Below are 57,671 nucleotides of genomic sequence, written 5' to 3'. Positions count from 1 at the left end.
TCTCGTAGCCGCAGTACGGGTCGGTCTTCCGCAGGTCGTGCGGGAGGCCCGCCGACCGGAGGATCGGTCCGGTGGCGCCGAGGGCCATGCAGCCGGTGAGGTCGAGGTAGCCGACGTCCTGCATGCGGGCCTTGAAGATGGGGTTGCCGGTGGCGAGCTTGTCGTACTCCGGCAGGTTCTTCTTCAGGGTCTTCACGACCTCGCGCACGGCGTCGACGCCACCGGGCGGGAGGTCCTGGGCGAGGCCGCCGGGCCGGATGTAGGCGTGGTTCATGCGCAGGCCGGTGATCAGCTCGTACAGGTCCAGGATCAGCTCGCGGTCCCGGAAGCCGTAGATCATGATCGTCGTGGCGCCGAGCTCCATGCCGCCGGTGGCGATGCACACCAGGTGCGAGGAGAGCCGGTTGAGCTCCATGAGGAGGACCCGGATGACGCTGGCCCGGTCGGGGATGTCGTCGGTGATGCCGAGCAGCTTCTCCACGCCGAGGCAGTACGCCGTCTCGTTGTAGAACGAGGTGAGGTAGTCCATGCGCGTGACGAAGGTGGTGCCCTGCGTCCAGGTCCGGTATTCGAGGTTCTTCTCGATGCCGGTGTGGAGGTAGCCGATGCCGCAGCGGGCCTCGGTGACGGTCTCGCCGTCGATCTCCAGGATGAGCCGCAGCACGCCGTGGGTGGAGGGGTGCTGGGGGCCCATGTTGACGACGATCCGCTCGTCGTCGGCCTTGGCCGCGGACTGGACGACCTCGTCCCAGTCGCCTCCGGTGACCGTGTAGACGGCGCCTTCGGTCGTGTCGCGGGGGCTGGATGCTGTGCTGTTCACGAGTACGACCTCCGCTGGTCCGGAGCCGGGATCTGGGCGCCCTTGTACTCGACGGCGATGCCGCCGAGGGGGTAGTCCTTGCGCTGCGGGTGGCCCTGCCAGTCGTCCGGCATCATGATCCGGGTGAGGGCCTGGTGGCCTTCGAAGACGATCCCGAAGAAGTCGTACGTCTCCCGCTCGTGCCAGTCGTTCGTCGGGTAGACGTCCGTCAGCGAGGGGATCCGCGGGTCGTGGTCGGGGGCCGAGACCTCCAGGCGGATCAGCCGCCCGTGGGTGAGCGAGCGCAGGTGGTAGACGGCGTGCAGCTCGCGGCCCTTGTCGCCCGGGTAGTGGACGCCGGAGACGCCGGTACAGAGCTCGAAGCGGAGCGCCGGGTCGTCGCGCAGGGTGCGGGCCACGCGGACGAGGTGCTCGCGCTCGATGTGGAAGGTGAGCTCGCCGCGGTCGACGACCGTCTTCTCGATGGCGTTCCCGGGGACGAGCCCCTGCTCCTCCAGGGCGCCTTCGAGTTCGTCGGCGACCTCGTCGAACCAGCCGCCGTAGGGGCGGGCGGCGGGGCCGGGGAGGCGGATGGAGCGGACGAGGCCGCCGTAGCCGGAGGTGTCGCCGCCGTTGTTCGCGCCGAACATGCCGCGCTGGAGCCGTACCTCCTCCCCGTGCTCACCGCGCTGTCCGGGCAGGTTCTGCTCGGACAGCTCCTTCTCGGGGTTCGGGGTTTCGTCGCTCAACGGAGCAGACCCTTCATCTCGATGGTCGGCAGCGCCTTGAGCGCCGCCTCCTCCGCCTCGCGGGCCGCCTCCTCGGCGTTCACGCCGAGCTTGGACGTCTGGATCTTCTGGTGGAGCTTGAGGATCGCGTCCATCAGCATCTCGGGGCGCGGCGGGCAGCCGGGCAGGTAGATGTCGACCGGCACGATGTGGTCGACGCCCTGCACGATGGCGTAGTTGTTGAACATGCCGCCCGACGAGGCGCAGACGCCCATGGAGATGACCCACTTGGGGTCGGGCATCTGGTCGTAGACCTGCCGCAGGACGGGCGCCATCTTCTGGCTGACCCGGCCGGCGACGATCATGAGGTCGGCCTGGCGCGGGGAGCCGCGGAAGACCTCCATGCCGAAGCGGGCGAGGTCGTAGCGGCCGGCGCCGGTCGTCATCATCTCGATGGCGCAGCAGGCGAGGCCGAAGGTCGCGGGGAAGACGGATGACTTCCGGACCCAGCCCGCGGCCTGCTCGACGGTGGTCAGCAGAAAACCGCTGGGCAGCTTCTCTTCGAGTCCCATGGGTGCTCCTCAGCCCCTCAGTCCCATTCCAGGCCGCCGCGCCGCCACACGTAGGCGTAGGCGACGAAGACGGTGAGCACGAAGAGCAGCATCTCCACGAGCCCGAAAAGCCCCAGGGCGTCGAAGGTGACGGCCCAGGGGTAGAGGAAGACGATCTCGATGTCGAAGACGATGAAGAGCATCGCCGTCAGGTAGTACTTGATGGGGAAGCGGCCGCCGCCTGCGGGCGTGGGTGTCGGCTCGATGCCGCACTCGTACGCCTCAAGTTTTGCCCTGTTGTACCGCTTTGGACCGATTAGCGTGGCCATGACCACGGAGAAGATCGCAAACCCCGCACCCAGGGCACCGAGCACGAGGATGGGCGCGTACGCATTCACGCTCCTCGCTCCTTCCAGTCGTCCTTGACCGTTGGACCGCACCGTCGGGTCCCTCGAAAGATCGCCCCCATGTGAGGCAGTTCACAAGCCCGACGTCCGCGTATCTTAAGCCCGCCCCTCTGTGATCTGCGACACGGGGGTCGCCAACGGATTTGTGATCTCTACCACCTGACGAAGGATCATGAAGTCGTACGAGCGGTGATCTTGTCGCGTGAAGCGCCCAGGTGATCACCAGGTGTGACATTCGGACCGGAAATCGCTGGTCGGAGGGGGTGGCGCTCTATCAAGGCGTGAGCCCTACAGGCAAATTGGCAGTGGACGCATCCGGGTGATATAGGCATCCGCGTCGCCCGTCCGAGGGGCCGGCGGGACCGAAGTGGACGCCTCGACTCCGTGTGCATGCGTTCACGAGACGGAGATGTGACCTGCGTCACGCTGCCTGGACCCGAAAAGAACAGGGCTTGGCCATCGGCGTGAAGAGGTGGTAAGCGAAGGGCAATTCGGGCATCTCATTGAAAACCCATGATCAAGGGCACAATGAGCCGTGCCCGAATTGCCCGTTACGGCGTCAATAAGGGCGACGGGGAACCGGATTGGAAGGTTCCGGTCGTAACTGTGGCGCAACCCACGTTTCTTGAAGGGAACCGTGAAGCCCTGATAGCGGTTGTACCCATGTCCCAGACCGCTCACATACCCAGCCACCGGAAGCCCCGCCGCAGCGCCTCGAAGCTCGCGCTCCGCGCCGGAGTTGCCGGTGGCGTCCTCAGCACCATCGCGGTGGCCGGTGCTGCCGGACCGGCGAATGCCGAGCCGGTGACCGAGACCATCGAGATGCCCACGCTGGGGTCGCTCGGCACCGACCTCGCCAGCGCCGTGGCCGCCTCCGCCGAGGCCTCCGAGCAGGAGGCCCTCGACCAGAGCCTGGAGGCCCAGGAGGCCGCCGCCCTGGAGAAGGCCGCCAAGGACGCCAAGAAGGCCAAGGCCGAGGCGGACCGCAAGGCCGAGGCCGAGCGCGCCGAGAAGGCCCGCAAGGAGGCCGAGGCGAAGGCGGAGGCCGAGCGCGCCGCCGCCGAGGCCCGCGCCGAGGCCCGGGCCCGCGCCTCGCGCGACGCCGCCCGCACCCAGCTGACCGCCACCTCGGCGTCGGACTCCTCCTCGGACTCGGACTCCTCGTCGTCCTCGTCGGCGTCCTCCTCCGAGTCGACCCAGGTCGCTTCCGGCTCCGCCGCCGCCATCGTCGCCTTCGCCAAGGCACAGGTCGGCGACGCGTACGTCTCCGGCGGCACCGGCCCCAACTCCTGGGACTGCTCCGGCCTCGTCCAGGCCGCCTACCGCGCGGCCGGCATCGACCTGCCCCGCATCTCGTACTCGCAGTCGAGCATGGGCACGTCCGTCTCCCTGAGCAACCTCCAGCCGGGCGACATCCTCTACTGGGGCAGCCGCAGCGGCTCGTACCACGTCGCCATCTACGTCGGCGGCGGCAAGTACGTCGGCGCGCAGAACCCGTCCACGGGCGTCGTCGAGCGCTCCCTGGACTGGGACACGCCGTCGGGCGCCGTCCGCATCCTCTGATCCCCGCGATCGGAGCCGTACGAAAGGGCCGTCACTCCTCGGGGGAGCGACGGCCCTTCGGCGTGCGGTGGCGTCAGGCCTTCGGGGCGACCTTCGACAGGCCGTTGATGATGCGGTCCATCGCGTCCCCGCCCGTCGGGTCCGTGAGGTTCGCCAGCATCTTGAGCGTGAACTTCATCAGGACCGGGTGGGTGAGACCGCGCTGGGTCGCGATCTTCATGACCTTCGGGTTGCCGATGAGCTTCACGAAGGCGCGGCCCAGGGTGTAGTAGCCGCCGTAGGTGTCCTTCAGGATCTTCGGGTAGTTGTGCAGGGCCAGTTCGCGCTGGGCCGGGGTCGCGCGGGCGTGCGCCTGGACGATGACGTCGGCGGCGATCTGGCCGGACTCCATGGCGTAGGCGATGCCCTCGCCGTTGAACGGGTTGACCAGGCCGCCCGCGTCGCCGACGAGCAGCAGGCCCTTCGTGTAGTGCGGCTGGCGGTTGAAGGCCATCGGGAGGGCCGCGCCGCGGATCGGCGTCGTCATGTTCTCCGGCGTGAAGCCCCAGTCCTCCGGCATCGAGGCGCACCAGGCCTTCAGCACCTCGCGCCAGTCCAGCTCGCGGAAGGCGGAGGAGGAGTTGAGGATGCCGAGGCCGACGTTGGAGGTGCCGTCGCCCATGCCGAAGATCCAGCCGTAGCCCGGGAGGAGACGGTCCTCGGCGCCGCGCTTGTCCCACAGCTCCAGCCACGACTCCAGGTAGTCGTCGTCGTGCCGCGGGCTCGTGAAGTACGTGCGGACGGCGACGCCCATCGGGCGGTCCTCGCGGCGGTGCAGGCCCATCGCGAGGGAGAGGCGCGTCGAGTTGCCGTCGGCGGCGACGACCAGCGGGGCGTGGAAGGTGACCTCGGTCTTCTCCTCGCCCAGCTTGGCGTGGACGCCGGTGATGCGGCCCGTGCGCTCGTCGACGACCGGCGCGCCGACGTTGCAGCGCTCGTAGAGCCGCGCGCCGGCCTTCTGCGCCTGCCGCGCCAGCATCTCGTCGAAGTCGTCGCGCTTGCGGACCAGTCCGTAGTCCGGGTACGAGGCGAGGTCCGGCCAGTCGAGCTGGAGCCGGACGCCCCCGCCGATGATCCGCAGGCCCTTGTTCCGCAGCCAGCCGGCCTCTTCGGAGATGTCGATGCCCATGGCGACGAGCTGCTTGGTGGCGCGCGGGGTGAGGCCGTCGCCGCAGACCTTCTCGCGCGGGAACGCCGTCTTCTCCAGGAGCAGCACGTCGAGCCCGGCCTTCGCCAGGTAGTACGCGGTGGTGGAGCCGGCCGGGCCCGCCCCGACGACGATCACGTCTGCGCTGTGCTCGGAGAGGGGCTTCTCGGTCACGGCGAATCTCCCGAAAGGTCGGCGAAGAGGTCGTAGGGAAGTCTAGGACGGGCCGCGCGGGGCGAGGCGGAGGGGCGGAGCCCGGCGGCCCCCGTCGTCCCTGTGGGCACCGCCCCGGCGGAACGTGTGCCCACAACGGAACGGCGGCGGGGGCTACTCCGCCTTGAAGCCGCGGTGGAGGGCGACGATGCCGCCGGTGAGGTTGCGCCAGGCGACCTTGGACCAGCCGGCCTTCCGGAGGAGGCCCGCGAGGGTGGGCTGGTCCGGCCAGGACCGGATGGACTCGGCGAGGTAGACGTACGCGTCGGGGTTGGAGGAGACGGCGCGGGCCACCGGCGGCAGGGCGCGCATCAGGTACTCCTCGTACACCGTGCGGAACGGGGCCCACGTGGGGTGGGAGAACTCCGAGATCACGACCCGGCCGCCGGGCTTCGTCACGCGGTACAGCTCGCGCAGCGCCTGCTCGGTGTCCTGGATGTTGCGGAGGCCGAAGGAGATCGTCACCGCGTCGAAGACGTCGTCCCGGAAGGGCAGCTTGGTGCCGTCGCCCGCGGTGAAGGGCATCCAGGGGTGCCGCTGCTTGCCGACCCGGAGCATGCCGAGGGAGAAGTCGCAGGGGACGACGTACGCGCCCGCGCGCGCGAAGGGCTGCGAGGAGGTGGCCGTGCCGGCGGCGAGGTCGAGGATCCTCTGCGCGGGCCGCGCGTCGACCGCCTTGGCGACCTCCTTGCGCCATCTGCGGTCCTGGCCGAGCGACAGCACGTCGTTGGTGAGGTCGTAGTTGGCCGCCACGTCGTCGAACATGGAGGCGACTTCGTGCGGCTGTTTGTCCAGATTGGCTCGGGTCACGCGTCCCATTCAAGCAGCCGCCCGAATCTCTCCCCGTACCGCTTCAACCTTTCGGCAGTGCGGGTGCTCAAGGACGGTCGGACACACGCACACGACGGCGAGGAGAGCGGGAGTGCGATGGCAGTGACGACCGAGGTGGACCCACGGGCGGCCCGGGTGCCGGACGTGGGGTCGGCGGCCGGGTTCGAGGAGTTCGCGCGGACGGCGCAGCAGCGGCTGTACCGGACGGCGTACCTGCTCTGCGGGGACGCGGAGCACGCGCGGGACCTGACCCAGACGACGCTGGCGAAGCTGTACCAGCACTGGCGGAAGGCGGGGTCGGCCGAGCATCCGCACGCCTACGCCAAGACCGTGCTGACCCGGACCTTCCTGGCCGAGCGGCGCAGGCGGCTGCGGGACCTGCTGGTCCTCACCCGCACCGGCGGCACCGTGCGGGAGCCCGCCGCCGATCAGCCGGAGCTGCGGGTGACGCTGCTCGCCGCGCTCGCCGAACTGCCGCCGAGGGCCCGGGCCATGGTGGTGCTGCGCTACTGGGACGACCAGAGCGTGGCCTCCGTCGCCGCGCTGCTGCGGTGCAGCGAGGCCACCGTGAAGAGCCAGTGCTCGCGCTCGCTGGCCCGTCTCCGCGTACGCCTGGCCGACGCCGGGCTCTCGCTCTGAAGACCCGAGGAAGAAGAGGAAGAGGAAGAGGTCTGCTGTGAACGACGACGACACCACCACTCTCCGGGACGCCTTGGACCGCACGGCGCGGGAGCTGCCGCCGCTGCCCGACCTGGTCCCGCTCGCCGTGCGCGAGGGGCGCAGGCGCCGGGCCAGGGCCCGGTTCGCCACGGCGGCGGCCGCGTTCGGCGTGGTCACCGCCGGGGCCCTCGGGCTCACGCTGCTGCCGGGCAACGGCCCGGCTCCGGCGATGCCGGCCGCCCAGCCCTCGTCGCCGGGGGTGAGCGCGAGCCCGAGCGTGGACCCGGACGCGAGCTATCCCCCGGTGGTCGTGGAGGAGACGCCGGGAGTCCCCCCGCCCGACAACCCGGACGGGCTGTCGGCCGCCGAGCGGGAGCGCCGGGCGGTCCACCAGCAGCGCGTGGCCGTGCTGCTCGACGAGCTGCTGCCGGCGAAGGTCACGGAGATCCGGCCGGTCAAGGACAAGGTGTCCGCCTACCGGATCACGGCGGGCGGGGAGCCCTTCTGGCTGACGGTGTCGGTGCGGCCGACCGACGACCGGTCCGTCGGCGACTGCCCGAACAGGCCGGACCGGAAGATCGTCTGCGAGACCGTCGCCGTCGACGGGGACCACGAGGCGCAGCTGCTGTCGCTGCCGGCGAACGAGCCGGACACCTTGGCCGCGTACGTGCGGTTCAACTACGGCGGCAGCCGTGTGCGGCTCTCCGTCGAGCCCGAGCGCCTGTCCTCGCCGGTGACCCCGCGCCAGCTCTTCGCCGTGGCCGAGGACCCGCGCTTCCTCGACCTGGTGAAGGAGGCGGACGCGCGGCCGGTGGAGGAGAAGCTGCCGCCGGCCGTCGTGGGCGGCTGACCGCCGCCCACGACGGGCTCCGTCAGATCAGCAGGTCGTACGTGTTCCAGCCGCCGCCGATCAGGCTGCGGTCGGCGGAGGGGTAGAGCGACGGGTTCCATTGGGGCTCCGACAGGCGCTCGCCCTGGTGGAGCCAGAGGTTGCCGGAGGCGTCGCGGGCGACCAGGTCGGCGTTCTTGTCCCGGCCCAGCTCGCCGGTGCCGGCGAAGGCGGTGTAGCGGTTCCAGCCGGTGCCGACGAGCTGCTTGCGGGTGAACGGCGGGCCGGGGGCGATCTGCGGGACGTCGTACTTCCAGAGCGCGCCGGCCGCGTCCCGGGCCAGCGCTCCGTCGGGGCCGGTCAGCGTGGTCATCCGGTTGTAGGCGTTCCAGCCGCCGCCGACCTTGACCCGGCCGTAGAACTGTCCGGCGCCGCCGTACTTGGTCTCGTAGTGCCACAGCACGCCGGAGGCGTCACGGGCGACCAGGCCGCCGACGGAGTCGCCGGTGATGGCGGTGTACTGGTTCCAGCCGCCGCCGATCCGGACCCGGGTCTTGAACGGGGCGTCGGGGTTGCCCGTCCCGCCGTAGTACCAGAGGACGCCGCTCCGGTCGCGGGCCACCATGTCGCCCCCGCCGGCGGCGTTGGGCTTCCACAGCGGGGTGATGACGGTGTACACCTGCCAGCCGCCGCCGACCTTCTTGCGCCGCTCGAACGGCCTGGTCGTGAGGCTGGTCCCCTCGTACCGCCACAGCACGCCGGAACGGTCCCGGGCGTGCAGGGTGCCGCGCTGCGCCGCCGGGGGCGTGCCCGGGACGAAGCTGAGCTGGACGGTCCCCCGGGCGACGACCGCGCCCGTGCCGTCCTTCAGCTCGACCCGGGCGTCCAGGTCGCGCTTCGTGTCCGGGCTGCCCAGGCGCAGCGCGGTCTCGTCGGCGTCCAGGGTGACCGCGTAGGCGAGCGTGGTGGCCGCCGGCACCGACGGCAGGGTGAGCGACGGCGGGTCGAACGGGAAGCCCATGTCGTTGAAGGGGAACTTCCACGCGCAGGCTCCGTACGCGACGCCGTTGACGGCGCAGGTGGAGACGAGCGCCCGGTCGCTCACCTCCCCGCCGCCCGCTTCGCCGTCCAGCTGGTCGGGCAGGTGGAGGGCGCCGCTCACCTTGCCGGTCACCCCGGCGGGGAGCGTGGCGGTGAACCTCAGGGTCACCGCGCCTTCCTCGCCCGCCGGGACGGTGAGCCGGCCGCCTTCCTGGACGACCGTCCCCGGCTCCGCCGCCGTGGCCGCCACCGCGGCGTGGGCGGTCGCTCCCCCGAGCGCCTCCGGCGCCGTGAGCGCCAGTGGCACGAGTGTCGCGACCAGCGCCGCCGCCGTGACGGTCCTGCGCATGCGTGTCATGTCAACGCCTCCTCAGTGTTCACCCGTTGGACACGCCGTGGTCCCGGATGGTTGTACGGGGAGGCGGGAGGAGTCAGCGGGAGCGGTGGACCAGACGTCCGTCGACGACCGTGGCGACGCAGGTCGACGCGCCCCTGCGGACGAGGTCGGCCGGGGTGGGGACGTCGAAGACGGCGAAGCGGGCGGGGGCGCCGGGGGTGAGGCGCGGGAGGAGGATCAGGGGGGCCGGGGAGAAGGACGGCGGGCCGGGGAGGTTCGGCGGGCGCTGTCCGGTCGCCAGGCCGGCGCGGCGGACCGCGTCCTGGGCCGCCCGCGACCGCAGTTCCCCCGCGACGGCGACCGTGCCGTGGGCCAGCATCCGCTGGACGCCCCGGCGGGCGCTGGCGCCGAGGCGGGCGGGGTCGGAGCGGAGGAGCTCCGCCGCCCGCTCGCCGGTGATCGGCGCGGTGCCGTACGTGTCGGCCTCGCGCGGGTCCGGGTGGTAGGTCCGCTCCAGGAGCTCGGGGGCGTAGGGGTTGAGCAGGCCGGGGAGCAGGATGCCGGGCCAGCGGCGGAGGCGGGCGTCCTGGTTCCGCTCGGCCAGCTCCTCGTACGGGCCGACGGCGGCGATCCGCGCGCCGTCGACGAGGACGGCGGTCTCCGGCGACCCGTCGGCGGCGTGCAGGGTGAGCAAGGAGTGCCTCAGTTCGCGTCGAGGAGCTTGAGCTCGGGGTGGGCGGTGCCGCCCTCGATCGCCACGGACGAGATGTGGGAGGCGACGCGGTCGTCGACCGGGTCGTTCGCCGGGTCGTCGTGGACGGCGAGGTGCTCGTAGGTGGTGGAGCGCTGGGCGGGGACGCGGCCGGCCTTGCGGATCAGGTCGATGATCTCCAGGCGGTTGGAGCGGTGCTTGGCACCGGCGGAGGAGACGACGTTCTCCTCCAGCATGATCGAGCCGAGGTCGTCGGCGCCGTAGTGCAGGGAGAGCTGGCCGACCTCCTTGCCGGTGGTCAGCCAGGAGCCCTGGATGTGGGCGACGTTGTCGAGGAAGAGGCGGGCGATCGCGATCATCCGCAGGTACTCGAAGAGGGTGGCCTGGGTGCGGCCCTTGAGGTGGTTGTTCTCGGGCTGGTACGTGTACGGGATGAAGGCCCGGAAGCCACCCGTCCGGTCCTGCACGTCGCGGATCATCCGCAGGTGCTCGATCCGCTCGGCGTTGGTCTCGCCGGTGCCCATGAGCATGGTGGAGGTCGACTCGACACCCAGCTCGTGGGCGATCTCCATGATCTCCAGCCAGCGCTCGCCGGACTCCTTGAGCGGCGCGATGGCCTTGCGGGGGCGCTCGGGGAGCAGCTCCGCGCCGGCGCCGGCGAAGGAGTCGAGGCCGGCGGCGTGGATGCGGGTGATGGCCTCCTCGACGGAGACGCCGGAGATGCGGGCCATGTGCTCGACCTCGGAGGCGCCGAGGGAGTGGATGACGAGCTGCGGGAAGTCCTTCTTGATGGCCGCGAAGTGCTTCTCGTAGTACTCGACGCCGTAGTCCGGGTGGTGGCCGCCCTGGAACATGATCTGGGTGCCGCCGAGCTCGACGGTCTCCGCGCAGCGGCGCAGGATGTCGTCGAGGTCGCGGGTCCAGCCCTTCTTGGTGTCCTTGGGGGCGGCGTAGAAGGCGCAGAACTTGCAGGCCGTCACGCAGACGTTGGTGTAGTTGATGTTCCGCTCGATGATGTACGTCGCGATGTGCTCGGTACCGGCGTAGCGGCGGCGGCGTACGGCGTCGGCCGCGGCGCCGAGGGCGTGCAGCGGCGCCGAGCGGTACAGGTCGAGCGCCTCCTCGGGGGTGATGCGGCCGCCCGCGGCGGCGCGGTCGAGAACGACTGTGACATCGGACGACGTGAGCTCGGCCTTCTCGGTCACCGTTTCGTCCCTTTCGGAGGCTTGTCGACGGACCGGCCCAGCGTACGCCAGCGGGGGTGCGGGACCGGGCCGGGGTCCGCGCCCGCGTGAAATTCCGGTGAACGCTCAATTGCGCGATTCCCGTGGAAGGAATGGGGACGCGCGCCGCGGACGCCGGGCGGGAATTGCCGGGGCGAATTGCCCGGGGTGGTGGAGGGCCCCGGGCGGGGGTTCCTATTCCGGCGGCAGCAGATCGACGGCGACGTCCGCCGGAAATCCGGTCGTGGGTCCGGTGCGGCGGGCGAACTCCCGTACTCCGGCGAGTTGCTCGGGGCCGAAGCGGAAGTCGAGCGTACGGAAGTAGCGTTCGAGCAGCTCGGCGTCGAATGCCTCCCAGCGGGCCGCCTGTTCCGCCACCTTGGTGACCTCGTCGAGGGAGAGGTCGCGGGAGGCGAGGAAGGCCCGGTGGACGTCGTGGACGGTCTCCGGCTCGCGCGCCAGGTAGTCCTTGCGGGCCGCCCAGACGGCGAAGACGAAGGGCAGCCCCGTCCACTCCTTCCACATGAGGCCGAGGTCGTGGACCTGGAGCCCGAGCCGGGGCGCGTCGTGCAGCGAGGCCCGCAGGGCGGCGTCGCCGATGAGCACCGCCGCCTCGGCCTCCTGCATCATCAGCCCCAGGTCGGGCGGGCACGTGTAGTACGCCGGCTCGACCCCGTACCGCTCCGCGAGCAGCAGCTGGGCGAGCCGGACCGAGGTGCGGGAGGTGGAGCCGAGGGCCACGCGGGCGCCGTCCAGCTCCTCCAGGGGACGCTGGGAGACGATCACGCAGGACATGACGGGACCGTCGCAGCCGACCGCGATGTCGGGGAGGGCGACGAGCTCGCCGGCGTTGCGGAGGTACTCGACGAGGGTGATGGGGCCGATGTCCAGATCGCCCCGGACGAGCCGCTCGCTCAGCTTCTCCGGGGTGTCCTTGGTCAGCTCCAGATCGAGGAGCGTCCCGGTCCTGGCGAGGCCCCAGTAGAGGGGCAGGCAGTTCAGGAACTGGATGTGCCCGACCCGGGGCCGGCTGCGCGGGCTCTCGTCGTTCTCGTTTGCGTGGTCCACATCGCGAGGCTAGCCCCGTCTCGCACGGTGGACATCGCCGGGGCACACCGGGACGGATCGGGTGTCGCGTCAGCACGTTTGGATCGGATCAAACATGAGGGTGACGTGATCTTTCCCTCTATCGCTGTGTGCACACTGCGTGCTACGCTCGACGCAAGTTGCAGTTTGGTTTCCCTTGCAGTACAGAGCCTGCGGAGCATGTGACCCGCAGGCTTTTGTAGTTTTCAGACTTGTTTGCAGGTTCTGGAGCAGGGCGACCCTTTGGCCCATAGGAGGGCTCATGGCTACCGGAACCGTCAAGTGGTTCAACGCTGAAAAGGGCTTTGGCTTCATCGCCCAGGAAGGCGGCGGCCCGGATGTCTTCGTCCACTACTCCGCGATCAACGCGAACGGCTTCCGTTCGCTTGAGGAGAACCAGCAGGTGAGCTTCGACGTCACGCAGGGCCCGAAGGGTCCGCAGGCGGAGAACGTCACCACGATCTGAACGCCGTAGTGGCGATCTTGATCTTCTAGAGCAGTACCCAAGGAGCCCCGCTCCGTGCCGCAGGTGCGGCACGAGCGGGGCTCCTGCCCGTTTCCGGGACGGCTCGGCGGTTCGGGACGGCTCAGCAGTTCGGGATGACGGTGCCGTTGTTGTCGCGTGCCTCGTCGTTGCCCCAGCGGGAGAGGTAGTACGCCGGGACGTAGGCGCCGTAGCCGTTCTTGCCGGAGTAGACGGTGTCCAGGTCGGTGCGGAGCCACCAGTGGTTGTAGTTGCCGGAGGCGTCGCGGATCTCCTGGCCCCAGACCTTGCAGTAGACGTAGTTCGTGCCGGCGTTCAGGACGCCCTGGGGGTCGTTCGTGTTGGCGGCGGCGTAGCCGGTGGCGTTGGCGAAGGTGTCCACCCAGTACTTCCCGCCGCCCCCGCCCGAGCAGCCGTTGTCGCTGGTCAGGTGCTTGGAGCCGTACGAGCCCGGGTAGGGCGCGAGGGAGACGCCGTTGATCACGATGGGCTGGCCGACGCCGTTGTAGAGCTGCTCGTAGTGGATGTGGGCGCCGGAGCTGTTGCCGGTGGAGCCGGTGGTGCCGATCTGCTGGCCCTGGGCGACGGCGGCGCCGTTCGCGACCGAGTAGGCGTTCAGGTGGAAGTAGTACGTCTTCCAGCCGCCGCCGTGGTCGACCACGATGTAGTTCCCGGCGCCGGAGGGCTGCGCATAGCGGTAGGCGGTGCCGGAGGCCGAGGCCAGGACGGGGGCGCCGGCGGTGGCGCCGCCGTCGGAGCGGACGAAGTCCAGGGCCTGGCGGACCTCGGCCGAATGGTGGCTGTACGTCCATTTCTGGCCACAGGGGAACGGGGCCTTGAAGAGCGGCGCGGCGTGCGCGGTGCCGGCCGTGCCGAGGACCGTGAGCAGCCCGGCGAGCAGGGCGAACAGGGCTCCGACGGCGGGGATCCGGGCGGTGGTCTTCGTCGTACGCAAGTGACGCATGCGTCCTCCGGGACGTGAGGGGGCAGGGGTTTACGCGCGTTGACCGACCACAGGGTGCCGGAAGACCGGCCGCCGCAGTAGACGGCGTTCCCCACATGCGACCCGGCCCCGATACGTACGCTGGACACATGACCGAACGGAAACCGCCCGGTGTCAGCTTCGAGTCCTTCGTCGACAAGCAGATCCGGGAGGCGGCCGAGCGCGGCGAGTTCCGCCGTCTCTCCGGCTTCGGCAAGCCCCTCCCCGACGACGCCGCGCCCTATGACGAGCTGTGGTGGATCAAGCAGAAGATGCACCGCGAGGGCATGGGGGCGCTGCCGCCCGCCCTCCGGCTGCGCAAGGAGGCCGAGGAGGCGGCCGAGGCGGTCGCGGCGGCCGCCTCGGAGGCTCAGGTCCGGCGGATCCTCGGCGAGATCAACACCAAGATCGCGGAAGCCCTGCGCCGCCCGCCGGCCGGGCCGCCGCTCCGTCTGACGCCCTTCGACGTCGAGGCGGAGCTGGCCCGGTGGCGGGCGGCGCGCGACCCCAAGGGGGCGTGATGAACAGTGCCGGTCTGCTGCTCGACTCCTTCGGCAGGATCCGGGAGGCCGTCCACGAGGCCGTGGACGGCCTCGGCGAGGACGACCTCGCCGCCCGGATCGACCCGGACGCCAACTCGATCGCCTGGCTCGTCTGGCACCTCACCCGCATCCAGGACGACCATCTGGCGGGCGCCTTCGGGACGGAGCAGCTGTGGCGCTCCGACGGCTGGCGGGACCGCTTCGGCCTGCCGTTCCCGCCGTCCGCGACCGGTTACGGCCATACGTCCGCGCAGGTCGGAGCCGTACGGGCGCCGGCGGAACTGCTGCTCGGCTACCACGACGCCGTCCACGACCGGACGGCCACGCTCCTCGCCCCCGTCACGAACGCGGACCTGGACCGGGTCGTCGACACCGCCTGGGACCCGCCCGTGACCCTCGGCGTCCGGCTGGTCTCGGTGATCGCGGAGGACCTCCAGCACGCGGGGCAGGCGGCGTACGCGCGGGGGGTGGTGGAGCGGCGGGAGGGCGGCTGAGGCGCGGTCCGCCCCGTACAACCTTTCGCCTCCCCTGCGGGTCCGACCGGGCACGGCACGTCCGTGCCCGGTCTTTCCATCCCGGAGGGCTCCCTTGCAGTACCGCAGCACCGCCACCGCCGGCCCCGTCCGTCCCGCCCGCACCACCCGTCTCGCCGCCGCCGTCGCCGCCGTGCTGGCCCTGACCGTCGGGGCGGGCGCGCTCGCCGCACCGGCGGCCTCGGCCGCGACCACGACGGCCGGGTCGGCCGCAGTGGGCCCCGTCCGCTCGCTCACCCCCGGCACCACCCTGCGCGGCGCGGGGACACAGGGCTTCTTCGTCCGCGTCGGGCCCTACGACGACTTCGACATCCTCCGCTGGATCCCGTACGCGGGCGGCGACCACCGCGACTTCACCTACTGGCCCTACGACGGGATCACCGAGACCTCCGGCGACGTGCTGGTCCAGTCGGAGGACGGGTACGACGGGCGGGCCTGGAACATGGCCACGGGAGAGTCCTTCAGTACGCGCGCGGAGGAGCTGCCCGGCACCCTGGACCCCCTGTACGCGGGCACCGCCGGTTCCGCCATCGCGCTGCGGGACGCGCGGGACCGGCTGTGGCTCGACACGAAGGACGCCGCTCCCCGCGAGATCACGGGGCTGCCCGAGGGGAGCTCGCCCGCGAAGGTGCGTCCGGGCACCACCGCGTCCGGGCTGCTCGACTACCGGACCGCCGCCGGGGAGACGCGGTGGGGGGTCCTCGATCTGGCCACCGCGACCGTCAAGGAGTCGTACCCGGGCGCGGAGGCCCTCTCCGCGACCCGGGTCGCCTGGAGCGAGGCGGCCACCGCCACCACCCCGCGCCGCGTGGTGGTCCGCGACCGGGCCACCGGGGCGGACACCGTCGTCCCCGTGACCTCCACCGCCGCCTCCCTCCCGCTGGGCCTGCTCGGCGACTGGCTGCTGTACGGGGGCTCGGCCCGGCACCTGAAGACGGGCGAGACGGTCACGCTCTTCACGCGCGCGGACAGCGTGCTCGCCGCTCCCGACGGCACGGCGGTCGTCGTCCAGGGCAGCCGGGCGGGGACGGCCGGCGTCCACCGCGTCACGCTCGACGCGCTCGGCAGGCCCGTCGTCGCGCTCCTCGCGCGCAGCGCCTCCGCCGATGCGTTCGTCCACGACGTCGACACCGACGGCTACCCGGACCTGCTCGGCCGGGACGCGTCGGGAACGCTGTGGCGGGACAGCGCCGGGGACGGGCGGAGCCGGAAGGCCGTCAGCGGAGGCTGGGGGGCCTACAACAAGATCGAGGCCGTCGGCGACCCCATCGGCATCGGTCTCCACGCGGACGTCGTCACGCGGGACACGGCCGGCGTCCTCTGGCTGCACAAGGCCGACGGCAAGGGCGGGTTCCACCCCCGCACGAAGGTCGGCGGCGGCTGGCAGACGTACGTCAAGCTCGCCGGCGGCGAGGACCTGAACGAGGACGGCGGCGACGACCTCGTCGCCGTCGACACGGCCGGCCGGCTCTTCGTCTACGAGAGCACCGGGCTGGTGGACCGCCCCTACAGGCCCCGCAGGCAGATCGGCACCGGCTGGGGCATCTACAACCAGCTCACCGCCGTCGGCGACGTCGGCGGCGCCCCCGGCGCCGACCTCGTCGCCCGCGACGCCTCCGGCGCGCTGTGGCTCTACCTCGGCAAGGGCGACGGCACCTTCGCCGCCCGCAAGCCCGTCGGCGGCGGCTGGCAGGTCTACGGCCAGATCACCGGCGCGGGGGACGTCGACCACGACGGCAGGAACGACGTCCTCGCCCACGACCCCGCCTCCAAGCGCGTCTACCTGTACTCCGGCACCGGCGACTGGCGGCGTCCCTTCCGCGCCCGGGTCCTCACGGACCTCCATGCCGGGGCCGCGTACGACCACCTGGCGTGACCCGTACAACCCGTCGATCGCCTCGTGAGTCTGACCGGGCGCGGCACGCGCGTACGTGCCGCGCCCGGTCTTCCTCATGGGGGTTCACTTGCAGCACCGCACCACGCGCGCCCGCCTGGCGACCGCCGTCGCGGCGGTCCTCGCCGTCACGGCCCTCGGTGCCGGCACGCTCGCCGCCGCGCCGGCCGCCTTCGCGGCGCCGTCGGGTCCCGTCGCGGAGCCGGTGACGGTCCTCGGGTCCCAGGTGCCCGCCACGGTGAACCTCGACAGGACCGGCGGCGAAGTGACCCTGGGATGGACGCTGTCGGACCCCGCCGCGTACATCCTCGTCACGCTCACGCACACCGCGACGGGCAGGCAGTACCAGCAGTTCGCCCACTCCCCCACGGGCGACGAACACTTCTCCTTCGCCTGGGACGGCCACATCGGCGACGTCGACGGGCCGAACGGCGCCTACGCCGTGGAGGCCGAGGTGACGCCGCTCGACGGCGTCACCGAGAGCACCTACGCGCGCTCGCGGATGACCCTCTCCCGCACGCCCAACCCGCACGACCACACGAACAACGGCTCCACCGACGTCCTCGCCCGGGACGCCGCCGGCGTCCTGTGGCGTGACGACCTGCGGGACCGGCCGGTGAACGGCCTGGCCAGGACCGCCCAGCGGACCCGGATCGGCTCCGGGTGGAACACGTACCGGCAGATCGAGGCGGTCGGAAGCACCGGCGGCGCCGCCCACGGCGACCTGGTCGCGCTCGACGGGTCCGGCGTCCTGTGGCACTACCTCGGCAAGGGCGACGGCACCTTCACCCCCCGCACGCGGATCGGCGCCGGCTGGGGGGCCTACAACAAGATCACCGGCGGCTCGGACCTCGACGGCGACGGGCGCTCCGACCTGCTCGCCACCGACACCTCCGGCGTCCTGTGGTCCTACAAGGGCACGGGCGACGGCGCCCGGCCCTTCGCCACCCGGGTGCGGGTCGGCGGCGGCTGGGGCGTCTACGACCAGCTCACCGCCGTCGGCGACATCGCCGGAGCCGCCGCCGGCGACCTGGTCGCCCGCGGCAAGGACGGCGTCCTCTGGCTCTACCTCGGCAAGGGCGACGGCACCTTCGCCGGCCGGATCCACGTCGGCGGCGGCTGGGGGGCCTTCTCCCAGCTCGTCGGCGCCGGGGACGTCGACGCCGACGGGCGCCCGGACCTGGTCGCGTACGGGGCGGGCGGCACCTTCGTGTACCGGTCGACCGGCTCCGGCACCCGGCCCTTCGTCCGCATGGGCACCGACCTCTACGCGGGCCAGGGCACCAGGTTCACCGCCGTCGCCTGACGCCGTGGGCGGGTGACGGGGACGGGAACCCGGAGCGAACCCCGTACAACCATCCGTCCCGGCCGGGAGTCTCCCAGGGCGGTCCGTACACATGTGCGGGCCGCCCTGCCTCGTTCCTGGAGGACGTCCTTGACTTCCGTTCGTCCCGTCCGCGGCCGTCGCCTTCTCGGCGCCGCCGCCACGGTCCTCGCCGCGACGCTCGGCGCCGGCACGCTCGCCGCCCCGGCGGCGACCGCCGCCGACGCCCCCGCCCCGGGCGAGGGTGTCCTGACGATCCCTCACCACGCCAACGCCATCGGCTCCGGCACGGCCGGGTTCTTCGTGGAGAACGCCTACAGCAGCGAGGAAGAGGCCTGGGTCCGGTACTCCGACGGCACCCGGACGCCGGTCGGCTCCATCTGGCAGGACCTGGTCGTCGGCGACACCATGCTGTCGTGCACCCAGCCGAACGCCACGGTGCGGAACATGGCCACGGACACCACCGTCCTCACCGTCCCCATGGAAGCCGGCGAGACCTGCGGCGGGTTCACGGGAACCGCCGTCTTCCTCACGTCCTGGGGCAGCGGGCAGAAGCTGCGCATGTACACCGCGGAGCACGGCAGCCGCCTGGTGACCGGCATCCCGGCCGGCTCCACGTACATGCGGGTGACGCCGGGCACTGCCACCCACGGCCTGCTCAGCTACAAGGGCCCCGACGGCGTCGAGCACCGGGGCACGATCGACCTCGCCACCGCCTCCGTCGCGGTGGACCACGCGGCGCCGCTCGCCACCAGGTCGGGCCTCGCCCTCTCCGCCACGCACCTCGCCTGGAGCGAGTACGACCCGGCGACGGGCAAGGCGCAGATAGTGGTGCGCGCCCTCGCCGACGGCGCGAAGAAGACCTTCCCGGCCGCCAAGTACAGCCTCGTCGCCTTCCTCGGCGACCGGCTCGTCCACTCCTACCCGGACGGCAGCCGGGCGCTCGGCCCGTCGCCGCTGCTCGCCCTGAACATCGTGGACATGAAGACCGGCGGCACGACGCGGCTGCTCGACCACGTCCGGGCCATCACCCCCGCCGCCGACGGCGACCTGCTGGTCAGCGGCGGCGAGATCGGCACCGGCGACGGCGTCTTCCGCGTCTCCGCCGGCGCGGACGGCACGCCGACGGCACGCCTGATGGCGGTCGGCGACTACCCCGCCGAGCTCGCGGAGGTGACCGCCCCCACGCTGCCCTCCGGGACGATCGACCTGGACCGGGCGTGGGCGCGCGTCCCCTTCATGCAGTACTTCAACCACCAGGGCGCCACGTACAGCCGGACGATCACGCACACCCGCACCGGCAAGACCCACACGAAGGTGGAGCTCTTCCAGGACGCGGGCGCCGACGGCCGCTTCCCGGACGGCATCCCGATGGGCTGGGACTGGGACGGCACCCTCAACTCCGGTAACGCCACCGACCCGAAGGGGTCCCTCGCCGCCTACAACGGCGCGTACACCTGGGAGTCGACCGCCGTGTCCGGCGGCGGCTTCGGAGAGCCGGTCAAGCGGTCGGGCTCGTTCACCGTGAAGCGCGCGCCGAGGCAGCACGACTTCGACGACAACGGCTCCTCCGACCTGCTGGCCCGCGACGCCTCCGGTGTCCTGCGGACGCACGACTCCGGGGCCGTCGGCGGCGGCTGGCAGATCTACGACCGGATCGAGGCCACCGGCAACCTCGCCGGCACCGCCCACGCCGACCTCGTCGCCCGCGACAAGACGGGCGTCCTCTGGCTCTACCAGGGCAACGGCCGCGGCGGCTTCCTCGGCCGGGTGAAGATCGGCGGCGGCTGGCAGACGTACGAACACCTCGCCGGCGGCTCCGACTTCACCGGCGACGGCCGCCCCGACCTCGTCGCCGCCGACAAGACCGGTGTCCTGTACCTGTACGCCGCCACCGGCAACGTCAACGCCCCCTTCGCCACCCGGAAGAGGATCGGCGGCGGCTGGCAGGTCTACAACCAGCTCGTCGGCACCGGGAACCTCGGCGGCACGGCCGCCGGCGACCTGGTCGCCCGCGACAAGGACGGCGTCCTCTGGCTGTACCTCGGCAGGGGCGACGGCACCTTCACGGGCCGCACCAGGGTCGCTTCCGGCTTCGGCCGCTACGGCGAGCTGGTCGGCGCCGGGCGGTTCGACGGCGACGCGACGAACGACCTCCTCGCCTACGAGCCCGCCACCCGGAAGACGTTCTCCTTCCGGGGCACGGGCAAGCAGGAGGCGCCGTTCGACCTGACGCGGATCGGCACCGGACAGTTCGCGGGCGGGTCGTACAACCTCTTCTCCTGAACCACGGCCCCGTCCGCCGCCCGCCCGCGACTCCCCGCCCCTGGAGGCCACCACCGTGTCCCGCACCCGCACCACCCGGCTCCGGCTGACCGCCGCGGGCGCCGCCGTGCTCGCCACCGCGACCGTCGGCGCGCTCACCGGCCCGGCCGCCGCCGCGCCCTCCGCCGTGACCGCCGCCGTGACCGCCGCCACGGCCGCACAGGACGTGGCGCCCTTCCCGAAGGGCGCCACGCTGCTCGACGGCGGGAGGACCGGCTTCCTCGCGCGGTCGGGGACGGCCGCGGCGCCGTACTTCTGGACCTCGTACGACGGGACCGTCACCCCGCTGCCCGGCGCCCGCTACCTCGGCGCCGCCGGGACCGACACGATCGTGGAGGACAAGGGCGACGGCACGTACGTCCTGCGCGACATGGGGTCGGACGCCGAACCGGTCGTCGTCTCCACGCCCGGCACGCTCCTGGGCGTCGTGGACGCGACGCTCGTCGTGCAGGACGCGCAGGGGATCCATCTGGTGAGCGGGGCCGGGGGCGAGGTCGTCCGCCGCACGGTGACCGGGCTGCCGTCGGGCTCCCTGCGCGTGCGCAGCACCGCCCCGGGGGCGCTGACCGTGTCGTCGTCCCAGACCTCGGCGGACTTCCTCTCGCTGGTGCACGTCTCCACGGCCTCGGTGGTCAAGACCGTGGAGGCCCGCAACCACGTCCTCGGCTTCGAGTCCGTCGCCGGGTCGAAGACCCACATGACCTGGTACGACTACACGCCCGCCGACGACGGCGGATCGTTCCACCTCCTCGACGTCAGGACCGGCGAGGTCGAGGTCCTGGACGCGTTCGGCTCGTTCGAGTCGACGGCGCTCTCGGAGGCGTGGCTGGCGGGCGGACCCTCCGGGCTCACCCTGCGTTCCCTCGCCGACGGCCGGGAGGTGACCGTCCTGGACCGCGTCCGTGGCGTGCGGCCCGGGGCGGACGGCGCGTTCCTCGTCGACGGCACCCTCGACCGGGTGGAGGGGGTCTACCGCGTCACCGTCGGCGCGGACGGCAAGCCCGTCGCGGAGCTCGTGGCGAGCAGCGGGCGCCTCCCGGACCTCGCCGTGACCACGGAGGAGGTGCCGTCGGTCGTCGACTTCACCACCCCGGAGAGCTGGGGGCGGTTCGCCTGGGACTTCAACCACCGCGTGGAGCCCACGCTCACCCTGACCCACAAGGCCACCGGCCGGCAGACCGTCCTCAGGTCCGGCTACCACAGCCCGCCGCCCACCTACCGCTTCGCGTGGGCCGGTTACGGCGGGTGGCGGGACATGGCCGACTACAGCGGCGAGTACACCTGGACGATGACGGCCAAGGAGACGGACAACGTCGGCCCGGCCGTCGAGCGGACCGGCACCCTCACCGTCAAGCGCTCCGAGGTGGCCCGCGACCACGACGAGAACGGCTTCCCCGACCTCCTCGTCCGGGACGGCGCCGGGCAGTTGTCCGCGTACGAGACCAAGCAGCTGCGCGAGATCGGCACGGCCGACCCGACCCCGACCGTCCTGCACACCGGCTGGAACACGTACTCGCTCGTCGCCTCGCCCTCCGACCGCACGATCGTCGGCCGGGACCGCGACGGCGTGCTGTGGATGCACAAGGGCACGGGCCAGAAGCTGCTGCCGCGCACGAAGGTCGGCGGCGGCTGGCAGGTCTACAACAAGATCACCGGCGGCTCCGACCTCAACAACGACGGACGCGGCGACCTCCTCGCCACCGACACGGCCGGCGTCCTGTGGTTCTACGCCTCCACCGGCGACACCACCCGCCCCTTCAAGCCGCGCGTCCGGGTCGGCGGCGGCTGGCAGATCTACAACCTCCTCACCGCCCCCGGGAACATCGCCGGAGCCACCGGCGGCGACCTCCTCGCCCGCGACCGGGACGGCGTCCTCTGGCTCTACCTCGGCAAGGGCGACGGCACCTTCACCGCCCGCCGCAAGGTCGGCGGCGGCTGGCAGCAGTTCACCCACCTCGCGCCCTTCGGCGACGGAAGCCGGGACGGGAGCGACGACGGCCGGATGGACCTGTACGCGATCGGACCGGGCGGCTCCCGGTTCTACCCGACCACCGGCTCGGTCGACCGCCCCTATGGCACCCCGACCTCCCTCGGCCCCCGGTCCGAAGCTGCGTTCAAGACCGTTTTCTGAGGCCCGCTCCCTCAATCCTCATCTGCCGGCTCCCGACTCCCGACTCCCAGCCGAAAGGGTCGCGTTGAACCACCGCACCTCCCACCGCCGTCTCACCGCCGCCGTCCTCACCGCCGCGGCCGTGACCGGCACCCTGCTGACCGCCCCGGCGGCCGTCGCGGCACCGCCCGCCGCGCCGGTGACCGCGCTCCCGGAGGCCACCCAGGACGTCGCCCTCTTCCCGAAGGCGGGCAAGCTCGTCAGCGCCGGGAAGACCGGCTTCCTGTACGAGACGGGCGTGGCCGAGGCGCCGTTCGCCTGGAGGGGGTATGACGGCACGGTCACCCCGCTGGCCGGTGGCGGCTACGTCGGCTCCACCGGGAGCGACATGATCGCGCAGGACGGCCCCGACGACACGCTCGTCCTGCGTGACATGGGCTCGGACGCCGAACCCGTCGTCCTGAAGGGCGCCGGCACCCTCCTGGGCGTCTCGGGCTCGACGCTCGTGATGTACGACGCGGACGGGGCGTACCTGCTGGACAAGGTCGGCGACCAGGACGTCCGCCGCGACGTCACCGGCCTGCCGGCGGGCCCCAAGTCCTACCGGATGCCCAACGGCGCGGAGGCGTTCACCGTGACCAGCGGCGACGCCACCTTCCACCTGGTGGACGTCGCCTCGGCCAAGGTGGTCGCCACCGCCACCGCCGACAACGCCTCGGTGGACGCCATCGGCGGGTCGAAGACCCACCTCGCCTGGTACGACTGGACGCGCAACGAAGACCGCACCCACTTCCACCTCCTCGACGTGGCGACGGGCGGTTCCCGGATCGTGGAGGGGGCCCACGCCGCGTCCGCGCCCGTGTTCTCGAAGGGCTGGATGGCACACACCACCTTCCCCGGGCGGCCGGGCGAACGCATACCTCTCGCCCTCCGCTCGCTGGCCGACGACCGGGTCCAGTACGTCCTCGACCGCGCCGACGAGGTGAGGGCCGGTGCCGACGGCTCGTTCCTGGTGAAGGGCGTCCTCGCGCGTGAGGAGGGCGTCTACCGGGTGACGGTGGGCGCGGACGGCGTGCCCGTCACGGAGCTCGTGGCGAGCAGCGGGCGCCTGCCGGACTTCGCCGTGGTGAGCCAGGAGGTGCCCCGGACCTTCACGCTCGGCGAGCCGGACGATCACGAGGTCCTGAGCTGGACGTTCACCCGCCCCGCGTTCGGAACCCTCACGCTGGTCCACACCGCCACCGGGCGCGAGGAGGTCAGGCACGCCTTCTCCCTGACTCCGAAGCTCGACTTCTACCTGGGCAACCGGTTCGTGTTCGGCAAGGGTGTGTACAGCGGCGCGTACACGTGGAAGCTGACGGCCGCGGAGAGGTTCGACGTCGGCCCGGGCATCGAGCGGACCGGCGCCTTCACCATCGACCGGCCGACGGCGGCCCGCGACCACGACGAGAACGGTGTCGCGGACGTCCTCGTGCGCGACACCGACGGCACCCTGAAGGCGTACGACACCTGGCAGATGTACCGGACCCGTGTGCCCGGGACGTCTTCGCTGGAGCCGACGGTCCTGCACACCGGCTGGAACACGTACACGCTCATGGCCTCGCCCTCCGACCGCACGATCGTGGGCCGGGACCGCGCCGGCGTCCTGTGGATGCACAAGGGCACCGGCCAGAAGCTGCTCCCGCGCACGAAGGTCGGCGGCGGCTGGCAGGTCTACAACAAGATCACCGGCGGCTCCGACCTCAACGGCGACGGACGCGGTGACCTCCTCGCCACCGACACCTCCGGCGTCCTGTGGTTCTACGCCTCCACCGGCGACACCGCCCGCCCCTTCAAGCCCCGCGTGAAGATCGGCGGCGGCTGGCAGGTCTACAACCTCCTCACCGCCCCCGGGCACGTCGCCGGAACCACGAGCGGCGACCTCCTCGCCCGCGACCGGGACGGCGTCCTCTGGCTCTACCTCGGCAAGGGCGACGGCACCTTCGCCGCCCGCACCCGGATCGGCGGCGGCTGGCAGCAGTTCACCCACCTCGCGCCCTTCGGCGACAAGAACGGGGACCGCAGGGTGGACCTCTACGCCATCGGGCCCGCCACGGGCCGCTACTACGCCACCTCGGGCAAGGTCGTCGCCCCCTTCAAGACCCCCGAAACGCTGGACCGGCAGCCGGCCCTGATCGGCCCCGGGACCGTCTTCTAAGGCGGCGCACAACCTTTCGGTCCCCTCGTGAGTCATGCGGGCGTGGCGTGTCGCGCCACGCCCGCGCTCTTGGGGAGGAACGTCTCCGTTGTCCCGTAACGCCCGTACTGCCCGTACCGCTCGTACGACCCGTGCCGTCCACGCCCCCCGCACGTCCCGCTCCCGTCGGGTCGCCACCGCCGTGGCCCTCGTGCTCGCCGTGACGGCCGGCGGCGCCTCCGTCGCCCCCGCCGTGGCGGCGCCGGCCGCGACCGGCCCGTCGGCGACCGCGGACCTGCCCCAGGAGCAGGCCGTGCGCGTGCCCGAGCGCGGAACCCTGCGCGGCGGCGGCCCGTCCGGCTTCCTGACCGTCCACGAGCAGGCGCCCGACCGCTTCACCTGGACCCGGTACGCGGACGGCGGCACCGTCGAGCTGCCGGCGGGCACGTACCGGGGCTCCGTCGGCAGCGACATCGTCGTGAAGCAGAACGGCCCCACCTCCTACGAGCTGCGCGACATGGCGACGGGCGCCGCGCCCGTCGCCGTCGACACCTCGTCCCTCGGCCCCGCCTCCGACCTCCTCAGGGCGGCCGGGAAGACCCTCCTCCTGGCGGTCGAGGAAGCCTCCGGGGGCACGAGCCTGCACCTGGTCTCCGTCGACGGCGGCGGCAAACTCGTCGACCACGAGGTCGCCGGCCTGCCCGCGGACGCCGACTTCGTCTCCTACAACCAGTCCGTGCCCGACGTCTTCGCCCTCGGGTACACCCACACGGTCGACGGGACGCTCCGGAAGCGCCTCGTCGTCGTCGACCTGGCCACCGGCACGATCGCGGACGACCGCGCCGTGCCCGCCTCCGCCGGGAGCGTCAGCGCCTCCGCCACCCACGTGGCCTGGTACGAGAAGGACGCCCAGGGGCGGCTGACCGTCGTCTCGGCCCGCCGCGGCGAGACCGCCACGGTCCGGACCCCCGTCACCGGCACGGCCCCCGGTCTCCAGATCGGGTTGACCGGCGACTGGGTCACGTACACCCTGACCGGCGGAGCCGCCGCCACCGAGCCGAACCCGCTGTACGCGATGATGGCCCGCCCGCTCGCGGGCGGCACCCCCGTCAAGGTCATGGACAGCACGAAGGTCGCCCACTACGGCTCCGACACGGTCCAGGGCGGGACCCTCGCGCACGGCGAGGGCGTCTACCGGATCGCCCCCGGCGCGGACGGCCGTCCGGTCGCGACGCTCCGCGCGAGCAGCGGCGTGGGCACCGCGCTGGAGCTGACCGGCCAGGAGATCCCCGCCACCCTGAGCTTCCGCACGAACGCCCCGCAGCCGGTCATGATCTGGTACATGAACCGCGGCAACGCGCTGGTGCACGCCGAGCTCACGCACCAGGCGAGCGGCCGGCGGTGGACCTCCCCCGTGGACTACGCCCAGGGATCTCCGACATCGCGCTACGTCACCTCCTGGGACGGCGCCTTCGACGACTACTCTGCGGCCCGCAACGGCGCCTACACCTGGAAGCTGATCGCCAAGCCCCGCAACGGCATCGGCCCCGACCTGGTGCGCACCGGCTCCTTCACCGTCGACAGCGGCACCGCCCCGCACGACTACTCGGACAGCGGCGCCCCGGACCTCCTGGTGCGCAACGACGAGGGCCGGCTGCTGTCGTACGACTTCCGGCAGATCCTCAGCCAGTTCACCGACCTGTCCGAGCGGACCGACCACGGCGGCGGCTGGAACACCTACGACCGCGTCGTCTCCACCGGCGACGTCGCCGGCTCCCGCTTCGCCGACGTGGTGGGCCGCGACCGCTCCGGCGTCCTCTGGTTCTACCAGGGCACCGGCACCTCGCTCGCCCGCCGGGTCCAGGTCGGCGGCGGCTGGCAGACGTACGACAAGCTCACCGCCGGCTCCGACCTGACCGGCGACGGCCGCGCCGACCTCGTCGCCACCGACAAGACCGGCGTCCTGTGGCTCTACCGCTCCACCGGCAGCGCCACGAAGCCCTTCGCGCCCCGCGTGCGGATCGGCGGCGGCTGGCAGGCGTACGACCGGATCACCGCCACCGGAAACATCGCCGGAGCCCGCGGCGGCGACCTCGTCGCCCGCGACAAGGGCGGCGTCCTCTGGCTGTACCTCGGCAAGGGCGACGGCACCTTCACCGCCCGCACCCGGATCGGCGGCGGCTGGCAGGAGTACGACGAGATCATCGGCATCGGCGACGCCGACCGGGACGGCCGCGCCGACCTGCTCGTCGACGGGAAGGTGCTGTACCGGGGCTGGTCGCTCTCCTACTACAAGGGCACGGGCGACGCGCGCACCCCCTTCGCCCCGAGGCGGAAGCTGGGCACCCCGAACACCTTCAACGACGAGAACGGGCTGGTCTTCTGAGAAGGTCGCGGAACCCTCGGACCTGACAGACTTCCTGTTCGTCGGGTCCGGCGTACAACCCTCGGGCCCCCTCGTGAGTCATGCGGGCGTGGCGTGTCGTCTTCCGTCACACCCGCAACTCCCGTGGAGGAAGTCTCCGTTGAACCGTTCGCTCGCCACCACCGTCGCCCTCGTCCTCGCCGTCACCGCCGGCGGCCTGACGGCCCCCGCGTTCGCGGCGCCGCCGCAGGCCGCCGCGGCCGCCGCCTCCGAGACGACCCCGTCGCTGACCGTCCCCGCGGACTCGGAGCTCGTCAGCGCGGGCGCGACCGGCATGCTCACCCGTACCGGCACGGGCACCGGCGTCGTCCACCGGTGGACGCGGCACGCCGACGGCGTCACGACGACGCTCCCCGCCGGGACCCGCTGGGGCAGCCCCGGCACGGACGTCGTGGTGTCCCGGGACGGGGCGGTGTACACGCTCACCGACATGAGCGGGGCGACGGAGCCCGTCGTGATCGACACGTCCGCGCTCGGCACGGAGGCCGCCCCGTACGTGCTCCAGCGGGTCGTCGGCCGGACGCTCCTGATGAAGAAGGACGTACAGGACGGCGCCGATCCGTTCCACCTGGTCTCCCTGGAGGACGGCCAGGTCGTCGACCGCAAGGTCGCCGTGCCGGACGGCAACGTCGTCCGCTACAACTACTCGCCCCGGCCGGGGGCGCTCGCCCTGCTCCACGTCTCGTCCGACTACGCCACGTGGCCCCTCTCCCTGGTGGACCCGGCCACCGGAGCGCTCACGGAGTCGTACACCACGGCACCCAACAGGCAGGTCGGGGGCGTCGCCCTGACACCCACCCACGTGACCTGGGTGGAGGACCCGTACTCCTCCGTGAACCGCCGGCAGGTCGTCGCGGACCGGAAGACGGGCGGGCGTCAGACCGTGCCGCTGCCTTCGCCGGGCGACACGACGAGCACCACCTTCCGGGCGCTCGGCGACTGGCTGGCGTACGCCAACGCCGGCGGCGGCACCGCGCTCTCCCCGAGCGTGCTCCACCCGCTGGCCGTCCGCTCGGCGACGACCGGCGAAACGTTCCGCCTCCTCGATCACGTCGGTTCCGTCGTCCCCGACGCCGACGGCTCGCTCCTCGCGCTCGGCGGCACCCTGGCCCAGGGCGAAGGCCTGTACCGGATCGCCCTCGACGCGGCCACCGGCAAGCCCGCCGCCACCCTCGTCCGCACCTCCGGTCTGCCGACCGCCCTCACCGTCGTGAAGGAGACCCTGCCGCCGACCGGCACCTTCGACTTCGACCTCGCGGGTGGCAGGCTGACGGCCGGCTGGACGCTCAGCCGGTTCAACGCGCACGCCTCGCTGACGCTGAAGCACACGGCGTCCGGCCGGACCGTGCAGCTCACGGCCCTCGCGCCCGGCACGGGCGTGACCGACTTCCCGCTCGACTGGAACGGCCTGTACGACGACGGCATGCCGGCCTACAACGGCGCCTACACCTGGACGATGCGCGCCGAGCCCGCCAACGGCATCGGCCCGGCCGTCGAGCGCACCGGCACCTTCACCCTGACCCGCGCGCCCCGCCCGCACGACGTCGACGGCAACGGCTCGCCGGACGTGCTCGGCCGCGACGGCACCGGCTACCTCAGCTCGAACGACCTGCGGCAGCTCTGGAGCCTGCACCCGGGCGAGGGGCAGCCGGTCCCGCAGTACGACCCGTACTCCCTCCCCATCGGCCCCGGCTGGCAGGTGTACGACCGCATCGCCGCGACCGGCGACATCGCCGGCACCGGCAACGGCGACCTCGTCGCCCGCGACGGCACCGGCATGCTCTGGTTCTACGCGGGCAAGGGCACCCACACGGCGCCCTTCGCCGCGCGCACCCAGATCGGCGGCGGCTGGCAGGTGTACGACAAGCTCACCGGCGGCTCCGACCTGACCGGCGACGGCCGCGCCGACCTCCTCGCCACCGACAAGGCCGGCGTCCTCTGGCTCTACGCCTCCACCGGCGACGCCAAGGCGCCGTTCCAGCCCAAGAAGCAGATCGGCGGCGGCTGGCAGGTCTACACCGAGATCGTCGCCACCGGCGATCTCGCGGGCGCCACCGGCGGCGACCTCGTCGCCCGCGACACCGCCGGAGCCCTGTGGCTGTACCTCGGCAAGGGCGACGGCACCTTCACCGCCCGCACCCTCATCGGCTCCGGCTGGCAGGCGTACGAGCAGATCCTCGGCGTCGGGGACGTGGACGGCGACGGCCGCAACGACCTCGTCGCGAAGTCGGCGGCCCCCAACCCGGAGCCCGACACCTCGCGCAGCGGCCTCGCCCTCTACCGGGGCACCGGCGACAGGACGGTCCCGTTGGCCGCCAGGCAGTTCATCGCCTCGGTGGGAACCGGCGACCAGCTCTCCTGACCCCTCCCCCGCCCCTTCCTCCTCCCCCTCCCCCTGAGAGGCATCCTTCGTTGGCCCACCCCAGATCCACCGCGCCCCGCCGTCTCGGCGCGATCGTCGCCGTCGTCCTCGCGGTGACCGGCGGCGCCCTGACCGCCCCGGCGGTCGCGGCCGTCCCGACGGCGGTGACGGCACCCACCGCCGACCCGGCGACGGTCCCGCTGATCAAGGACGGCGGGTACCTTGCCGCCTCCGGGCCCTCCGGGTTCCTGACGCTGTACTCCGCCGACGGCCACGTCACCTCCTCGTGGACGCGGTACGCGGACGGGGTCACCGTCCCGCTTCCCGGCACCGCGACCTACTATCCGACCGGGCGGACCGACCTGCTCACCCAGGTCGACAGCAGGGTCCTCACCATCCGGGACATGAGCGGCGACGGCGCGCCCGTGGTCATGACCCTCGACCACCTCCAGCCGGGTTACCAGACGGGGCGGGCCGTCAGCGCGTCCTCCGCCGTCGCGATCTGGACCGACCCCGAGGGCGGCGAGGAACTGCACCTCGTCACCCGGACGGCGACCGGGCTGCGCGCCGAGAAGATCACCGGGTTCCCCGAGGGCGCGAACATCACCTCCGTCGTCGTGGACTCCCCCGGCACGGTCCTGGTGCGGTACGCGGACCCGGCCGACACGACGGTCGCCTCCCATCTCGCCGTGGTCGACGTCGAGCGGCGCGCGAGCGTCGAGGACGTGACGCCCGCGTACACGGCCAACAGCGTCGCCGTCTCGCCGACGCACCTCGCCTGGGTCGAGACGCCGACCGACTCCACCGCCACCGTGGTCGTCATGCCCCGGGGCGGTACCCCCGACGAGGCCCTGCGCATCCCGCTGAGGGACGCGAGGGGCCTCCGGGTCGCCCTGCTCGACGGCTGGGTGCTGTACGGCAGGGGCGGCGCCTTCGATGGGTACGTGCCGAACCCGCTGCACGCCCTCACTGCCCGGTCCCTGACCGACGACAAGACCGTCAAGGTCCTCGACACCTTCACGCGGGCGGCACCGGGTCCCGACGGGTCCTTCCTCGCCCAGGGCGGCACCGTCGCCCACGGTGAGGGCGTCTACCGGGTCGGCATCGACCGGGACACCGGTGTCCCGGCGGCCGTCCAGGTGGCGACCACCGGCCGGCCCACCGCGCTCACGCTGATGGGCCACGAGGTACCGGACGTGATCGACCTCGACCAGGACAAGATCCCGACCTTCACCTGGAATCTCAGCAACGGCGGCCACGCCTACACCCAGGTGACCGTGACCCACACGGCCACCGGTCGCTCGATGAACTGGTACCCGCTCAGCGGGACGGCCCCGGGCTCGAAGACGCACACATGGAACGGCGACTTGGCCGAGCCCTTCACGACGCACAGCTCCCCCGCCCCCAACGGCGCCTACACCTGGCACCTGACGGCCGACCCGTCTAACCGCATCGGCCCTGCCGCGGAGGCCACCGGCACCTTCACCGTCAAGCGTGCCGCCGTCCCCCACGACTACAACGACAACGGCGTCCCGGACCTGGTCCGGCGTACCGACGACGGCCGGTTGTGGGCCCACGAGCCCTCCGACCCCATCGGTGCCTGGACCAGCTCCGCCTACGCCCCCCTGCTTCTCGGCAGCGGCGGCTGGAACGTCTACGACCGGATCGTCACCACCGGCAACCTCGCCGGCGCCCCGAACTCCGACCTCGTCGCCCGCGACAAGGACGGCGTCCTCTGGCTCTACCAGGGCACGGGCACGGGCTTCACGAAGCGGGTGCAGGTCGGCGGCGGCTGGCAGACCTACGACCGGATCACCAGCGCCGCCGACCTCACCGGCGACGGCCGCACCGACCTCCTCGCCACCGACAAGGCCGGCGTCCTGTGGCTGTACAAGGGCACCGGCTCCGCCTCCGCGCCCTTCGCCAAGCGGGCGAAGGTCGGCAGCGGCTGGCAGATCTACAACGACCTCGCCGCCGTCGGCAACGTCGCCGGAGCCGCCGCCGGAGACCTCGTCGCCCGCGACAAGGACGGCGTCCTCTGGCTCTACCTCGGCAAGGGCGACGGCACCTTCACCGCCCGCACCCGGATCGGCGGCGGCTGGCAGACGTACGACCACGTCACCGGCTTCGGCGACCTGGACCGGGACGGGTACGCCGACCTCGTCGGCATCAAGCCCTACGACGGCGAGCCCTACCTCTACACCGGCACGGGCAACCGCCTGGCGCCGTTCGCCGGCCGGAAGGCCCTGTACAGCTACACCGGCCTGGACACCGTGCACATCTACTGACGCGGGACCGTCGCCCAGACCGTCTTGCCGACCGTCCGGTCCCTGACGCCCCACGCCGTCGCGAGGGTGGCCACGAGCAGCAGCCCGTAGCCACCCTCGTCCGGCTCCCGGGACGGTAACGGCCGGCACTCGCCCCGCGCGTCCGACAGCTCCACCCGGACGTGCTCACCCTCCCGCTCCATCCGCAGCTCGAAGTCCCGTCCCGGCACCCGCCCGTGCTGCACCGCGTTGTTCGCCAGCTCGGCCACCACCAGCTCCGCCGCCTCCACTGCGGGCCCCGCGAGCCCCCACGCCCGCAGCTGGTGCGCCGCCAGCAGCCGGGCCAGGCGCGCGCCCCGGGGCGTGGGCGTCAGACGGAGCGCGAACTCCGGCGCGTACTCACTTGTTGGAGTGGTGATTTCGGGCTTCATGACTCCGAGAGTGGGGCCCGCGACCTACGCTGAACAGCAGCGACGCCACGACGCTGGGTAACTGTACGGGTACGCCAAGAGGGCGGTACGGATGTCGGGGAAACACGAGGAGCGGCCGGAGAAGCCCTCCGAAGCAGACGGTACGGCGCACTTGTTCAAGGCGCTGGGAAAGATCATCAAGGTCCTGCGCACGAACGCGGGCCTGAGCCAGGCGCAGCTCGCCTCGATCACACACTGCAGCGAGGACCTGATCTCCGCGATCGAGCGCGGCGTACGGACCCCGCAGCCGGACTTCCTGATGCTGGCGGACAGCGCGCTGGGGGGTACGGGGGTGCTGACGGCGGCGGTGGAGGACACGGAGAGAGCCCTGTCGCGGGCGCGGGTGCGGCACCCGGACTGGTTCCAGAGCTTCGCGAAGGAGGAGGCGCGGGCCGTAGCGGCGCACTACTACGAGGTGCAGGCGGTGCCGGGCATTCTTCAGACGCCTGCGTACGCGCGCTCGCTGTTTGAGCGCAGCCGCCCCATGCTGGACGAGCAGACCATCGAGAAGCGCCTCGCCGACCGCATCTCGCGCCAGGCGCTCTTCGAGCGCTGGCCCGCACCGACACTTACCTTCCTGCTGGAAGCGGCCGTTCTATTGCGCCCATTCGGCGGTCGGGAGGTCCACAGGGAGCAGTTGCAACGCATCCTGGAAATCGGCCAGCGGCGGACCGTCGAACTCCAGATTCTGCCGCTCGAAAGCGAGGAGCACCCTTACCTGGGAGGGGCGTTCACCCTTCTGACGCCCCCGGGGCGGCGGGAGGTCGCGTACACCGAGCTCTATGGGCATCCCCGGCTAATCACCGATCCAGAAGAGGTTCGCCAGCACTCCGAGCGTTATGGAATCCTGCGCTCGCAGGCACTCACCAAGCGAGAGTCCCTGACCTGGATCGAGAAACTGCTGGGAGAACGATGAGCACCGCGGATCTTGCCTGGTTCAAGAGCAGCTACAGCGGCCCTGAGGGCGGCAACTGCATCGAAGTCGCCTACCACTGGCGCAAGTCCAGCTACAGCAGCTCCGAAGGCGGCGAGTGCGTAGAAGTCGCCGCTCACCCCACCACCATCCACGTCCGTGACTCCAAGGTCCCCCACGGCCCCCAGCTCGCCGTCGCCCCGGCGGCGTGGGCCGCGTTCGTCGAGGTCACTTCGCGGGCGTAGCGTCGCCGCCCCTTCCGAGAGCCTCCCTGAGCGTCGGCCAGGGGGGCTTTCCGGTGTCCAGGGTGTCGAGGACGACGTCCAGCAGCTCCTCCGGGAGGGTCTCCTTGTAGCTGACGACGTCCACGACGGGGATCAGGGCGACCGCGTCCGGGTCGAGGCGGGTGTCGAGGACGCCGCGCGGGACGGGGAGGACCTCGATCCAGTCGTTGCCGTGCTCGTCGGTGACGGACATGGGGTTCAGGCGCAGGACGGGGTGCTGGAGGCCGAGGCGGATGCTGAAGAGGCGGCGGGAGGGCGGTTTCGTCTTGCGGTAGGCGTAGACGATGTCGCCGGGCGCGGGTCGCATGGGTTCAGGGTCGGGGGCGGCGGTGGCGGAGGGAAGAACTCCGGGCGTCCGGGGCGCCCCTTCACAGGACCTTCAACCACAGCCCCGTAACAACGCCTTGACGCCGATTCAGATGCTGATCGCACTGGGCTACTCTGTGGCCCATGCAGGGGGAATTGGAAAACGACTCTAGTTTGGCCGGGAGCGGTGCGATACCGCTCGACGCGGACGACCCGCGCCGCATCGGCGCGTTCCGCCTGCTCGGGGTGCTCGGCTCCGGCGGGATGGGCCGCGTGTACCTGGGCGCGGTCCCGGGGACGTACGCGGCCGTGAAGAGGGTCCTGCCTTCGCTCGCGGAGGACAAGGACTTCCTCAGCCACTTCGGGCACGAGCTGGACAACCTGGCGCGGCTGCCCGGCGGGGCGAGCACGAAGCTGCTGGCGAGCGACCGGCTGGCGAAGCCGCCGTGGTTCGCGACCGAGTTCATCCCGGGCGTGACGCTCAACGACGCGCTGCGGCTCAACGGCGGGCCGCTGCCGGTGGACGCGCTGTGGCGGCTGCTGCGGGAGGCGGCGGCGGGGCTGCGGACGGTGCACGCGGCGGAGATGGTGCACCGGGACCTGAAACCGTCGAACGTGATGCTCACCGGGGACGGGCTCTCGCTCATCGACTTCGGCGTGGCGCGCGCGGCGGACCAGAGCCGGCTGACCAAGACCGGCATGATCATCGGGACGCCCGCCTACATGGCGCCCGAGCAGGCCGTCGCGGACAAGGTGCTGACGGGCGCGGCGGACGTCTTCGCGCTCGGCAGCCTCGTCCTGTACGCGGCGAACGGGCGGCCGCCGTTCGGGGACGGCTCCGGGCACGACCTGCTGTACCGGGTGGTGCACGGCGAGCCGGACTTCGGGCGGCTCCCTGACGTCGACCCGGACCTCGCCGACCTGGTCCGTACGTGTCTCGCCAAGGACCCGGCGGACCGGCCGACGGCCACCGAGCTCGTCGGGCACGCGGACGCGCGCGCGGCGGGCGTCGCGTGGCCGGAGGCGGTCGCCGCCCGGATCGCCGAGCGGACCGCCTTCGCGGCCGGCGCGCCGACGGCGGAGGCGCTGGCCGAGCTGGAGGCCGCCGACCCGTCCAAGGACGTGGACACGGCCCCGCTGACCCCGCAGACCCCGGCGACGGATCCCGCGTACGTGCTCGCGGGGACGCAGGCGGGCGGCAAGGAACGCAAGCGGCGCAACCGGCTCGTCATGCTGGCCGTGCCCGTCGTGATCACCACCGGGACGACGCTGACGCTGACCCTGGGGCCGTACGAGATCGGCAAGGCCGGTGCGGACGGGCGGCCCTCCGCCTCGCCCACCGCCGTGCTCTCCCCGGCGGGGCCGCAGCCTTCCGGGGCCGTCGCCGGCGCGGGGCCGTCCACGTCCGCGAAGCCCTCCGGCTCCGCGTCCGGGTCCGCGCCGGCCTCGGCGTCCGCGACCTCCGTCCCGCCGCCCGGCAGCCCCCTGCCCCCGAACGCCCCGCCGCCTCCGGCGGACGGCGGCGGCAGCGTCTCCGGCGGCTCGTCCACGACCGGCGGGGGCGGCACGACGACCTCCGGCGGGTCCTCGGGCGGCACGTCCGGAGGCTCCACCTCGGGAGGCTCGACCTCCGGCGGCTCGTCGGGAGGGTCCTCGACCACGTCCGGTGGCTCGACCTCCGGTGGTTCGACCTCGGGAGGATCGTCCGGCGGGACGACGACCACCGCGCCCCGCCCCACCACGACCGCGCCCAAGCCGCCGCCGACGTCCGGCGGGGGCGGTTCGGGGCCCTCGGGGACGTACTCGCTGGAGAACGCGACCAGCGGGAACTGCCTGGCGGAGAACGACCAGGGGTACGCCGTCGTGGTCACCGCGATGGCGTGCGGCTCCAAGCCCGAGACGACCGCCTACTCCTGGACGTACCGGTCCAACGGCAACGGCACCTTCCTTCTGGTGAACAGGAAGTCCGGGAAGTGCCTCCAGTTCACCAGCGCCATCGACGCCTCCACCGCGACCTGCAACGGCGCGAGCAACCAGTCCTGGAAGTACGGCACGTCGACGTCGGCCGGACGGCAGCTGAAGAACGTGAGCAACGGGCAGTGCCTGACGTCGAGCACGTTCATCATCGGCTACGCCTGCCAGACCTCGTACACGACGCAGTTCTGGCGCAACATCGGCGCCCTCTAGCCGCCGTCAGTACTCGCCGTCGAGAGCGGCGGCGGAGGCCGCGCGGTAGCAGGCGGAGACGACCTTGAAGTTGAGCATGGTCTGGTTGCCTCCGTCCTTCATCGCGACGACGTGCACGGCGAACTGCTCGGTCTTGTTCTCGGCGTAGATCTCCGGGTCCTGGGCCTGGGAGTTCGCCTTGCCGTCCTTGGTGATCTTCCAGCCGTGCTCGCCGAGCTTCGTGCGCAGGTTCTGCATGCCGCTGTCGACCTGGGCGTCGGTGAGGGCGTACACCGACCAGGGGTGCGAGGTGGAGAACAGGTCCTCGCCGTACTCGGAGCAGCGCGAGACGCTCGGGCCCGGTTCGGTGACCTTGCCCTTGACCCCGGTCAGCTCCAGGAGGCGGCTGGAGACCTCCCGCGCCTTCGTACGGGCCGGGTCGGGATCCATCCGCACCGGCGTGTAGTCGAGTTCCTTCACGTCCGAACACCCCACAGTCAGCGCCGCGAGCGACGCGATGGCGGCCGCGAGGGCCAGCGCCCTCGGGCCGGAGACGGCACGCCTGCCGACCGCATTCCGTCTGTCGGTCACGTTGTCGGTCACGATGTCATTCACGTTGCACCTTGTCGTACTGTCCGGCGACCACCGACGCCTGGTTCTGGATGCTCAGCGAGCCGTCCTGCCAGTAGTCGGTGTGGCTCCCGGAGTCGTGGGCCATCTTATTGGCGCCGAAGCTGTCGTCGGACGGCACGTTCTGCCCCCAGACCGAGCCGAACGGCAGCAGGTCCTGCCACCAGTCGGAGTTCCGGCCGAGGCCGGCGAACTTGCCGCCGAGGGGCACCTGGTCGTCCATGACGCCGCCCGCCTGGGACCAGACGTGGCCCTCCTCGACGTCGAGCTCCTTGGCGTACTCGACGAGCATGCCGGGGCTGCCGACGGCGATGATGTCGTCGGTGCGCAGGTCGCCCCCGTTGGAGGCCGCGCCCACGACCGTGGACCCGTAGCTGTGGCCGATGAGCGTGGTGTGGCTCTTGTCGTCGCCGCCCTGGACGTGCTCCAGGCCCGACATGAAGCGGTTCAGGTCGGGGGCCGCCGTGTGGGCGTAGTGCTCCTTCATCGCCTCGGGGACGATGCTCTGCGGGGCGTCGTAGCCGATCCAGGTGATGGTCGAGACGTTCTGGCCGGGGACCTTGGCGTTGGTCTCCTTCCACATCTCGCTCATGTGGTGGATGTACTTCTCGCTCTCCGTGATGTTGGTGTACGTGCCGGGCACGAAGACGGCGGTGTGGTCGGCGATGTCGGGGTTGCCGTTGGCGACGACGGCCCGGCCGCCGCCCTTGGTGTCGTAGCCCAGCAGGTACGCCTCCGGCAGGCCGTCCTTGCCGGTGGCGTCGAAGCGGGCCTGGATGGCGCGGGTGCCCTTGAGGTTGTCGGTGACGGACTTGAGCTCGTCGCCGTACTTCTCGTTCCACACCGTCCACTCCGGGTTCCGGTACGGGTAGGTGCTGTTGTAGAGGACCTTCTGCGGCTCCGGGGGGATCGCGGCGAGGCGGAGTTCGAGCTCCGCCCGCTTCTCCGCGAAGACGATCCGGTTGGCCTCGTCGCGGGTGGCGGAGGGCAGCCCGTCAAGCGCGCCGACCTGTGCCGCGTTCAGCGACATGTAGGCGGACTGCTCGTCGGGCGTCAGCCCCTTCCACCAGGCCGCGTTCTCCTTCGGGTCGCCGCTCTTCGGGGCGTCCGGCAGGGAGTCGAGGTAGCCCTTGCCCGCCTCGCGGACGCCGCCGGTGTCCGACTGGACGTCGGTCCAGTCGCGGTCGGAGACCTTCAGGTCGTCGTCGGCCTTGAGCGAGCGCAGCCTGGGCGCCCACTTCGCGTCGGCGTCGCCGGCCTCCTTCAGCGCGTCGGCGATCCGGTTCGCGTACCCCATGGCCTTGCCGTAGTGGGGGTTCGGGTGGATGTTGACCGACTGGCGCTCGATCGCGTCGGACGTCTCGGTGCCGCCGGCGCTCCCGCTCACCGAGCCGCCCGGGGCGTCCTTCTCCTCGCCGGGCTTGCGTCCCGCCGGGTACGACACCGAGCCGTCGGCGTTCACCGTGCAGCCGTTCGCGGCGGCGTCCTCCAGGGCGGTGTCCAGCTTCCGCTTCGCCGCCGCCATGTCGAAGGCGAAGCCGTTCAGCGCGGTGCTGACCAGGCCGCACTCGGTCTGCGCGTAGTGGAAGTTCTTCGACAGCTCCTTGAGCTCCGCCAGGGCGGCGGTCGCCGCCGCGCCCTCGAGGCGGTCCTTCCGCATGCCCGCGGCGATCTGGTTGTCGAGGGCGTCCTTGGCGGTGCTCGCCTGGTCACCGGCCGTGCGGTAGCCGTCCGCCGCCTGCTCGTACTCCGCGGGCTTGAAGGCCTTCAGCGTCGCGAGGTCCATGTCCGGTCAGTTCCCCTTCGCCTGGCCGCCGAGGGCCTCGGTGTCCTCGTAGCCCGCCTTGAGCCGGTTCAGATCGGCCAGGACCGCCTCGTCGGACTTGGCGAGGTCGTGGCCGGCGCCCTCCAGGAGCCCGCCGAGCGCCTCGCACCGGGCGTTCACGTCGCCGAGGTACTTCTTCCAGGACTCGAACAGCTCCTTCTGGGCCGCCGCGCTCTGGACGTTCGCGCCGTCGCCCAGGCCCGCCTGGCCGTCCGACAGCGCCGTCAGTCCCTTGCCGACGCCCTCCTTCAGGCCCTTGACGCCCTGGCCCGCCCTGGCCCAGGCCTTCTTGTCCGACCTCAGGTCGCCGGCGGAGCCGCCGGACGCGCCGCCGTCCACGGCGGCCGCCTGGTTCAGCCGCATCTGTTCGGAGCCGCGCTCCGCCGCGCCGGCCTTGAGCTGCTCCCACTCGTCCCACGCCATGCGTGGCACCCCCGTTCCCCCGCCGTCACCGTCGACGCGCTGCCGGAAAGTCGCCTTGACCGAGGGCCATCCTATGAACTCCGCCGCTCCCGCGGTCCGTCCGGGCACAGGGGTGTTCTGAGTACGCGTGCTCTTGCGCACTCAGGAGGAGGGCCGGGAGGGGGGTGTGGTGAAGACCGGTACGGCGACGCCGTCCTCGCCCGTCTCGAAGGCGACCGTCAGCTCCATGTCCGGTCGGAGGGCGTGCTCCGGCACGTCCACGACCCGCGTCATCATGCGCGGGCCCTCCGCCAGGTCGACGACGGCCGCCACGTAGGGCACCCGGTCGCCGAAGGGCGGGAGGTCGTTGCGGTGGACGACGGACCAGGTGTAGAGCGTGGCGCGGCCGCTCGCCTCCGTCCACTCCCCGTCCTCGCTCCAGCAGTGCGGGCAGAACTCGCGGGGGTAGTGGTGGGGGCGGTCGCAGGCCCGGCAGCGGCGGATCAGGAGGCGGCCCTCGGCGGCGGCGTCCCAGTAGGCGCGGGTGAAGGCGTCGACGTCGGGGGTGGCCGTCACGAGAAGAGTCCGATCGCGGAGTCGAGGGACCAGGTCTGCCAGGCCATCGCGAAGAGGGCGACGAGGGAGATCAGCGCCATCATCGCGTTCTGCCCCTGCTCGGCCCAGTCGTGGATCATGAGGACGAGGTAGAGGAGGTTGAGGAGGAGGCCGCAGACGAGGGCGACCGGGGTGAGGAAGCCGGAGACCAGGCCGAGGCCGAGGGCGAGTTCGGCGTAGACGACGACGTACGCCATGAGCCTGGGGCGGGGGGCGACGACCTTGTCGAAGCCGGTCCTGACCACCGCCCACCGGTGCTTGCCGGCCACGTCGGCCGCCCAGGCGATGCCGGTGCCGCGCTCGAACCAGCCCTTCCTGTCCTTGTGGCGCCAGCTCTCCAGCCACCACAGGCCGAGGCCTATGCGGAGGACGGCGAGCCACTCGGCGCCGGTGAGCCAGACGGTCTGCATGCGCGGTCCCCTCGACGAGGCAGATCTGACGGTACGTCAGTTCAGCGCACCGCCCGGCCGGTCCGCAAGGGGTCGGCGAGGGCCGGCGCACGTGACCGATTCGCAACCGAAATCCCTTCTCGACCGAGACCCACTGCGTGTACACGTCATTACGCTCAGCATTCATGGTCACCACCACCCCCCAAGAACCGGTGTACGTCATCGGCGCCGGCCCCGGCGGGCTCGCGGTCGCCGCCACCCTGCGCGCCCGTGGCGTCCGCGCCGTGGTCCTGGAGAAGTCCGGCTCCGTCGGCGCCTCCTGGCGCGGCCACTACGACCGGCTGCGGCTGCACACCACCCGGCGCCTCTCCGGCCTGCCCGGCCTCCGGATCCCCCGGTCGTACGGCCGCTGGGTCGCCCGCGCCGACGTCGTCCGCTACCTGGAGGCGTACGCCGAGAAGCACGAGCTGGACGTCGTCACCGGCGTCGAGGTGCACCGGATCGAACCCGCCGGGGACGGCAGCGGGGCCTGGACCCTGCACGCGAGCGGCGGACGGCGGCTCACCGGCCGGGCCGTGGTCGTCGCCACCGGCTTCAACCACACGCCGGCCGTCCCCGCGTGGCCGGGCCGCGAGACGTACGGGGGCGAGCTGGTCCACGCCCGCGAGTACCGCAGCCCGGAGCCGTACGCGGGCAAGGACGTGCTCGTCGTCGGCGTCGGGAACACCGGCGCCGAGATCGCCGCCGACCTCGCCGAGGGCGGCGCCGCCCGGGTCCGGCTCGCCGTCCGCACCGCCCCGCACATCGTGCGCCGCACCACCGCCGGCTGGCCCGCCCAGCGCACCGGCATCCTGATCCGCCGCCTCCCGCCCCGCCTGGTGGACCGGCTCGGCGCCGGGATGGCCCGGCTCGCCGTCCCCGACCTCGCCGCCCACGGCCTCCCCCGCCCCGGCACCGGGCTCGCCACCCGCGCCCGGGCCGGGGCCATCCCCGTCCAGGACGTCGGCCTGATCGACGCCGTGCGCGCCGGGAAGGTCGAGGTCGTCGCGGCCGTCGAGGCCCTGGAGGGCGCCGAGGTCGTCCTCGCCGACGGCACCCGGATCGCCCCGGACGCGGTCATCGCCGCCACCGGCTACCGTCGGGCCCTCGAACCCCTCGTCGGCCACCTCGGCGTCCTCGACGACCGGGGCCGCCCGCTCACCCGCGGCCCGCGCTGCCCGAAGGGCCACCCCGGCCTCTACTTCACCGGCTTCACCAACCCGATCAGCGGCATGCTCCGCGAACTGGCCCGGGACGCGGAGCGCATCGCCCGCCGCATCGCCCGGACGTAGCACCCCCTCGCCGAAGGCCCCGGCGGGGCCTTCGGTCCCGCACCGCTCCGCTTCCTCCGCACCGCCCCATTCCTGACTGAGCGTCAGTTCTGTAATCTGACTATGCGTCAGGTCACGTGGCCGGGACGCGTCCTGCACGGAAGGGCGGAGCGCAACCATGCTTGGATCGACTCACGGCACCTTCACCACCGGTCTGCGCGCCCGCGTGGACGCCTGCGGGGAATCCCCCCGCACCGCCGTCCACGGGCACGCCGCCGCGCCCGGCGACCGGGACGTCAGCGGACGGGAGCTGTACGCCGAGGTCCCCGACCTCGACCGCTTCTTCCGTCCCCGGTCCGTCGCCGTCGTCGGCGCCTCCGACACCGAGGGACGGCCCAACACCGGCATCACCCGGCAGCTGCTCGCCTGGGCCGAGCGGGTCGGCGCGGAGCTCGTCCCCGTCCACCCGACCCGTACCGCCGTCTTCGGCATCGACTGCGTGCGCTCCGTCAAGGAGCTCGCGGAGCCCGTGGACCTCGCCGTCCTGCTGGTCGCCGACCCGCTGCCCGTCGTCGAGGAGCTCGGCGAGGCCGGGGTGCGGTTCGCCGTCGCCTTCGCCTCCGGCTTCGCCGAGACCGGCGCCTCCGGGGCCGCCGCGCAGGAGCGGCTCGCCGAGGCCGTGCGCCGTACCGGCATCCGCCTCCTCGGGCCCAACACCAACCTCAACGCCTTCGAGCGCTTCCGCGACGACCTCGACGGCCCCGCCGTCGCCCTCATCACCCAGTCCGGACACCAGGGCCGGCCCCTCTTCACCCTCCAGGAGCTGGGCGTCCGCCTCTCCCACTGGGCGCCGACCGGCAACGAGGCCGACCTGGAGACCGCCGACTTCGTCTCGTACTTCGCCTCCCTGCCGGAGGTCGGCGCCATCGCCGCCTACGTGGAGGGGCTCAAGGACGGGCGGTCCTTCCTGCTCGCCGCCGACCGCGCCGCCCGCGAGGGCGTGCCCGTGGTGGCCGTGAAGGTCGGCAGGACCGAGACCGGCGCCCGCACCGCCGCCTCCCACACCGGGAAGCTGACCGGCGCGGACCGGGTCGTGGACGCGGCCATGCGGCAGTTCGGCGTCATCCGCGTCGACGGGCTCGACCAGCTCCAGGACACCGCCACCCTCCTCGCCCGCGCCCGCGCGCCGCTCGCCGAGGGCGTCGTCGTCTACTCGATCTCCGGCGGCACCGGCGCCCACTTCGCCGACCTCGCGACGGCCGCCGGACTCACCCTCCCCACCCTGGGCGACGCCAAGCGGGACGAGCTGCACCAGTGGATCCCGGAGTACCTGAACGTCGCCAACCCCGTCGACAACGGCGGCCACCCCGTCGGCGACTGGCGCGGCCGGAAGATCATCGACGCGATCCTCGCCGACCCGTCGGTGGGCGTGCTCATCTGCCCCATCACCGGCCCCTTCCCCCCGATGAGCGACAAGCTCGCGCAGGACCTGGTGGACGCGGCCGAGGCCACCGACAAGCTGGTGTGCGTGGTGTGGGGCTCGCCCCTCGGCACCGAGGACGCCTACCGCACCACCCTCCTCGGCTCCTCCCGCGTCGCCACCTTCCGCACCTTCGGCAACTGCGTCGGCGCCGTGAAGGCCTACCTCGACCACCACCGCTTCACCGCCGGCTACCGCTCCCCCTTCGACGAGGCCCCCCGCACCCCCTCCCCGTCCTTCCGCAAGGCCCAGGCCCTGATGCGGCCCGGGCAGCGGCTCAGCGAACACGCCGCCAAGCAGCTGCTGCGCGCGTACGGCATCCGCGTCCCGCGCGAGCAGCTGGTGACGAGCGCGGCGGCGGCCGTCCGGGCGGCCGGTCTCGTCGGCTACCCGGTGGTGATGAAGGCCTCGGGCGCGCGGCTCGCCCACAAGACGGAGCTGGGCCTCGTGAAGGTCGGCCTGACCTCGGCGAGCCAGGTCCGCGACGCGTACCGCGACCTCACCGACATCGCCCGCTACGAGGGGATCGACCTCGACGGCGTCCTCGTCTGCCAGATGGTCGGGAAGGGCGTCGAGATGGTGGTCGGGGTGACCCGCGACGACCTCTTCGGCCCGACCGTCACCGTCGGCCTCGGCGGCGTCCTGGTGGAGGTCCTGAACGACACCGCCGTCCGCGTCCCGCCCTTCGGCGAACGCGAGGCCCGCTCGATGCTGGACGAGCTGCGCGGCCGCGCCCTCCTCGACGGCGTACGCGGAGCGCCGCCGGCCGACGTCGACGCGCTCGTCGAGGTCGTGCTCCGGGTCCAGCGGATGGCCCTCGAACTCGACGGCGACCTCTCCGAGCTCGACATCAACCCGCTGATGGTCCTGCCGCGCGGCCAGGGCGCGGTGGCCCTGGACGCGCTGGCGGTCTGCCGATAGGAGCCCAAGGTGTCCCCCGACGTACTCCACTCCGTCGAGAACGGCGTCTCCTGGATCACCCTCAACCGCCCCGAGGCGATGAACGCGGTCACCTGGGACCAGCGAGAACGCGTCATCGCCCTCCTCGCGGAGGCCTCCGCCGACCCCTCGGTACGGGCGGTGGTGATCACCGCGACGGGCCGCGGCTTCTGCGCGGGCGCGGACCTGCGGGGCGCCCCCGCCCTCGGCGACAAGGTCGCCGGAGACGTCTCCCGCATGATCCGCGCCGGCGCGCAGCGCTTCATCGCGGCCGTCATGGACTGCGAGAAACCGGTGATCGCGGCGGTGAACGGGACGGCCGCGGGCATCGGCGCGCACCTGGCCTTCGCCTGCGACCTGGTCCTGGCCGCCGAGTCCGCCCGCTTCGTGGAGGTCTTCGTCCGCCGCGGCCTGGTCCCCGACGGCGGCGGCGCGTACCTGCTGCCCAGGCTGGTGGGCCCCCGCCGCGCGAAGGAACTGATGTTCTTCGGCGACGCGCTCCCGGCGACGGAGGCCCTCGCCTGGGGCCTGGTGAACCGCGTCGTCCCCGCCGACGACCTCCCGAAGACGGCCCGCGCCTGGGCCGAACGCCTCGCCCAGGGCCCCACCCGCGCCCTGGCCCTGACGAAACAGCTGGTCAACGCCGCCCAGGACACCGACCGCGCGACCGCCTTCGCGGCGGAGGCGACCGCCCAGGAGCTGAACATGACGACCCGCGACGCCCAGGAGGGCGTGACGAGCTTCGTGGAGCGGAGGGAGGCACGGTACGAGGGCCGATAAGGGTTCGGCGACCGTCAGCGCCCGCGCTTAAGGTGTGGCTCGCCTCTGCCACACCGCTCCGGGGGGAACGGAATGCCGAACTTCGCGCGCTCGCGCGGCAGATCGAGACGTCTGCACCTGAGAACCACCAGAACCACCCGCTCCACCCGCTCCACCCGCTCCACCAGCTTCACCCGCTCCACCGGACCCGCCCGTCTCACCAAGAACCTGCTCCTCGTGCCCGCCCTGCTGGCGGCCCTCGTCGGCCCGCTGCTCCCGGCGGAGACCGCCCTGGCGGAACCCCCGGCCCCGCGCGCCTCCACGGCGGCGCCCGCGGAGCCCGGGGACGCGCCGCCGGCCGCCCCGGCGCCCGAGCCGTCCGCCACCGCGGACCCCACCCCGGAGCCCACCCGGGAGCCCAGCCAGGAACCGACTCCGGACCCGCCGGACCCCAGCCGGGAACCCACCCCCGAACCGACGCCCACCGCGACGGAGCCGGCCGCCGAACCGTGTACCGAGCTGCCGCTCGCCCCGCTCGGCGACCCGGGCGACGCGGTCCGGGACGTGACGATCGAGGCCGGCGCCACCGCCTGCTTCACCGTCACCGTCGAGAAGCCCGGCACCCACCGCGTCCTCGTCGACGGCGGCAACGCCTACCCCGCGCTCTTCGCGGGCGAGCAGCAGGTCGACTGCCAGGACTGGGTCTACAAGGACGCCTGGTGCGAACTGGCCGCCGGCCGGTACACCCTCCGGCTCACCAGCACCCACGGGGAGGCCGCGCGGACCCGCGTCGCCCTCGTCCCGCTGATGGCCGGCACGCCCGGCGGCTGCCCCGCCGTCCCCGGCACCCGGTACGACTCCGCACCGGCGGCCGGCAGCGGCGCCGGCCCGCTGGGCGTCGTCTGCCACAGCTTCATGGCCGAGCCGGGCGAGCGGATCACCGTGGACCTGCCGAACGCCGCCTCCGTCTGGATCTCCGACGCGACCGGCGCGCGCCTGTGCGCCGAGCGCGAGGAGGACGGCAGCGAGGGCTGCGTCCTGCCCCAGGGCGCCGAGGGCCACCGCGTCCACGCGGTCGTCGACGGCGACTACACCCTCAAGGTCCGGCGCCTGTCGGACCCGTCCGGCTGCGTCGCCGTCGCGCCCTCCGTCTACGGCACCGCGCCGGACCGGACCGGCGTCGTGACCGGCTGCAAGACCGTCACGCCCACCGTCTCCGGCCGCCACGACGTCCGGTCCGTGAGCGAGGACGGCACCCCCGGCGACGTCACCGTGTACCACCGGGACGGCACCTACGCCTGCCGCGCCTACGAGGCCTTCTGCACGCTCACGGCGGGCACGGCGTACACCGTCCTCACCGACGAAGCCGTCCAGTTCTTCGGCCGCGCCTCCACCGCGGGCTGCGTGGACGGCGTCACGTTCGGCAGCCCGTACCGGGGCTCGTACTCCGCGCCCGGCGCGATCGACTGCCTGAACCTGCCGCTGCCGGCCGGCGCGCACCTCGCGCTCCTGTCGGAGGGCGAGACGGAGATCGCCGTCTTCGACGCCACCGGCGCCGAGCAGTGCTACGCCACCAACTCCCTCTGGGACGGCAGCTGCGTGCTCGACGGCACCGCCCCGTACCGGGCGACCTTCACCGGCGGCGACGGCTACCGCTTCGTCGCGTACCGCACGGACGCGCCCGCCCCCGCCGCCTGCCGCACCTTCACCGCCGCCGAGTTCGGCGCGGCTCCGGCCCGGACGCTCGTGAGGACCGGCGACGGCGTGTTCGCCGACTGCCTGACGATCCCGGCCGGCGCCCATTCCGCGCGCGAGCTGTTCCAGGTGGAAAGGGTCTCCGGGACGGCGAACGCCGAGGTCGTCGTCATCGACGGCAACGGCAAGCGGATCTGCGAACTCCGCTCGTACTACGGCACCTTCACAGCCTGCGCGCTGACCCCGGGCCTCGCCCACACGGTCCTCGTGAAGGGCAGGGACGTGCCGGGCGAGGTCGCCCTCACCCGCCAGGACGTCACCGCCACCGCGCGGGGCTGCGTCACCACCCCGGCCGTCGCCGTGGGAGGCCCGTCCACCGGCGGCGTCCCCGCCGCGCCCGGCACCTTCCTCTGCCACCGGGTCACCACCTCCGCCGCCGGGGACACCCTGCACCTGAACGCGCGCGACGCGCTGGGCACGGTCCGGCTGATGGCCTACGGCGCCACGGGCGAGGCGGCGGCCTGCCACTACTGGGCGGAGGGCTGCGCCGTCACCGGCTCCGCCACCTACCAGGTCCTGGTCCAGGTCCCGGCGGGCAAGGCCGCGCCGGCCTCGTACCGGCTCGACGCCCTGCGCGTCGGCACGCCCGCCGGGCCCGCCCCGGAGTGCGTGAAGGTGCCGAACGTCTCCTACACCGCCGGGCCGCTGACCGGCACCCTCAGCGAGGCGCACACCGCGCTGTGCGCGGTGCTGCCGACGGCGACCGGCGACCGGATCGCCCCGGTGCTCACCCCCGCGGGAAGCGTCGAACAGTCCCCGAACCCCTGGCTGTACGACCAGGCTACCTGGAAGAACACCTGCTTCGGCATGATCGGTGAGGACGGCGTGCGGCACGACTGCCCCCTGCCGCACGCCTCCCCGAAGGCCGCCCGGCCCAGCACGCTGGTGATCGGCCTGCCCGAGAAGCCGGCCCAGGCCACGACGGCGGTCCGCGCCGAGGTGCGGTGCACGCAGTACCTCTGCGGCCTCGACGAGCGGAAGATCGGGACGGTCGGCCCGGCCACGGTCGGGCAGGGGAAGATCACGATGTCCGTGACCGGCTCCGCGCTGCACGAGTCCGCGAAGGTCGTCGTGACCGGCGGCTCGTACCGGGCCGAGTCCACGACCGTGTCCGTCGCGCCGGACCGGCGCGCCATGACGGTGGCCCTGGACCTGACGAACGCGCCGCACGGCACGCTGAACCTCAGCGTGCACGCGTTCGGCGCGGAGTGGAGCAGGACGCCGGTCACCGTCATCGCCGCGCTGCGGAACACCGCCGCCGCCTCGGTCTCGGGGACGGCGGTCGTCGGCGGGAAGGTGACGGCGAAGCCGGGCTCCTGGTCCCTGGCGGTGGACTCGCTCTCCTACCAGTGGCGGGCGGACGGGGTCGCCGTCGCGGGGGCCACCGCCTCCTCGTACACGATCCCGGCCTCGCTCAAGGGCAAGGCGCTGTCCGTGGCCGTGACCGCGCGCAAGGCCGGTCACCCGGCGCCGACCTCGGTCGCCGCGGCGGGAACGGTCCTCGGCGTCACGCCGGCGGCGACGAAGGCCCCCGCCGTGACCGGCACGGCCCGGGTCCGGGCGACGCTCGTCGCGAACCGGGGCACGTGGACGGAGGCGCCGACCTCGTACACGTACCAGTGGTACGCGAACGGGCGGGCGATCAGCGGTGCGACGCGGGCCGCCTTCACGCTCACCCAGGCCCAGGCCGGGCAGCGGATCACGGTCAAGGTGTCGGCCCACCGGGCCGGGCACGCGACCGGCTCCGCGTGGACGGCGGCCACCGCATCGGTCGCCTCCCTGACCCCCGCGCGCCGCACGGCCTGACCGAAGGTGGCCGCCTTCCCCCGCGCCCTTCCCATCTGACGCCCCGTCAGCTTCAATGCGGGACATGATGGGACACGCGGGGATGGCGGCCACCGCCGTCCGACACCTGAGAGCGGCCGGGGCGCCCACGGCCGTCGAACCCCTCCCCCGGCCCGCCCTGCGGGCCGTGCGGGAGGACGAGCGGGCGCCGGTGGACCCCGCGGAGTTCCGCCGGGTCCTGGGCCACTTCGCGAGCGGCGTCACCCTCGTGACGACCGTGGACGCGTCCGGCCCGACCGGCTTCGCCTGCCAGTCCTTCGCCTCCCTCTCCCTGGACCCGCCCCTGGTCGCCTTCATGGTCGCCAGGACGTCGTCCACCTGGCCCCGCATCGCCGCGGCCGGCACCTTCTGCGTCAACGTCCTCGGCGCCGACCAGGGCCCCCTGTGCCGGGCCTTCGCGGTCAGCGGCGCCGACAAGTTCGCGGGCGTGCCCTGGACCCCGACCCCCGTCACCGGCTCCCCCCGCCTCCCCTCCGTCCCCGCCTGGATCGACTGCACGATCACCACCGTCCACACGGGCGGCGACCACCTGATCGTCGTCGGCCGCGTGGAATCCCTGGGCGCGGAGCGGGACGACGCGGAACCCCTGCTCTTCCACCGGGGGCGGTTCGGGCGGTTCAGCGGGGCGTGAAGACGCGGCGGGACGTCAGCCCTGCACGTACAGGACGATCCCGCCGGCCAGGAAGGCGCTCACGACGGCGAGCGTGCCCCACAGCAGCAGCCCGACGAAGTAACCGCGCCGGGCGTGCCGGGTGAGCAGCGCCGCCACGGCGAGGGCGGTCCCGCCCGCGAGCCATCCCCAGCCGCCGCCGAGCGGCGCGAGGAGGGCGCCGCCGAGCGCCGCGAGCGCCAGCTGCCACCGGAGGGGACCCCCGCCGGCCTTGCGCCCCAGGTCCTCGCCGAGCAGCACCACGGGCACGACGAGCACGGCGGAGACGGCGAACGCGGCGAGGACCCCGAAGACCGCGAGGAACGGCAGCGCCATCAGCACCAGTCCGCCACCGGCGCCGTCCTCACCCCCCTGCGCCGGCTCCCGGCCGAGGCCGACCGTCATCAGCGCCGCCAGCGCCACCCCGGCCTCCAGGCACAACGCCAGCGTCGAGACCCTCAGCATCCGGGCGACGGTCCGCCCCTCCGCACGACCGCTCACGGGCGATCGTTCCCGCTGCGGGTCAGGACGCGGCGGCCGGCGGGGTATCCCGGGTCCGTCCAGTAGGTCATCCGCGGGGCGGACGGGGGGCCGTCCACGTCCCAGGCCTCGAAGTATCCGCAGTCGGTGGTGACCCGCACCTTGTTGTGCCAGCGGGGCAGGGTCTCCTCGAACGACCAGGCGCCCGGGCCCGCGCACCGCTTCAGGGTGGCGTCGCCGGCGGGACGGTCGTACGCGCGGTACTCGATGCCGCCGACCTCCGCCGTGCCGTCCGCCTTCAGCGTCACCGCGCCCCCGTGCCCGTCCTCGTACCGCCCCACCATGTCCGCCCGGGACGGCCTCGGCGGGTCCTCCGGGCCCAGGACGCGGGTGTACGTGCCGATACCGGCGATCGTCGCCGCGGCCGGCACCATCAGGGCCGCCCACAGCAGCCACGGCCTGTTCCCCCGACTCCCCATGCGCCCATCATGCCGCGCGCCGCCGGATGACCAGGGCCATCAGGGCCGCTGCCGCGCACAGGGCGCCGGAGGCGTACCAGACGGGGTCGTAGGAGCCGAAGACGTCGCGGGCCACGCCGCCGGCGAAGGCGATGACGGCAGCGCCGATCTGGTGGGAGGCGAGGACCCAGCCGAAGACGATCGCGGAGTCCTCGCCGTAGTGCTCCCGGCAGAGGGCGATCGTCGGCGGGACCGTCGCCACCCAGTCCAGGCCGTAGAAGACGATGAAGAACAGCATCGGGGGGTGGACCGAGGGGGCCAGCAGCATCGGGAGGAAGAGGAGCGAGACGCCGCGCAGGGCGTAGTAGACGGCCAGCAGGCGGCGGGCCTCGAAGCGGTCGGTGAACCAGCCGGAGGCGATCGTGCCGACGACGTCGAAGACGCCGATGACGGCGAGGAGTCCGGCGGCGGCCGTCACCGGCATGCCGTGGTCGTGGGCGGCCGGCACGAAGTGGGTCTTCACCAGGCCGTTCGTGGAGGCCCCGCAGATCGCGAAGGTGCCGGCGAGGAGCCAGAAGGGGCCGGTGCGGGCGGCCTTGAGCAGGACGGTGACCGCGCGGCGGGCCGCGCCCGTGACGGGGGCGGGCTTCTCGGCGTACGCGCCGCCGTACGGGGCCAGGCCGACGTCCGCCGGGTGGTCGCGGAGCAGGAGCCAGACGAAGGGGACCACCGCGAGCGCGGAGAGCGCCACCGTCACCGACGCCGGGCGCCAGCCGTGGTTCTCGACCAGCCAGGAGAGCAGGGGGAGGAAGACCAGCTGGCCGGAGGCGCCCGCGGCCGTGAGGATGCCGGTGACCAGGCCCCGGCGGGCGGTGAACCAGCGGTTCGTGACGGTCGCGGCGAAGGCGAGGGCCATCGAGCCGCTGCCCAGGCCCACGAGGATCCCCCAGAAGAGGACCAGCTGCCACGCCGCCGTCATCCACACCGTCAGCAGCGAGCCGACCGCGATCACCGACAGGGCCACCGCCACGACCCGGCGGATGCCGAACCGGTCCATGAGGGCGGCGGCGAAGGGGGCGGTGAGGCCGTAGAGCGCGAGGTTCACCGAGACCGCGAAGCCGATCGTGCCGCGCGACCAGTCGAACTCCTCGTGGAGCGGTTCGATGAGCAGGCCCGGCAGCGAGGCGAAGGCCGCCGCGCCGATGATCGTGACGAAGGTGACCGCGGCGACGGACCAGGCACGGTGGAAGCGCGGGGTGCGGGAGGTGGGGAGGGAGGAGCGGTGCTCCGTTGTCTGGGCCATGCCATAGAGGATTCCGGCCACCGCCCGCCCCCGCCATTGGCCCGACTGTCAGCTTTCCAACGGATCGGGCCAACCCTCGCCTTCAGGCCACCCTCGGCAGGTTCCTGATCGGCCTCACCGCCAGCAGCGCCGCCACCACCAGCACCGCGACCCCCGCCCCCGCGAGCAGCACCGCCTCCGTGCCGACCACCCCCGCGACCGGCCCGGACAGCGCCCGCCCGACGCCCATCATCAGCAGGGATCCGGCCACGTCATAGGCGTGCATCCGGTTCAGCGCCTCCTGCGGGACGTGCGTCTGGACCGCCGTGGACCACATCACGAGCCAGTACGCGAACGCCGTGCCCGCCACGAACTGCCCGGCCGCCAGCGCCGCGACCGGCGCCCCGAGGCCGAGCAGCGCCAGGTTCACCGGCAGGCCGAGGAGCGCGACCGCCCCGGACGCGAGGGGCCGGCGCGGGCGGATCCGGAGCGCGAGCAGCCCCCCGAGCGCGCTGCCCGCGCCGTTGACCGCCATCAGCGCGCCGTACACCGCCGAGCCGTGCCCGCCGGTGACCAGGCTCGCGGTGAGCGGCACCATCGGACCGGCGACGGTCAGCCCGTACACCGTCCAGATGGAAATGACCCCCCACAGCCAGCTCCGCGAGCGGAACTCCCGCCACCCGAGGGCGAGTTCGGAGCCGAACGAGCCGCGGACCCGGCCGCCGTCCGCCATCGGCGGGATCCGCATCAGCAGGAAGCAGACGGCGCTGACGGCGAACGTGGCGGCGTTCGCGGCGAAGGCCGCGCCCGCGTTCCAGACGGCGACGAGGAGCCCCGCGAGCGCCGGGCCCGCCATCGTCATCAGCGCCTCCACCACCCGCAGGACGGCGTTGGCGCGCTGCACGTCGGGCGCGATCCGCGGGATCGTCGAGGCGACCCCCGGCTGGAAGAGCGCGGCTCCGACGCCCGCGACGACGGAGAGCCCGTACACGGCCCACAGCGGCGGGCTGCCGACCGCGAAGGCGACGGCGAGCAGCGCCGCCCCGGGCAGCCGCAGCAGATCCGCGGTGATCATCATGCGGCGGGCGGTGAAGCGGTCGGCGAGGACGCCGCCGAAGAGGACGAAGACGGCGAAGGCGGCCGTCCACAGGCCGAGCGCGTACCCGACGGAGGAGCCGGGCCGGCCGGCGCCGAGCAGTCCGGCGGCGAAGGCGACGGGGACCATCCCCTCGCCGAGGACGGCGGCGGCCCTGGCCGTGAAGAAGAGCCTGAAGTTACGGTTCCAGAGTGCGGGGGGCGCGACCGGCAGCGGAATCAGCGCGTCGGCCCCGGGCTTGTACGTGTTGTCCGTCACGGGCAGCCAGTCGTACCACCGACTGGTCTGGACCACCATTGATTTAGCTGAGGGAAAGCCGAGGGAGAGGCCCATGGGAGAGACCGCGCCGCACCGGCCGCACCGCGTCGCCGTCCTCGCCCTGCCCGGGCTCCTCCCCTTCGAGCTGGGCATCCCGCACCGGATCTTCGGCCGCGCCCGGGACCCCGAGGGGCGGCCGCTGTACGAGATCGTGACGTGCGCCGTGGCCGCCGGACCGGTGCGGACCGACGCCGACTTCGCGATCCACGTGGAGCACGGCCCGGAGGCGCTGGCCACCGCGGACACGGTCGTCGTCCCGGCCTCGTACGAACTGGGCCCCGTCTACGAGGAGGGCAGGCTCACCCCCGAACTGGCCGCCGCCCTCGCCCGCGTCCGGCCCGGCACCCGGCTCGTCGCGATCTGCACGGGCGGGTACGTCCTCGCCGCCGCCGGGTACCTCGACGGGCGCCCCGCCACCACCCACTGGGCCTCGGCCGACCACTTCCAGCGGCTCTTCCCGACCGTACGGGTCGACGCGGACGTCCTCTTCGTCGACGACGGCGACGTCCTGACCTCGGCGGGCGTCGCCGCCGGCCTCGACCTGTGCCTGCACATCGTCCGCCGCGACCACGGCGCGGCCGTCGCCAACGACGTGGCCCGCCGCACGGTCGTCCCCCCGCACCGGGACGGCGGCCAGGCCCAGTACATCGCCCGCCCCGTCCCCGACGCCGGCACCCAGAGCACGACCGCCGCCCGCGCCTGGGCGCTCGCCCACCTCCACGAGCCGATCCAGCTCCGCGACCTCGCCGAACGGGAGGCGACGAGCGTCCGCACCTTCACCCGCCGCTTCCGCGACGAGGTCGGCATCAGCCCCGGCCAGTGGCTCACCCAGCAGCGGATCGAGCGGGCCCGTCACCTCCTGGAAACCAGCGACCTGCCCGTCGACCGGGTGGCCCAGGACGCCGGCTTCGGCACCGCCCAGTCCCTGCGGGTCCACCTGATGACCGCGATCGGCGTCACCCCGACCGCCTACCGCCGCACCTTCCGCCCCGGCGTGCCGGCCGGGTGACCCTCGCGCGGGAGCGCCGCCTCCCGCTCCCGCTCGCGGTTCCGTACGAGCCTCAGCTCGCCGAACGCCGCGACCACGACGAGCAGCAGGGTCAGGCCCACCCCGCAGAGGATCGCGGTCGACGGGGCGACCACGCGCAGCAGCCCGCCCGCGAGCGTGCCGCTCGCCGCGTACCCCGCGCCGACCGCCGCGTACATGATCGAGTACCCGGCGGCCAGCGCCGACGGCGGCAGCACCCGCCGCAGGGCCAGGTTCCGGGTGAGCATCGCCGGCGCCTGGAGCAGCCCGGCCGCCGCGAGGGCGACGCCGAGGGCGACGGCGCCCGGCAGCAGCGCCACCGCCGCCACCCCGGCGGTCACCCCGAGGACGAGCAGGAGCGACTGCAACGGGAGCGGCCCGGGCCAGTCGGAGCGGAGCCCGTACAGGAAGGAACCGGCGACCGACCCGAGGGAGAAGCCGGCGAGCAGGGGGCCCGCCCAGCCGATGCCGATGCCGCGCTGTTCGAGGAGGGCGGGCAGGATCAGTTCGGCGAGCGCGAGGAGGGTCAGAGAGGCCGCTCCCAGGACGTACACCGGCCAGGCCGCGAGCAGCGCCCGCCGCCTGCCCGGCCCGTCCTTCTCCGGCGCCTCCGCCGACCAGCCGGCGGGCAGCAGCCACAGCCCCGCGAGCCCGGCGGCCATCAGCGCGGCCTGGAGGAGCAGCGGTACGGCGGGGGCGGCGCCGAGCGCGAGGCCGGTCGTCAGCGCGGGCGCGGCCGCCCAGATCCCGAAGGTCAGCATGGACTCCAGGCTCAGCGCCTGGGTGACGGATCGTTCCGGCACCATCCCCGTGAGCAGCGCCCGCAGCCCCGCCGACACGGCGACGGGCCCGGCCCCGGCCAGGAACGCCAGCACCCCCAGGACGACGGGGTGGGCGCCCGGCGCGAGCCCGAGCCCCGCGAAGCCGGCCGCGCCCACGGCGAGCCCGCCCGCCATCTGCGGCCTGGCCCGCTCGGCCCGCATCCGCAGGCCGAGCACCGGCGCGGCGAGGATCTCCCCGATCACGTACACGGCCGCGAGCACCGCCCCGAGGCTGTACCCGCCCGGCCTCTCCCGCACCAGGAACACCAGCGCCAGCGGCGCCATCGCGACGGGCATCCGGGCGGCCGCGGTGACGGCGCACCAGGTGAGGACGGGGCGGGTGAGAAGGGCGCGGTACGACATCCGGCGAACGTACCGCCACGGGGGAGCGAGCACGAGCGGGTTCCGCGCCCACGTTCCGTGCCCGGGTTCCGCGCCCGCGTTCCGCGCCCGGGTTCCGGAAGGGGAGCCCGCGCGGGTCCTAGAAGAGGAGCACGCCCCGGGCCACCTTCCCCGCCTCCGCGTCCTCCCGGGCCCGCCCGAACTCCTCCACCGGGTACGAGGCGGTGACCAGTTCGTCGAGGAGGAGCTCGCCGGTGCGGTACAGCCGGGCGTAGAGCGGGATGTCCTTCTGCGGCCGTGAGGAGCCGTAGCGGCAGCCGAGGATCGACTTGTCGAGGAACATCGCGGCCGGCGGGAAGCTCGCCTCCGCCTTCGGCGCGGTCATCCCGAGCAGGACGGCCTGCCCGTGCCGGTCGAGGAGGTCGATCGCGGTGCGCACGAGACCGGTGTGCCCGACGCACTCGAAGACGTGGTCGGCGCCGGTCGGCAGCACGTCCCGCACCCCGTCGGCGGAGGGCAGGAAGTGCGTCGCCCCGAACCGCCGGGCCACGGCCTCCTTCTCCGGGTTCGTGTCGACGGCGACGATCGTGAGCGCGCCCGCGATCCGCGCGCCCTGGATGACGTTGAGCCCGATCCCGCCGGTGCCGATGACGACGACGGTGTCCCCGCGGGCCACCTTCGCGCGGTTCAGTACGGCCCCGACGCCGGTGAGGACGCCGCAGCCGAGGAGGGCTGCGGAGGCGAAGGGCACGTCGTCCGGGATCTTCACGGCCTGCACGGCCCGGACGACGGTCCGCTCCGCGAAGGAGGAGTTCGAGGCGAACTGGAAGAGCGGCTTCCCCTGCCGTGAGAACGGCTGCCCGGGCATCCCGATGGCCTTCCGGCACATGGTCGGCCGCCCGGCGTCGCAGTCGGCGCAGGCCCCGCAGTTCGCGAGCGTCGACAGTGCGACGTGGTCCCCCGGCCGGACGTGCGTGACCCCGTCGCCGACGGCCTCGACGACGCCGGCGCCCTCGTGTCCGAGGACGACGGGCGGCGGGAACGGAATGGTCCCGTCGATCACCGACAGATCGCTGTGACAGAGCCCGGCGGCCCTGATCCCCACCAGCACCTCGCCGGGACCGGGGTCCCGCACCTCCAGATCCGCGACGACCTCGACGTTCTTCCCGTCGAACACCACACCCCGCACGACGACCCCTCCCTCTCCTCGGCGCCTGGACTACTGGTTCGGGCGGTCGCCCGCCGCGGCCGCGCGGGCCATCTCCTCAAGGCGTGCCAGCATCGGCATCGGGTCCGTCCCCACCGTCCCCGGCAGGAAGTCCGCGATCCGCTCCGGCGTCCACGCGCCGCCCTCCGCGTATCCGGCCCGCAGCTCCCTCGGCTGCGCCCAGACCGCGATCTTGGGCCCGGCGATCGTGTAGACCTGCCCGGTGATCGCCTCGGCGCGGGCACGGTCGCTGAGCAGGTAGACGACGAGGGCGGCGACGTCCTCGGGCTCGCCGATCTCCTTCAGCTCCATCGGCACGTTCGCCGACATCCGGGTCCGCGCCACCGGCGCGACCGCGTTCGCGGTCACCCCGTACTTGTGGAGCCCGAGCGCGGCGCTGCGCACCAGCGAGATGATCCCACCCTTCGCCGCCGAGTAGTTGGCCTGCGCCACGGACCCCTGGTGGTTGCCGCTGGTGAAGCCGATGAGCGTCCCGGCCCCCTGCTGCCGCATGACCGCGGAGGCCGCCCGGAAGACGGTGAAGGTGCCCTTGAGGTGGGTGGCGACCACCGGGTCCCACTCCTCCTCGGTCATGTTGAAGAGCATCCGCTCGCGCAGGATGCCCGCCACGCACACGACCCCGTCGATCCGCCCGTACGCGGCGAGGGCCGCGTCCACGACCCGCTGTCCGCCCGCCATCGTCGAGATGTCGTCGGCGACGGCGACGGCCGTGCCGCCGGCCGCCTCGATCTCCTTCACCGCCTCCGCCGCGATCTCGGAGGCCGGTTCGCCGCCCTCGATGGAGACGCCGTAGTCGTTGACGACGACCTTCGCCCCCTCGGCGGCGCACGCGAGGGCGACCGCGCGGCCGATGCCGCGTCCCGCTCCGGTCACGGCGACGACCTTGCCCGCCAAGAAGTTCCCCATCTCCGGCCCCTTCCCGCAGTTTCTGACGGTCCGTTAGATTCTATGGGTCGTCAGATACCGGAAAACAAGACCCCGGAGGCCCCGATGTCCCTCCCCGCCGCTTTCCACGAGATCGCCAAGCGCGTGAACAACTGGGGCCGTTGGGGCCAGGACGACGAGATCGGCACGCTGAACCTGATCTCCGACGAGGTGGTCCGCGAGGCCGCCGCCACCGTCCGCACCGGCCGCCGCGTCCCCCTCGCCGTCGACCTCAAGCAGGACGGCGTGCAGACCGGGATGATCCCCGGCCGGGTCAATCCGCTCCACGTGATGGTCCAGGTCAACCAGGAACTCTTCGGCCCCGGCACGGTCGCCACCAGCGACGACGCCGTGACCCTCGGGCTGCAGGCCGGCACCCACTGGGACGCCCTCACGCACGCCTCGCACTCGGGCCGGATCTACAACGGCCGCCCCGCCGGGACCGTCACCCCGCACGGCCGCGCCGCCTTCAGCGGCATCCACACGGCCCGGCACGTGGTCGGCCGCGGGGTGCTGCTCGACGTGGCGGCGGCGAAGGGCGTGGACCGGCTGCCCGGCGACCACGCGGTGACCCCGGAAGACCTGGACGAGGCGGCGGAGTTCGGGCGGGTGACGGTACGGGCCGGCGACATCGTCCTCGTACGGACCGGGCAGCTGGGGCTGTACCTGGCCGGGGACCGGCACGCGTACGCCTTCCCGTCGCCCGGGCTCTCGATCCGTACGCCGGAGTGGTTCCACGCCCGGGACGTCGCGGCCGTCGCCAACGACACGCTCACCTTCGAGATCTTCCCGCCGGAGATCGAGGACCTGTGGCTGGGCGTGCACGCGCTCGACCTGGTCGAGATGGGCATGCTCCAGGGCCAGAACTGGAACCTGGAGGAGTTGTCCACAGCCTGTGCACAAGAAGGCCGCTACGCCTTCCTGCTCTCCGCGATGCCGGAACCCTTCGTCGGCGGCACGGGCACACCGGTGGCCCCGGTCGCGATCTTCTGAACGACTTCGGACGGTCAGGACGCAAGGCGGCCAGGGCTCACAGAGGGCCGGGGCTCACGGGTGGCGGCGCGCTCGCGCGCGCCCCGAGCACGGCACGGACCGCCGCCACCCGACCACGACCCGCACATGCCGAGGGCGCACGGCCCTCGGCTCCCCTCGCCACGAATCGCTCACCCTAGGGTGGGCAAAACGGAACGAACCGTCAACAGCGCACCTGTCCGGGTGAACCGACACCCTCACCGGGGAGCGTCACCGCGGGCGTCCGGTCGACCTCGCACCAGATGCTCTTCCCGCGCCCCTCGGGCTGCCAGCCCCACCGGTCGGCGAGGCCGTCCACCAGTTCGAGGCCGCGCCCGTTGGTGTCCTCGCCCGCGG

Annotated in this window: 50 protein-coding genes (2 of these 50 only partly in view); 24 read left to right on the top strand and 26 right to left on the bottom strand. The window is 72.9% G+C overall.

Annotation, left to right across the window (positions count from 1 at the left end; all coding sequences use genetic code 11):
* The 4 genes in view from ABZ621_RS05575 to ABZ621_RS05560 are tightly spaced (at most 17 nt apart) and all read right to left on the bottom strand, a layout consistent with a single transcriptional unit that may run on beyond the window.
* Positions 1-820, bottom strand: partial view of an NADH-quinone oxidoreductase subunit D gene (locus tag ABZ621_RS05575; protein WP_360601023.1) — the 5' portion only. The gene continues 503 nt to the left of window position 1, outside the view; 820 of the gene's 1,323 nt are visible here — the first part of the coding sequence; the start codon lies at positions 818-820; its stop codon lies off the left edge, out of view.
* The gene (locus ABZ621_RS05570) at positions 817-1,548 is read right to left on the bottom strand and encodes an NADH-quinone oxidoreductase subunit C (protein ID WP_360601021.1); all 732 of its coding nucleotides are present in this window, start codon (positions 1,546-1,548) and stop codon (positions 817-819) included. Before ABZ621_RS05570 ends, ABZ621_RS05575 begins: the two co-directional genes overlap by 4 nt.
* Positions 1,545-2,099: an NADH-quinone oxidoreductase subunit B family protein gene (locus tag ABZ621_RS05565; protein ID WP_355779461.1), complete on the bottom strand. Its 555-nt coding sequence runs from the start codon at positions 2,097-2,099 to the stop codon at positions 1,545-1,547. The genes ABZ621_RS05570 and ABZ621_RS05565 overlap by 4 nt, the downstream gene beginning before the upstream one ends.
* Positions 2,100-2,116: 17 nt before the next feature.
* Positions 2,117-2,476 carry an NADH-quinone oxidoreductase subunit A gene (locus ABZ621_RS05560; protein WP_030494815.1) on the bottom strand — a complete coding sequence of 120 codons (360 nt, stop codon included), beginning with the start codon at positions 2,474-2,476 and terminating at the stop codon, positions 2,117-2,119.
* Positions 2,477-3,148: 672 nt separating this feature from the next.
* Here ABZ621_RS05560 and ABZ621_RS05555 point away from each other — a divergent pair.
* Positions 3,149-4,048 (top strand): C40 family peptidase, encoded by a 900-nt coding sequence (locus tag ABZ621_RS05555; protein WP_360601018.1) that lies wholly within the window; start codon positions 3,149-3,151, stop codon positions 4,046-4,048.
* 73 nt (positions 4,049-4,121) lie between these two features.
* Here ABZ621_RS05555 and ABZ621_RS05550 read toward each other — a convergent pair whose 3' ends face one another.
* Together ABZ621_RS05550 and ABZ621_RS05545 are read right to left on the bottom strand one after the other, a co-directional pair.
* Entirely contained in the window at positions 4,122-5,408 is a 1,287-nt protein-coding gene (locus ABZ621_RS05550; RefSeq protein ID WP_360601016.1) for a geranylgeranyl reductase family protein, read from the bottom strand.
* Positions 5,409-5,561: 153 nt separating this feature from the next.
* Positions 5,562-6,257: a demethylmenaquinone methyltransferase gene (locus ABZ621_RS05545; RefSeq protein WP_360601014.1), complete on the bottom strand. Its 696-nt coding sequence runs from the start codon at positions 6,255-6,257 to the stop codon at positions 5,562-5,564.
* A 117-nt stretch (positions 6,258-6,374) separates the two neighbouring features.
* Between ABZ621_RS05545 and ABZ621_RS05540 the strand changes: the two genes are divergently transcribed.
* Complete coding sequence (locus ABZ621_RS05540; RefSeq protein WP_360601012.1) at positions 6,375-6,917, top strand: SigE family RNA polymerase sigma factor; 543 nt, start codon at positions 6,375-6,377, stop codon at positions 6,915-6,917.
* 37 nt (positions 6,918-6,954) lie between these two features.
* Complete coding sequence (locus ABZ621_RS05535) at positions 6,955-7,788, top strand: hypothetical protein (protein WP_360601010.1); 834 nt, start codon at positions 6,955-6,957, stop codon at positions 7,786-7,788.
* A 22-nt stretch (positions 7,789-7,810) separates the two neighbouring features.
* On the opposite strand, the gene ABZ621_RS05530 is transcribed toward ABZ621_RS05535, so the two are convergent.
* The 4 genes from ABZ621_RS05530 to ABZ621_RS05515 form a co-directional block, all read right to left on the bottom strand.
* The gene (locus tag ABZ621_RS05530) at positions 7,811-9,166 is read right to left on the bottom strand and encodes a tachylectin-related carbohydrate-binding protein (RefSeq protein ID WP_360601008.1); all 1,356 of its coding nucleotides are present in this window, start codon (positions 9,164-9,166) and stop codon (positions 7,811-7,813) included.
* Positions 9,167-9,239: 73 nt separating this feature from the next.
* Positions 9,240-9,839 (bottom strand): hypothetical protein, encoded by a 600-nt coding sequence (locus ABZ621_RS05525; protein ID WP_360601006.1) that lies wholly within the window; start codon positions 9,837-9,839, stop codon positions 9,240-9,242.
* Positions 9,840-9,847: 8 nt separating this feature from the next.
* Positions 9,848-11,062: a cyclic dehypoxanthinyl futalosine synthase gene (gene mqnC, locus ABZ621_RS05520; protein ID WP_360601004.1), complete on the bottom strand. Its 1,215-nt coding sequence runs from the start codon at positions 11,060-11,062 to the stop codon at positions 9,848-9,850.
* Positions 11,063-11,275: 213 nt separating this feature from the next.
* On the bottom strand, positions 11,276-12,148 hold the full coding sequence (locus ABZ621_RS05515) for a menaquinone biosynthesis protein (RefSeq protein ID WP_360601002.1): 873 nt from the start codon (positions 12,146-12,148) through the stop codon (positions 11,276-11,278).
* A gap of 280 nt (positions 12,149-12,428) precedes the next feature.
* Here ABZ621_RS05515 and ABZ621_RS05510 point away from each other — a divergent pair, with 280 nt between their 5' ends.
* On the top strand, positions 12,429-12,632 hold the full coding sequence (locus ABZ621_RS05510) for a cold-shock protein (protein ID WP_043227793.1): 204 nt from the start codon (positions 12,429-12,431) through the stop codon (positions 12,630-12,632).
* Positions 12,633-12,753: 121 nt separating this feature from the next.
* Here the strand turns inward: ABZ621_RS05510 and ABZ621_RS05505 are convergent, their stop codons facing one another.
* Positions 12,754-13,614, bottom strand: a complete 861-nt coding sequence (locus tag ABZ621_RS05505; protein WP_360600999.1) for a M23 family metallopeptidase — start codon at positions 13,612-13,614, stop codon at positions 12,754-12,756.
* 128 nt (positions 13,615-13,742) lie between these two features.
* On the opposite strand from ABZ621_RS05505, the gene ABZ621_RS05500 reads away from it, so the two are divergent.
* The 10 genes from ABZ621_RS05500 to ABZ621_RS05455 all read left to right on the top strand — a co-directional run bounded on the left by ABZ621_RS05500 (position 13,743) and on the right by ABZ621_RS05455 (position 31,611).
* Positions 13,743-14,153, top strand: a complete 411-nt coding sequence (locus tag ABZ621_RS05500) for a DUF1992 domain-containing protein (protein WP_360600998.1) — start codon at positions 13,743-13,745, stop codon at positions 14,151-14,153.
* Complete coding sequence (locus ABZ621_RS05495) at positions 14,153-14,668, top strand: DUF664 domain-containing protein (protein WP_360600996.1); 516 nt, start codon at positions 14,153-14,155, stop codon at positions 14,666-14,668. Before ABZ621_RS05500 ends, ABZ621_RS05495 begins: the two co-directional genes overlap by 1 nt.
* A 94-nt stretch (positions 14,669-14,762) precedes the next feature.
* On the top strand, positions 14,763-16,583 hold the full coding sequence (locus ABZ621_RS05490; protein WP_360600994.1) for a VCBS repeat-containing protein: 1,821 nt from the start codon (positions 14,763-14,765) through the stop codon (positions 16,581-16,583).
* An 88-nt stretch (positions 16,584-16,671) separates the two neighbouring features.
* Positions 16,672-17,907 (top strand): VCBS repeat-containing protein, encoded by a 1,236-nt coding sequence (locus ABZ621_RS05485; RefSeq protein WP_360600992.1) that lies wholly within the window; start codon positions 16,672-16,674, stop codon positions 17,905-17,907.
* A 129-nt stretch (positions 17,908-18,036) separates the two neighbouring features.
* A complete protein-coding gene (locus ABZ621_RS05480; RefSeq protein WP_360600990.1) occupies positions 18,037-20,211 on the top strand; it encodes a VCBS repeat-containing protein in 2,175 nt (724 codons plus the stop codon).
* A gap of 55 nt (positions 20,212-20,266) precedes the next feature.
* The gene (locus tag ABZ621_RS05475; RefSeq protein ID WP_360600988.1) at positions 20,267-22,381 is read left to right on the top strand and encodes a hypothetical protein; all 2,115 of its coding nucleotides are present in this window, start codon (positions 20,267-20,269) and stop codon (positions 22,379-22,381) included.
* 64 nt (positions 22,382-22,445) lie between these two features.
* A complete protein-coding gene (locus ABZ621_RS05470; protein ID WP_360600986.1) occupies positions 22,446-24,557 on the top strand; it encodes a hypothetical protein in 2,112 nt (703 codons plus the stop codon).
* A gap of 88 nt (positions 24,558-24,645) precedes the next feature.
* Positions 24,646-26,922 carry a VCBS repeat-containing protein gene (locus tag ABZ621_RS05465; protein ID WP_360600984.1) on the top strand — a complete coding sequence of 759 codons (2,277 nt, stop codon included), beginning with the start codon at positions 24,646-24,648 and terminating at the stop codon, positions 26,920-26,922.
* Between the two features lie 139 nt (positions 26,923-27,061).
* Entirely contained in the window at positions 27,062-29,323 is a 2,262-nt protein-coding gene (locus tag ABZ621_RS05460; RefSeq protein WP_360600982.1) for a VCBS repeat-containing protein, read from the top strand.
* Positions 29,324-29,373: 50 nt separating this feature from the next.
* On the top strand, positions 29,374-31,611 hold the full coding sequence (locus ABZ621_RS05455; RefSeq protein ID WP_360600980.1) for a VCBS repeat-containing protein: 2,238 nt from the start codon (positions 29,374-29,376) through the stop codon (positions 31,609-31,611).
* Here the strand turns inward: ABZ621_RS05455 and ABZ621_RS05450 are convergent.
* Positions 31,605-32,021 carry an ATP-binding protein gene (locus ABZ621_RS05450; protein ID WP_360600978.1) on the bottom strand — a complete coding sequence of 139 codons (417 nt, stop codon included), beginning with the start codon at positions 32,019-32,021 and terminating at the stop codon, positions 31,605-31,607. The genes ABZ621_RS05455 and ABZ621_RS05450 overlap by 7 nt on opposite strands.
* A gap of 91 nt (positions 32,022-32,112) precedes the next feature.
* On the opposite strand from ABZ621_RS05450, the gene ABZ621_RS05445 reads away from it, so the two are divergent.
* Both ABZ621_RS05445 and ABZ621_RS05440 read left to right on the top strand, forming a co-directional pair.
* The gene (locus tag ABZ621_RS05445) at positions 32,113-32,976 is read left to right on the top strand and encodes a helix-turn-helix transcriptional regulator (protein ID WP_360600976.1); all 864 of its coding nucleotides are present in this window, start codon (positions 32,113-32,115) and stop codon (positions 32,974-32,976) included.
* The gene (locus ABZ621_RS05440) at positions 32,973-33,218 is read left to right on the top strand and encodes a DUF397 domain-containing protein (protein ID WP_360600974.1); all 246 of its coding nucleotides are present in this window, start codon (positions 32,973-32,975) and stop codon (positions 33,216-33,218) included. Before ABZ621_RS05445 ends, ABZ621_RS05440 begins: the two co-directional genes overlap by 4 nt.
* Here ABZ621_RS05440 and ABZ621_RS05435 read toward each other — a convergent pair.
* Entirely contained in the window at positions 33,202-33,564 is a 363-nt protein-coding gene (locus tag ABZ621_RS05435) for a hypothetical protein (RefSeq protein WP_360600972.1), read from the bottom strand. The two genes, ABZ621_RS05440 and ABZ621_RS05435, sit on opposite strands and share 17 nt — an antisense overlap.
* Before the next feature lie 143 nt (positions 33,565-33,707).
* Between ABZ621_RS05435 and ABZ621_RS05430 the strand changes: the two genes are divergently transcribed.
* Positions 33,708-35,750: a protein kinase gene (locus ABZ621_RS05430; RefSeq protein WP_360600970.1), complete on the top strand. Its 2,043-nt coding sequence runs from the start codon at positions 33,708-33,710 to the stop codon at positions 35,748-35,750.
* A 6-nt stretch (positions 35,751-35,756) separates the two neighbouring features.
* Here ABZ621_RS05430 and ABZ621_RS05425 read toward each other — a convergent pair whose 3' ends face one another.
* From ABZ621_RS05425 to ABZ621_RS05405, 5 genes are all read right to left on the bottom strand, one after another.
* Complete coding sequence (locus ABZ621_RS05425) at positions 35,757-36,344, bottom strand: hypothetical protein (RefSeq protein WP_360600968.1); 588 nt, start codon at positions 36,342-36,344, stop codon at positions 35,757-35,759.
* Positions 36,337-38,145 carry an alpha/beta hydrolase gene (locus tag ABZ621_RS05420; RefSeq protein ID WP_360600966.1) on the bottom strand — a complete coding sequence of 603 codons (1,809 nt, stop codon included), beginning with the start codon at positions 38,143-38,145 and terminating at the stop codon, positions 36,337-36,339. The genes ABZ621_RS05425 and ABZ621_RS05420 overlap by 8 nt, the downstream gene beginning before the upstream one ends.
* Positions 38,146-38,151: 6 nt before the next feature.
* Positions 38,152-38,607, bottom strand: coding sequence for a hypothetical protein (locus ABZ621_RS05415; RefSeq protein WP_360600964.1), 456 nt, complete (start codon positions 38,605-38,607; stop codon positions 38,152-38,154).
* A 141-nt stretch (positions 38,608-38,748) separates the two neighbouring features.
* Positions 38,749-39,162 (bottom strand): Zn-ribbon domain-containing OB-fold protein, encoded by a 414-nt coding sequence (locus ABZ621_RS05410; protein WP_360600962.1) that lies wholly within the window; start codon positions 39,160-39,162, stop codon positions 38,749-38,751.
* Complete coding sequence (locus ABZ621_RS05405) at positions 39,159-39,611, bottom strand: DoxX family protein (RefSeq protein WP_360600960.1); 453 nt, start codon at positions 39,609-39,611, stop codon at positions 39,159-39,161. The genes ABZ621_RS05410 and ABZ621_RS05405 overlap by 4 nt, the downstream gene beginning before the upstream one ends.
* 164 nt (positions 39,612-39,775) lie before the next feature.
* Here ABZ621_RS05405 and ABZ621_RS05400 point away from each other — a divergent pair, with 164 nt between their 5' ends.
* The 5 genes from ABZ621_RS05400 to ABZ621_RS05380 all read left to right on the top strand — a co-directional run bounded on the left by ABZ621_RS05400 (position 39,776) and on the right by ABZ621_RS05380 (position 48,309).
* Positions 39,776-40,921, top strand: coding sequence for an NAD(P)/FAD-dependent oxidoreductase (locus ABZ621_RS05400; protein WP_360600958.1), 1,146 nt, complete (start codon positions 39,776-39,778; stop codon positions 40,919-40,921).
* Between the two features lie 157 nt (positions 40,922-41,078).
* Positions 41,079-43,301, top strand: coding sequence for an acetate--CoA ligase family protein (locus tag ABZ621_RS05395; protein ID WP_360600956.1), 2,223 nt, complete (start codon positions 41,079-41,081; stop codon positions 43,299-43,301).
* Between the two features lie 9 nt (positions 43,302-43,310).
* Positions 43,311-44,099 (top strand): enoyl-CoA hydratase-related protein, encoded by a 789-nt coding sequence (locus ABZ621_RS05390; RefSeq protein ID WP_360600954.1) that lies wholly within the window; start codon positions 43,311-43,313, stop codon positions 44,097-44,099.
* A 72-nt stretch (positions 44,100-44,171) separates the two neighbouring features.
* Complete coding sequence (locus tag ABZ621_RS05385) at positions 44,172-47,639, top strand: hypothetical protein (protein ID WP_360600952.1); 3,468 nt, start codon at positions 44,172-44,174, stop codon at positions 47,637-47,639.
* A gap of 64 nt (positions 47,640-47,703) precedes the next feature.
* A complete protein-coding gene (locus tag ABZ621_RS05380) occupies positions 47,704-48,309 on the top strand; it encodes a flavin reductase family protein (RefSeq protein WP_360600950.1) in 606 nt (201 codons plus the stop codon).
* A gap of 15 nt (positions 48,310-48,324) precedes the next feature.
* On the opposite strand, the gene ABZ621_RS05375 is transcribed toward ABZ621_RS05380, so the two are convergent.
* The 4 genes from ABZ621_RS05375 to ABZ621_RS05360 form a co-directional block, all read right to left on the bottom strand.
* Entirely contained in the window at positions 48,325-48,828 is a 504-nt protein-coding gene (locus ABZ621_RS05375; protein WP_360600948.1) for a hypothetical protein, read from the bottom strand.
* The gene (locus tag ABZ621_RS05370; RefSeq protein WP_360600946.1) at positions 48,825-49,286 is read right to left on the bottom strand and encodes a hypothetical protein; all 462 of its coding nucleotides are present in this window, start codon (positions 49,284-49,286) and stop codon (positions 48,825-48,827) included. Before ABZ621_RS05370 ends, ABZ621_RS05375 begins: the two co-directional genes overlap by 4 nt.
* Positions 49,287-49,293: 7 nt before the next feature.
* Complete coding sequence (locus ABZ621_RS05365; protein ID WP_360600944.1) at positions 49,294-50,568, bottom strand: MFS transporter; 1,275 nt, start codon at positions 50,566-50,568, stop codon at positions 49,294-49,296.
* Positions 50,569-50,650: 82 nt separating this feature from the next.
* Positions 50,651-51,940 carry an MFS transporter gene (locus tag ABZ621_RS05360; protein WP_360600942.1) on the bottom strand — a complete coding sequence of 430 codons (1,290 nt, stop codon included), beginning with the start codon at positions 51,938-51,940 and terminating at the stop codon, positions 50,651-50,653.
* Positions 51,941-51,974: 34 nt separating this feature from the next.
* Here ABZ621_RS05360 and ABZ621_RS05355 point away from each other — a divergent pair, with 34 nt between their 5' ends.
* Positions 51,975-52,970, top strand: coding sequence for a helix-turn-helix domain-containing protein (locus ABZ621_RS05355; protein ID WP_360600940.1), 996 nt, complete (start codon positions 51,975-51,977; stop codon positions 52,968-52,970).
* Here the strand turns inward: ABZ621_RS05355 and ABZ621_RS05350 are convergent.
* From ABZ621_RS05350 to ABZ621_RS05340, 3 genes are all read right to left on the bottom strand, one after another.
* On the bottom strand, positions 52,931-54,172 hold the full coding sequence (locus tag ABZ621_RS05350; RefSeq protein ID WP_360600938.1) for an MFS transporter: 1,242 nt from the start codon (positions 54,170-54,172) through the stop codon (positions 52,931-52,933). The two genes, ABZ621_RS05355 and ABZ621_RS05350, sit on opposite strands and share 40 nt — an antisense overlap.
* Before the next feature lie 118 nt (positions 54,173-54,290).
* The gene (locus ABZ621_RS05345) at positions 54,291-55,340 is read right to left on the bottom strand and encodes a Zn-dependent alcohol dehydrogenase (protein ID WP_360600936.1); all 1,050 of its coding nucleotides are present in this window, start codon (positions 55,338-55,340) and stop codon (positions 54,291-54,293) included.
* 30 nt (positions 55,341-55,370) lie between these two features.
* Positions 55,371-56,285 carry an SDR family oxidoreductase gene (locus ABZ621_RS05340; protein WP_360600934.1) on the bottom strand — a complete coding sequence of 305 codons (915 nt, stop codon included), beginning with the start codon at positions 56,283-56,285 and terminating at the stop codon, positions 55,371-55,373.
* A gap of 84 nt (positions 56,286-56,369) precedes the next feature.
* Here ABZ621_RS05340 and ABZ621_RS05335 point away from each other — a divergent pair, with 84 nt between their 5' ends.
* A complete protein-coding gene (locus ABZ621_RS05335) occupies positions 56,370-57,296 on the top strand; it encodes a cyclase family protein (RefSeq protein WP_360600932.1) in 927 nt (308 codons plus the stop codon).
* A gap of 202 nt (positions 57,297-57,498) precedes the next feature.
* Here the strand turns inward: ABZ621_RS05335 and ABZ621_RS05330 are convergent, their stop codons facing one another.
* Positions 57,499-57,671 carry the end of an ATP-binding protein gene (locus ABZ621_RS05330; RefSeq protein ID WP_360600930.1) on the bottom strand. It continues 271 nt past the right edge of the window, so the window shows 173 of its 444 coding nt (coding positions 272-444); its start codon lies off the right edge, out of view — the gene reads right to left on this strand; its stop codon occupies positions 57,499-57,501.

The sequence above is a fragment of the Streptomyces sp. NPDC007863 genome (assembly GCF_040633895.1).
Classification (GTDB): Bacteria; Actinomycetota; Actinomycetes; order Streptomycetales; family Streptomycetaceae; genus Streptomyces.
This window is presented reverse-complemented; position numbering and strand designations above follow the sequence as displayed.

Excerpts from the sequence above, each read along its gene's own strand:
- ABZ621_RS05500 (WP_360600998.1), top strand. The coding sequence starts at position 13,743 with ATGACCGAACGGAAACCGCCCGGTGTCAGCTTCGAGTCCTTCGTCGAC.
- ABZ621_RS05400 (WP_360600958.1), top strand. The coding sequence starts at position 39,776 with ATGGTCACCACCACCCCCCAAGAACCGGTGTACGTCATCGGCGCCGGC.
- ABZ621_RS05555 (WP_360601018.1), top strand. The coding sequence starts at position 3,149 with ATGTCCCAGACCGCTCACATACCCAGCCACCGGAAGCCCCGCCGCAGC.
- ABZ621_RS05435 (WP_360600972.1), bottom strand. The coding sequence starts at position 33,564 with ATGCGACCCGCGCCCGGCGACATCGTCTACGCCTACCGCAAGACGAAA.
- ABZ621_RS05510 (WP_043227793.1), top strand. The coding sequence starts at position 12,429 with ATGGCTACCGGAACCGTCAAGTGGTTCAACGCTGAAAAGGGCTTTGGC.
- ABZ621_RS05355 (WP_360600940.1), top strand. The coding sequence starts at position 51,975 with ATGGGAGAGACCGCGCCGCACCGGCCGCACCGCGTCGCCGTCCTCGCC.
- ABZ621_RS05360 (WP_360600942.1), bottom strand. The coding sequence starts at position 51,940 with ATGGTGGTCCAGACCAGTCGGTGGTACGACTGGCTGCCCGTGACGGAC.
- ABZ621_RS05380 (WP_360600950.1), top strand. The coding sequence starts at position 47,704 with ATGATGGGACACGCGGGGATGGCGGCCACCGCCGTCCGACACCTGAGA.
- ABZ621_RS05420 (WP_360600966.1), bottom strand. The coding sequence starts at position 38,145 with ATGGACCTCGCGACGCTGAAGGCCTTCAAGCCCGCGGAGTACGAGCAG.
- ABZ621_RS05365 (WP_360600944.1), bottom strand. The coding sequence starts at position 50,568 with ATGGCCCAGACAACGGAGCACCGCTCCTCCCTCCCCACCTCCCGCACC.
- ABZ621_RS05430 (WP_360600970.1), top strand. The coding sequence starts at position 33,708 with ATGCAGGGGGAATTGGAAAACGACTCTAGTTTGGCCGGGAGCGGTGCG.
- ABZ621_RS05335 (WP_360600932.1), top strand. The coding sequence starts at position 56,370 with ATGTCCCTCCCCGCCGCTTTCCACGAGATCGCCAAGCGCGTGAACAAC.
- ABZ621_RS05415 (WP_360600964.1), bottom strand. The coding sequence starts at position 38,607 with ATGGCGTGGGACGAGTGGGAGCAGCTCAAGGCCGGCGCGGCGGAGCGC.
- ABZ621_RS05565 (WP_355779461.1), bottom strand. The coding sequence starts at position 2,099 with ATGGGACTCGAAGAGAAGCTGCCCAGCGGTTTTCTGCTGACCACCGTC.
- ABZ621_RS05370 (WP_360600946.1), bottom strand. The coding sequence starts at position 49,286 with ATGGGGAGTCGGGGGAACAGGCCGTGGCTGCTGTGGGCGGCCCTGATG.
- ABZ621_RS05505 (WP_360600999.1), bottom strand. The coding sequence starts at position 13,614 with ATGCGTCACTTGCGTACGACGAAGACCACCGCCCGGATCCCCGCCGTC.
- ABZ621_RS05340 (WP_360600934.1), bottom strand. The coding sequence starts at position 56,285 with ATGGGGAACTTCTTGGCGGGCAAGGTCGTCGCCGTGACCGGAGCGGGA.
- ABZ621_RS05395 (WP_360600956.1), top strand. The coding sequence starts at position 41,079 with ATGCTTGGATCGACTCACGGCACCTTCACCACCGGTCTGCGCGCCCGC.
- ABZ621_RS05350 (WP_360600938.1), bottom strand. The coding sequence starts at position 54,172 with ATGTCGTACCGCGCCCTTCTCACCCGCCCCGTCCTCACCTGGTGCGCC.
- ABZ621_RS05495 (WP_360600996.1), top strand. The coding sequence starts at position 14,153 with ATGAACAGTGCCGGTCTGCTGCTCGACTCCTTCGGCAGGATCCGGGAG.
- ABZ621_RS05445 (WP_360600976.1), top strand. The coding sequence starts at position 32,113 with ATGTCGGGGAAACACGAGGAGCGGCCGGAGAAGCCCTCCGAAGCAGAC.
- ABZ621_RS05540 (WP_360601012.1), top strand. The coding sequence starts at position 6,375 with ATGGCAGTGACGACCGAGGTGGACCCACGGGCGGCCCGGGTGCCGGAC.
- ABZ621_RS05440 (WP_360600974.1), top strand. The coding sequence starts at position 32,973 with ATGAGCACCGCGGATCTTGCCTGGTTCAAGAGCAGCTACAGCGGCCCT.
- ABZ621_RS05530 (WP_360601008.1), bottom strand. The coding sequence starts at position 9,166 with ATGACACGCATGCGCAGGACCGTCACGGCGGCGGCGCTGGTCGCGACA.
- ABZ621_RS05405 (WP_360600960.1), bottom strand. The coding sequence starts at position 39,611 with ATGCAGACCGTCTGGCTCACCGGCGCCGAGTGGCTCGCCGTCCTCCGC.
- ABZ621_RS05385 (WP_360600952.1), top strand. The coding sequence starts at position 44,172 with ATGCCGAACTTCGCGCGCTCGCGCGGCAGATCGAGACGTCTGCACCTG.
- ABZ621_RS05450 (WP_360600978.1), bottom strand. The coding sequence starts at position 32,021 with ATGAAGCCCGAAATCACCACTCCAACAAGTGAGTACGCGCCGGAGTTC.